The sequence below is a fragment of the Ruegeria sp. AH12 genome, from assembly GCF_056541465.1.
This window is the reverse complement of sequence record NZ_JBQFYL010000001.1, coordinates 677,007-732,169: the sequence shown is the minus strand read 5'-3', so window position 1 is coordinate 732,169 and position 55,163 is coordinate 677,007. Positions and strand designations below refer to the sequence as shown.

The following is a 55,163-nucleotide window of genomic DNA, read 5'->3' as shown; positions in this document are numbered from 1 at the left end:
CGACCGGGCTGGCCGTTTTTGGCAAAGAAATGCTGCTGATAGCGGAAATCGATCAGGGTGTTCAGCCCATCCACGACCTCGGCCCAGACAGTCCCGCCTTTGCCGCCGTCCCCGCCATCAGGACCGCCATATTCGATGTATTTTTCGCGTCGAAAGCTGACGCAGCCGCTACCGCCGGCTCCGGACCGGATGTAGACCTTTGCAAGATCGAGAAATTTCATAACTGTCCCCTACTGCAAAGGCCCCATTGGCCACAAGTCAGAGTTTTTTGCTATATGTCCAGGTGGGCACATTTGCGTCGCGTGCCACCGAATAGGTCTCGGCATCGCCAAGATACTCGAACCCGCAATGAGTCAGCACCCGCGCCGAGGCTGGATTGTCCTGAAACACACTGGCGAACATGCTGGAATGCTGCAGGGGGTTGGCCAGAACCAAAGCCTCAACCGCCAATGAGGCGATGCCGGAGTTCCAATAGACCGGCGCGACCCAATAGCCGACCTCGGCCTGATTGCGATCCAGCCTTTGTAGCGAGATCAGGCCGATCAGTTCGGGACCACCATCCTTGGTGGCATCCAATGCCCAAACGTCTTCTTCCCGCTCATCCACCATGGCACGAGTTACAAAAGCCTCGGTCGAGCCGGGTGGCAGAGGATGTGGAATTGTCGTGGTCATGCGCGCCACGCGCTCATCGCCTGCATAATGTTCAATGAGACCCATATCCGACCGGCGCAGTGGGCGCAGGTCGAACCGCTCGGTTTCGATGACCGGCTGGTTGATTATCGTCTCAAGTTTCATGTCTGTGCTCCTCCTCCGAACAACACGAAAAGTACGGACGCAACTGTGACACTCGCTAACGTCCACATCAGATATTTTTCCATAGGCCTTCCTTCAACCGCATGGGCGATTCTATCGCCTGCAAAAGTCCAAATCGGGTGAAGAATTACCTGACAAACCAACAAACAAAGCGCGATTGTTAAAGTCGCCTGAAAGGTCGATGTTCCAGCCGCGACAAAGCCGGTAAAGCCTGCGATGATCATCGCCCAGGCTTTGGGGTTCAGCGGGTGCACGATCAGCCCCGACCAGAAACCGGGCACAGCAACATCGCCTTGCCCTCGCGATAAGCGCAGGTTCGCGATTTTCCAGGCCAACCAGATGATATAGGCCGCCGAGGCGTATTTGAGCACCTCAAAGACAAAAGGCACCCGATCGGCCAATTGCATCAGGCCAAAGCCAACGGGCCAGATGATCAACTGCTTGCCCAGGATGACCCCTGCAACAAACGGCAAGGCCGCCCGAAAGCCATAGCGCGCACCTGTCCCCAGCAGGACCATATTGGCTGGTCCCGGGGTGCCGACCTGGCTGGCGGCAAACAGAAGGAAACTGGTGGTTGCGACTGTCATTTCGCAGCCTCCCAGTTTCTTTCGCTAAGCTCCATCCATTGAAGCGTTACGGTTTCCTTCGTTGACCGGGCAACGGCTTCGGACTGCGAGGTCGCAATAAAACCCAACTTGGACAGTACGGAGCGAGAGCGTTCGTTCCCAAGATGGTAAGACGCTTTCAGCTTTTCACTGCGGTTTGCGAAATGGCGATGCACAACCGCACGAGCACTTTCGGTCGCAATGCCTTGGCCCCAATAGGGTTGACCCAACCAGTACCCAAGCTCTTCGCCCGCAGAAACAGTGCCGATCAGTTGGTTTTCTTTTTCAATCGCAAACGCATCATAGACCTGTGTGGCAAGGTTGGTGACAAAGTTCTCTGCGTCTTCAATAGAAAAAGGAAAGGGTATGCTGTTTACCCAGCGAACCACATCCAAATCGTTCAAGAGTACAACAAGGCGCGACGCATCCTCGCCCCGGAACCGGCGCAGGATCAGACGCTCTGTTTTGATCACCTCGGTCATACAACCACTCCTGAAAACGAGAAAGGGGACCGGCACTTTCTGCCGGTCCCCCATGAATTTTTCTTAAACCTTCTGGGTCTCGGCTTACTCTGCGGCCTCCGCCACTGGCAGGACCGAAATAAAGGTGCGGTTTTTAAGTCCCTTGTGGAACTTCACGGCGCCATCGGTGGTTGCAAAGATGGTGTGATCTTTGCCCATGCCTACGCCTTCGCCCGGCCAGAATTTGGTGCCACGCTGACGTACGATGATGTTGCCTGCGATGGCGGCCTGGCCACCATAGAGTTTCACGCCAAGGCGACGACCCGCTGAGTCGCGACCGTTACGGGAGGAACCGCCAGCTTTTTTATGTGCCATTCTCTCTCTCCTTAGCCTTTAGCCAGTTCTTTGGCCTGTTCGATCCAGCCTTCACGCTCGATCCGACCTTTGAACGACAGTTTCTCGTCCATAGCAGCAACGTCTTCTTCCGTCCATGCCGCAATCTGGGCAAAGGTGGTGATGCCAGCTGCAAGAAGCTTCTTCTCGAGCGCGGGGCCAACACCGGACAGTTTCTTCAGATCGTCTGCACCAGCGTCAGCAGCCGGTGCTTCAGCCTTGGGTGCCGCGTCTTTTTTCGCAGCAGATTTCTTGGCCGGTGCTTTCTTCGGCGCAGCTGCTTCGACAGCCGCCGCAGAAACCGAACCGGTCGCCGCTTTGATGCCCGACTTGTCCGCACCAGACGACAGGATGTCGGTGATTTTGACCAGTGTCAGCTTCTGACGGTGGCCAACGGTACGCTTCGAGCTGTGCTTACGACGACGTTTGACGAACTTGATGACCTTGTCACCTTTGATCTGGTCGATCACTTCGGCCTGTACGCCTGCGCCTTCAACGAAAGGTGAGCCAACAACCGGAGCGTCGCCGCCCAGCATCAGAACATCGTTGAATTGAACTTTTTCACCTGCATCGGCAGCCAGTTTTTCAACGCGGAGCACATCGCCCGCCTGAACCTTGTACTGCTTGCCGCCAGTCTTGAGGACCGCAAACATGCGACTTTCCTTTTCCAAACCGCGTTCTGTGGTCCCCGCATGGGTGTTGCCGGCTTTCGCCACCTCGAACAGCGCGCCCTTTTCGGGCTGTGATGAATGACCTTTGAAGCAAGTCCAAGGGTCAAATAATAACGATACCCGGCGCGGTATTCCGGCCGGGATGCGCGCTTATCCATGGATTAGGGGGCAAAGTCAACACCAAAGCGTGTCAAAGATCGGACCCGTTCAAGACTTGTGCCACAGCCTCGCCCAACTGGAACGAGATCGTATTAAACATCTGGTCAAACCCGTCAAACAAGGCGGTATTCAGCGCCTGCCCGGTCTTGGTTCTGGAAAAGGCGATGTATTCGCGCATTTCAGCCTCATCCAGCGGTGCATAGGCCATTAGCAGAAAGGAATAGAGCCATTCGGTCGTGTCCTCTGTTTTGGCGTCCTGTTCCGCCAAAAGCTGCGCCAACAACTCGGCGTCGTCGCCGGGCTGACCTAGTGTCATCCCTTTGAAGAAGTTGTATTGGGCGCTCAGCGTACCCTGCACATTCTGCTCGACCAAATCATTGACCCCAATGAACTCTGTCACGAGTTCGAACAACATCGAGTCAGCTAATGCGTCCTTGTATGTGGCGCGCGCCATCTCCTCGATTTCGGGGGTCAGAAAGGCGCGACGGGCCGAGTTTTCAAGCGAAACGACCGTCTGACCCAGGTCACTTTCATAAAAGACGATGGCCTGATCCATCTGTCCGTCTGACATTTGGGCGGCAAACGCGTCACGCATCTGGTTGCGCATCCAGGTCGGATCATAAATGTCCTGCACCTGGGCCTGAAAGAAATCTCCACCCGCATTATCCAGCAGCGTTTCATCCACTTCGCGCCGATATATGTCACCCTCTTCCGCAAGAATTTGTGCCACTTGGTCAAGCCGCATAGCCTCGGCCAGTTGTTCGGCTTTCTCATTGGCGAACGCAGGCCACGCCCCGACAAGCAGCACTGAGAACAGGCACAGAAGGCGCATCAGATATCCTGAGCGGGGTGCAGTTCAGCCATGCGGGCGGCCAGCACTTCGAAACGCATGGCCATGATTTCATACTGAATGGCATTCAGCAGCTCATAGACTTCTTGCATAAGCGGATGTTCCAAAGCGTCCACATAATCGTCAACTTCGGTATCCGAGAACGCCTGATAGGTATAGGCCGCCCCCGCCAAACCAGAAAGCTGCAAGGATTGTCGCATCCCAGCTTCGTTGCTTTTCAACATCTGCCTTAGCTCTTCAGCGCTCAACTGCAATTCGATCACGCCGGATGCGCTTGCAGCCAGCAAAAACCGCACCTGAATTTCTTGCAACGCTCGTAAGGAAGTGCCCGAGGAATCGATCGCCGCATTCATGCGTTTGTAGCTTTCGACCCGCGGCGATCCAGCCTGAACCAGCGCGGCAAAAATCTCCTGACCTTGCTGTTGTTTAACGTCGTCATCCTCTTCCATGTGCGAGGCGTTTTCAGCCTCGACCAGACGCTGACCCAAGTCTGATGCGTAGAAATTGACTGCGTGGTTCAGGGCATCGTCGCTTAGCGTCTCCTCCAGGATCGAAACGGCAGTTTCATGCATGCCTTCGGTGTCGAACACCTCTTCTGTCAGGCGCGTCCAATCAGACCCGAACCCTTCTGGATCAATCCCCAGCATTTGCGGTGCTGAACCGGATGCCAAAGCGATGCTTTCTAATGCAACATCAAATCCGGTTGTGGTCAGAAACGCCTCAATCCGATCCCGATTGGCGGCTATAACAAGCGATGGCAATAGGATCAGCGCGACAAGCGGGGCGAAAAAGGCGATGGCGAAGCGGCGTGGTTGATGTGTCATATGGATGAGCCTAGGTGTTTTACCCCTATAGGCAATGGAAAAACGCGGCTTTGGCGAATTCCGGAATTTTCTGCTTGCACCCCTGCCCGTTCCTAACTAAATCCCCCCCTCACAGACCCCCGCGGAGAGGTGCCGGAGTGGTCGAACGGGGCGGTCTCGAAAACCGTTGTGGGTGCAAGCCCACCCAGGGTTCGAATCCCTGTCTCTCCGCCAGCTAGTTTTGCCCAGCAAAATCGATCGTTCTTCTCAATACAAAACCATGGTTAAACCCATTCCCATCTCGCATTGGGCGTGTTCTTGCCACGCGGGTGGCGCGGGATCAGCGTAGCTTGGCCCATATCTCGCAGTTGCAGAAAAACACAAAGAATTCCCCTTTGAGAACAGATAGTTTTGCCCCATCTCGGCGACACATATTTCAAAGGAGAGACACATGTCGCGTACACTTATTCTGGCCATTGTCATCGCTGCAATCGGCGCTGGCGGCTATTTCTATTTTAACCAGGCAGAGCAAACTCCAGGTGAGCAATTGCAGGACGCGGCGCAAAATACTGCCGATGCTGTGGATGATGCCGCTGATGCTGTTGGGGAAGCTGCGAATGACGCGGTCACAGACGCGCAGGAGGCTGTAAATGACGCTGTAGACACCGCTCAGGATACCGCCTCGGACGCGTTGGACGCGGCTACAGATCAGGCCAACGAAGCCGCTTCATCGGTTTCGGATGCCGCGGATCAGGCCGGCGAGCAAGTGGCCGCCTTGGCCAATCAGGGGCAGGAGTTGTTCAATTCCTGGCTACAGGACGGGCTGCTGACCGCCGGAGAGTTCGACTATGACGCGATGGTCGCGTCTGTTCAGGACAGCGACCTGACGCAAGATCTGAAAACGCAGGCGATCCAGATCTTCGACGAAATCAAAGCGTCGCCAGAAACCCTGCTGCAGAAGATCCAGGACCTGCGCAACCTACTGACTGAACAATAAAAGATATTGGGTCAGCCCTTAGGGCTGGCCCTGTTTCTATGTAAGAAGTTGCCAATTCCGCTACGTCAGCGCGACACGCGATTGACGCCGCACCGCCCATTTGTTTGGCTTGTCTTCAAACCAACCGCGTTGCTTTCCCTCGTCGTCATTTGATTTCGGAACTCACTGGAAAGCGCGCTGAACTGAGGGCGCATCTGTGACTGAAATTCCCAAAACGATGTTCGCAACTATTCTCAAACATGATGGGTATTCCGGCACCATGACCGGACCGGTGATCGAGAATGCTGGGGACTGGCTTGCCGAAGCGGAACTGCCTGTTCCCCAACCCGGTCCCGGCCAGGTTCTGATCCGCTTGCGCACCGCATCGGTAAACCCGTCTGATCTGCATTTCATCAAGGGTGAGTATGGACAGCCTCGGGTCAAAGGCGCTGCAGCCGGGTTTGAAGGCTGTGGGGACGTCGTGGTCACCGGCAAAGGGGCCGAGGCCCTGCAAGGGCAGCGCGTGGCGTTTGTTGCGGCAGGTTCTGGTGCTTGGGCCGAACATGTCGTGACCCAAATGCAGATGTGCATCCCGCTGCGCCCCGATATCTCGGACGATGACGGCGCGGCGCAAATCGTCAATCCGCTGACCGCGATGGCAATGGTCGACATGGCGAAAGAGGCTGGAGACGCCTTTGTCCTTTCGGCCGCGACCAGCCAGCTGGGCAAACTGATGTGCAGCTTGGGGCGCGATCTGGGTCTGAAGCCCATTGCTCTGGTCCGACGGGCCGAGGCAGTTGATATGCTCAAAGGCCTTGGCGCGGCTGAGGTGTTGGTTACCACCGATACAGATGTTGCGCAGAAATTCTCCGAACTGAGCGCCAAACTCAAACCCCGCATGTTCCTGGATGCGGTGATGGATCAACTCTCGGAACAGATCTTTTGCGCGATGCCAAACCGGGCGCGCTGGGTCTGTTATGGCAAGCTGGGCAGCGAAGCCCCTACCCTGACACAAACCGGCCAGTTGATCTTTATGGGCAAGCAGATCGAAGGGTTCTGGTTGACTCAATGGATGATGTCCACGCCACCCGCTGATCAAATGCGCGTTGTGGCTGAAGTGCAAGCGCGCTTTGCCGACGGGCGGTGGAAAACCGATGTTTCGGAACGGCTTACACTCCGAAATCTGATCCCAATTCTGGCCGATGCGCTGAAAAAGAGTGACGGGAAGGTGATTATCACGCCATAGTAGAACAAACGCCGCGCGTTCGCTGTGCGGATCAGACATGAACCGGATCACCGGCATGGGGAGGAAAGCTTGGATAACGCGCAGCTGCTGATCAGCGGGCTGGCGAACGGGTGTGTGTATGGCCTGATCGCGCTTGGCTTTGTTCTGATCTACAAAGCGACCGAAGCTGTGAATTTCGCTCAGGGCGACTTCATGATGCTGGGGGCCTTTGTCACCATTGGCCTGACGAATACCGAATATATGGGATTACCCTTCTGGATGGCGCTGCCGATCTCACTCGGGATCATGGGTACGCTGGGGTATCTGCTGGATCGGCTGATCATCCGCCGCATGTTTGGGGAAAGCCAGACCGCCGTTGTGATCCTGACCATCGCTTTGGGTTTTGTGATCCGCTTTGTCGCTGGTCTGATCTGGGGGCACGAACCTCATACCTTGCAAAACCCGCTGGCTGGGAAAGAGGTCCGCTTTGGCGGGCTTGTACTGGGGATGGAGGATGTGGCCGTCATCGTCGTGACCGTCCTGCTGACCTGGGGTCTTTACGTGTTTTTCAGCAAAACCAAGCTGGGGCTGGCAATGCAGGGTGCCTCGCAGAACCAGTTGGCGGCCTACTATATGGGCATTCCGGTCAAGCGCGTGCAGGGTTTCATCTGGGCGCTTGCCGGGGTTGTCGCAGGGATTGCAGGCATTCTCTTTGCGGCCAAAGGGTCGGTGGACCCAACCACCGGCCTGCTGGGGATCAAAGCCTTCGCCGCTGCCGTGATCGGCGGTTTTGGCAGCCTGCCCGGCGCACTTGCGGGCGGGTTGATCGTGGGCGTGATAGAGCCCTTTGCCAGCCGCTATATCGCCGCCGGCTACAGCCAGATCGCCCCGTATGCGCTGTTGCTGGCCGTGCTGATCTTTCGCCCCAACGGGCTGTTCAGTCAGGTTCGGGTCAAGAAGGTCTGAGCGATGCGTATCGTTTTCAAAACCGACTACATGCAGGATATCCGCCCTTGGAAAGACGGATATCAGCTCAGCCTGTATTTGATCTTGCTTGTTGTCATCGCAACGGCCCCGTGGTGGCTGGACGACTTCTATCTTGGTGAGTTGACCAATGTTCTGATCTGGGCCATCGCTGGTTTGGGCCTGATGATCCTGACCGGGCATACCGGGCAAGTCAGCCTGGGCCACGCCGCATTTCTGGCCTTTGGTTGCTATGCCAATGTGATCCTGATCGAAGCCGGGGTACCCTTTCTGATCGCCTTCCCGCTGGCGGGCATATTGACCGGAATAGCCGGAGTCACCGTCGCCATCCCTGCCCTGCGCCTGCATGGCATTTATTTGGCCATCTTCACCATGGCGCTGTCGATCCTGATGGATGACGTGATTGTTCTAAGCGAGCCCCTTACCGGCGGCGTGGCAGGCAAGTTCATCGGCGGTGTCGATATCTTCGGGCTGAGCGTGGATCGTTGGGGCACCCCTGCCCCGTTCTTCTGGCTGGTGCTAAGCGTCGCTGTGCTGGTCACGCTGGGCTACATCAATCTGCTGCGCGCGCCTTTGGGGCGCAGCTTCATCGCAGTGCGGGATTCCGAAGTTTCCGCGCAAGCCATGGGCGTTGATATCGCGCGCACTAAGATGATCTCTTTTGCGCTATCTTGCGCGGTGACCGGCTGGGCGGGTGCGCTGATGGGCATGTTCTCCGGGGCGTTCAACAACGAAACCTTCAGCGTTCTGATCTCGATCCAGTTGCTGATGATGATCGTGATCGGCGGGCTGGGCTCGATCCATGGCGCGTTTCTGGGGGCCATCATTATTGGCTTCCTTCCACAATTCCTGTCGATCTCGAAGGAATATGTCGGAGCATTGTTCGGTGGCAACACAGTCGCCATTCCGGGCCTAGAGTTCGGCATCTTCGGCATGATTCTGATCGCCTTCATCCTGTTCGAACCCCTGGGCATGTACGGCCGCTGGCTGAAAATCCGCACATGGTTCGAGCTGTTCCCGTTCTACCGCAAAGACATGTTCAAACGGCAGAAATCCTACCTCAAGACGGAGCGTCTGAGATGAGCCTGCTGGAGTTTGAAAACGTCACCCTGAAATTCGGCGGTGTCACCGCGGTTGATAATTTGTCCTTCGAGGTTGAGGAAGGCGAGGTTTTTGCCATCGTCGGTCCCAACGGCGCGGGCAAGTCGACGGTATTTAATCTGATTTCGCGCTTCTACGACCCGGTTGCTGGCTCGATCCGGTTTGACGGTCATGATCTGTTGCGGGTGAAACCCTCAGGCGTTGCTGCATTCGGGGTGGCGCGAACCTTTCAGAATATCGAACTGTTCGAACATGCCACGGTACTTCAGAACCTGCTGGTCGGTCGACACCGCCACCGCAGAACCAACCTTTTGTCCGAGGTTCTGTTCTTACCCTCCGCCCGCCGACAAGAGCTGAAAAACCGCGAGAAGGTCGAAGAGATCATCGACTTCCTCGATCTGCAGGCTTACCGCGACAAGATGATCTCGGGCCTGCCTTATGGGGTTCGCAAAGTGGTTGAGGTCGCGCGTGCGCTGGCCACCGATCCCAAGCTGCTGCTGCTGGACGAACCAGCCTCGGGGCTGTCGGTCGAGGAAACCACCGACATGCGCTGGTGGATCGATGATATTCGGCGTCAGATGGGGATCACCGTTCTGATGGTTGAACATGATATGGGGCTGGTTTCGGGCGTGTCCGACCGGGTTCTGGCAATGGCGGACGGCGCCAAACTGGCGCTCGGAACGCCAACCGAGGTGCAATCCCACCCCGCCGTGGTTGAGGCCTATCTGGGTAAAGCCTCATGAGCGATCCGATCCTGAAGATACGCAATATCGAAAGTTTCTATGGCCCGATCATGGCCATTCGCGGTGTCTCGCTGGACGTGCATCCGGGTCAGATCGTCTCGATCCTTGGGGCCAATGGCGCGGGTAAGACCACGCTGATGAAAACAGTGTCCGGCGTCATGGACCCGGAAAAGGGCAAGATCACCTTCGACGGGCAGGATATTCAGGGATCTGAGCCGCATAAGGTCGTGCAACAGGGTATCGTGCATGTCCCCGAAGGACGCGAAGTGTTTCCCCTGCTGACCGTCAATGAAAACCTCAGCCTCGGGGCCTATACGGCCAAAGACAAATCCCAGATCGAACAAGACCGAGAGATGGTGTTCAGCTACTTTCCGGTTCTGAAAGACCGTCGCGGACAAGAGGCCGGGACGCTGTCAGGTGGGCAGCAGCAAATGCTGGCGATCGGCCGGGGGCTGATGGCCAGCCCCAAGATTATGCTGCTGGACGAACCTTCCCTCGGCTTGTCGCCGCTGTTGGTTCAGGAAATCTTTGGCATTCTGAAACGTCTGAACGAAGAACAAAACATGACAATGATGCTGGTCGAACAGAACGCCCACGCCGCGTTGGAACTGGCCCACCATGGTTATGTGATGGAGGTTGGGCGGATCGTGATGGACGGTGCAGCCAACAAGCTTTTGCAATCCGAGGACATCCAGAACTTTTATCTGGGCGTTCAGGAAGAAGGCGCGCGTGAAAACCGCCGCTGGAAACGCAAAAAGACGTGGAGGTGACGCGGATGGATAGCACCCCCCTGCCCCCGCAGATCGACATCAATGGCGTTCAGTTCAACGCAACCGCAGGTCAGCGACCCGTGCGGGTCGACGGGGCTGTCACGATCTCGGAATTGTTCCAGAGCCGCTGCGCTGATCTGGGGGATCGCACGGCGCATCGGGAAAAAGACCTGGGGATCTGGAGATCCTACTCGTGGGCCGATTATTGGCAGCACGCCAAGTGGATCGGGCTTGGCTTGCGTAAGTTAGGGCTTGAGCGCGGTCAGGTCGTCTCGATCCTGTCCGAGGACCGCAAGGAATGGGCGTGGTTCGACATGGGCATTCAATGTGTCGGCGGGATTTCATCCGGCATCTATACGACCGATGCGGCCAGCCAAGTGCAATATCTGATCAACGACAGCACCAGCCGCTTTCTGATCGTTGAAGACGAAGAGCAACTGGACAAGTTTCTCGAGGTCGAAGACGCGGTTCCCGATTTGAAGAAGGTCATCATCCTTGAAGATGAAGGTCTGCATGACCTCGACCACCCGCGCTGTATGATGATCGACCAGCTTTACGCCCTTGGTCAGCAGGCAGAGGCAGAGGGCTCGGGCCGGTTCGAAGCCGAAATCGCCCAAGCCCGACCATCCGACACCGCCTTGCTGGTCTACACATCGGGCACAACGGGCCAGCCCAAAGGCGCGATGCTGAGCCATGAGAACATTCTGGCTGCCATGGAAAGTGGCGCGCGGGCCCTGCCTGCAAAGGCCAGCGATGAACAGCTCTGCTTCCTGCCGCTATGTCATATTCTGGAGCGCGATGTTTCGGTCTATTTCCCGTTGGCCTCCAAATGCACGGTGAACTTCGCGGAAAGCCCGGAAACGGTGTTTGCGAACCTGCAAGAGGTCTCGCCCACCACCTTCACCGCTGTGCCGCGCGTGTGGGAGAAGATTTATGCTCAGGTCCAGATCATGTCACAGGACGCAACGCGCTTTGGGCGGGTTGCATTTGGTCTGGCAGTTAAGGCCGGTCTGGCGCGGGCTGAGTACCTGAGCAGAGGACAGCCTGTTCCGGCGGGTATCGCCACCCAATTCTGGGTTTGGGATCATCTGGTCCTGCGCAACCTACGCCGAATGCTGGGCATGGACAAGATGCGCCGAGGGGGGTCTGGTGCGGCCCCAATCTCGCCTGATCTGTTGAAATGGTACTGGGCGATTGGTGTACCGCTGGTCGAAGGGTTCGGCATGACCGAAACCGCAGGTCTGGCATCGCTGAACACCACTGATGAGAACCGTATCGGAACCATCGGGCGTGCGGCTGAGGGGTGCGATATCCGGGTCTCGGACGAAGGTGAGTTGCAGATCAAAGGTCTGAACATCTTTCAGGGCTATTGGCGTAACAACGCCAAGACGGCTGAAAGCTTCACCGATGATGGATGGCTGCGCACCGGCGATGTCGGAACGATTGACGCGGATGGCTATGTCTCGATCACCGGTCGAATGAAGGACATAATCATCACGGCAGGCGGTAAGAACATCACCCCTGCCGAGATTGAAAGTCGGCTGAAGTTTAGCCACTACGTCTCGGACGCCGTGATTGTTGGCGATCAGCGTAAGTACCTGACAGCGCTCATCATGATCGATCAGGAGAATGTCGAGAAATTCGCGCAGGACCGAAAGATCCCTTTTTCGAACTTCGCCTCACTTTGCGCAGCACCTGAGATCAAAGAGCTGATCGGGGCCGAGGTCGCTTCGGTAAACGCGGATTTCGCCCGCGTCGAACAGGTCAAGGATTTCAGGCTAATCGACGTGTTGTTGACCGCCGAAGATGAAGAACTGACCGCGACGATGAAACTGAAACGCGGCGCCGTGGAAAAGAAACACGCACATCTGATTGAAGACATGTACACTTAACCAAAGCACGAAACGGGAGGAGAACTATGAGCAAGCTGATAAACCGGCTAACGGTCGCTGCGGCTTTGACAGCGTCAGCCACGATGGGCTGGGCACAAACGCAGGGTGTGACCGATGATGAGATCGTGATCGGTGCGGTCAATGACCTTAGCGGTATTTTCGCCGCCGTGGGCGTTCCGGCGACCAAAGGCGCGAATGTGGTCTTTGATCGAGTCAATGCGGCAGGCGGCGTTCATGGTCGCACGATCCGCTATGTGGTCGAAGACAATGGCTATCAGATGCCGCGCGCGATGCAGGGCTATAACAAGCTGCTGAACCGCGACAAGGTATTCGCCATGCTGCAATCGCTGGGCACGCCCATGAACCTGGCCGGGTTCAAACTGCTGGATCCGAAAGGCATTCCCAACGTTGCCCCTCTGACCGCTGCACGGCAAATGCTGCAAGAGCCGGTCAGGAACAAGTTCACGTCGTTCTCAACCTATTACGACCAGGCGCGCGTTGGCGTGAAATACCTGGCGGGCGAGTTCGGGTCGCAGGCCGTTTGCACTATGTATCTGCCAACCGATTTCGGTGAGGAAATACTGGAAGGTAGCAAATCAGGCGCGGAAGAGGCTGGTATCTCATTTGCTTCGGAAACCACGCACAAACCGGATGAAACGGATTTTGTAGGCTCGTTGAGCAAACTTAAGGAAGATGGCTGCGATATCGTCACCATCGCTCTTGGGGTGCGTCAGGCCATCACCGTTGTTGGAACCGCCAAGAAGATGGGCCTAACGGATATGAAATTCCTGGGTACATCTGCCAGCTTCCTCACCGTTGTGGCACAGGTTCCGGGTGGTGTGACCGACGGATTTTATGCCGCTGCATCCTGGCAGGACCTATGGGCGCGCGCGGATGAACCCGTCCCTGCCGCGTTTATCGAGGAATACAAGGCCGCAACGGGCGAAGATCCGGTTGGCTTTGCAATGCTGGGCTATTCCGCCGCTGAGATGATGGTCAAAGCGCTAGAGGCCGCCGGCCCAGACTTGACCCACGATAGCTTTATCGCCGCGATGGAATCGCTGGACTATACGGATGAGTTGGTCGGCAACCACATCTCGTACAGCGCAGACGATCATCAGGGCGCCGATACGGTCTTTGTGAATGTGGTGGAAAACGGAGCCTGGAACCTCGTCTACGAGGAATAGGCCATCCAATGAAAGGGGCTGCGGCCCCTTTCGCACTCTCAGGCCTTAAGCAATTTCTTTAGTCTTTTCCGCAATTTCTGCGCTCTGGGCCGGGCATAGATCTGAGCTGGCGTCAGAGTTGCATACCCACCGTGATCGATTACGCGAAATCCCGTCTGGGCATTCACGATCAGAAACTGGTTGAACGGAAGCGTATAGATCGGCAGCCCCTGCGCCTCGCAGAAATAAATGGCATAGGGGAAAACCTCGCTGGGGCTATATTCTTGGCTATGCTGCCAGATCGTCTTGGTGAAATCATCGCCGCCAATGAACCCATCCTTGCGGATCTTCGGTAGCATCGCATGAAGATCAATGGTGATCCCACGCAAGGTGTGATCGCCGTCGATATACGCCAAGTCCAGTGAGCGGTCTGGTATATGCGACTGGGCGTTACGTGTTGTGTCGCGAATTTCAGTCACCTTGTCCAGAAACGGGCTGACCCGTCTGAGCGCTTCGTTTCGGATTTCTTCGAACTCGATATCCGTTTTGTTGGCAGGCTTGTTCCAGTCCGGCAGATTCCGCCATGGATCGATCAGGGTATAGTGTTCAATTTGGGCGACCTGTGTCAGCAGGGTTTCGGCAAACTGGCCTTTCCAGACCCCAACCTCACAAACAGATCTACACTTCAGCCGCGAGCTGAGATTGACCCACAATTGATGCCGGTCCTGACTAACCCCGATCGCCTGTTCAATAATTTCGTCAAGCTCTGCCGTGTCCATGGGTGCCTCGATCTACGCGACAACCCTAGGCCACCGCTTTGAAAGGAAACTACGGTCTTCTAACAGTCTGTACTCTTCGAGATCAGGTTTACACGAATTGGCAGCGCTGGTTTCAGAAATTCAGACAAGCAGCGCATTGTTGCCTATCAGAACAAAAAAAGGGCGCCTGCGATTGCAGACGCCCGATTTGAAATCTGGAAGCATTTGTGATTAACGCTTCGAGAACTGGAACGAACGACGCGCCTTGCGCTTACCGTATTTCTTACGTTCCACAACGCGGCTGTCGCGGGTCAGGAAGCCAGCGGCTTTCAGAGCGCCACGCAGGTTGGGATCATAAAGCTGCAACGCTTTCGAGATGCCGTGCTTAACCGCACCGGCTTGCCCGGTCAGGCCACCGCCTTTGACGGTTGCGACAACGTCGAACTCACCCTCAACACCAGCAACCTGGAACGGCTGGCGCAGGATCAGCTGCAGAACGGGACGCGCGAAATACTTGTCCTGGTCTTTGCCGTTCACGGTGACCTTGCCGGAGCCCGGCTTGATCCAAACGCGGGCAACAGCGTCTTTACGCTTGCCGGTGGCATAGGAACGACCCAGCTCGTCACGTACGGGTTCACGCACGATGACTTCTTCGGCCACGGTTTCAACGCCTGCGACGGCGCTCAGCTCTTCGAGAGTATTGATCTGATCAGCCATCGGTCATTAGCTCCGGGTGTTTTTCTTGTTCATGGACTTAACGTCCAGAACTTCGGGCGCTTGCGCCTCGTGGGGATGCTCAGCACCGGCATAAACGCGCAGATTGGTCATCTGCTGGCGCGCCAGACGGTTGCCCGGCAGCATGCGCTTGACCGCTTGGGTCACGACGCGCTCGGGGTGTGCACCCTCAAGGATCTGCTGCTTGGTGCGCGACTTGATGCCGCCCGGGTGGCCCGTGTGCCAGTAGAAGTTCTCTTCGCGCTTCTTGCCGGTCATCTGGATTTTGTCAGCGTTGATCACGATGACATTGTCGCCCATGTCCATGTTCGGGGTGAACGACGCTTTGTGCTTGCCACGCAGGCGCATGGCGACGATCGAAGCAAGACGGCCCAGAACAACGCCTTCTGCGTCGATCAGGATCCATTTCTTGTCGATGTCTGCAGGTGTTGCAGAAAAGGTTTTCATGGCAGGATAGTCCTGTTTGATGTGAAAGACCGCCCCAGCGGAGCAGCCCGAATTCGATGGACGGGTTTTATGGGGTGAACGCATGCAGGTCAAGCGCGCAAAGATAGATTTACTTGTTAGATAACAATGCTTTAAAAAATAGGTATTATTTTACCCCACATTATTCCACACATCTTTTAGCAAAACCCAGCGCATCCACATCGTAGGGCCATTCCCCAAGTCAAGTGATTGGTTATCCACGTATCGTGCCCCTATTTTTGCTGTCGCTTTTTGCGATCGAATATTGGAAGGGTCGATATGAAACCAGACTTGGTCCCAATCCTGAAAAGCATAATCAAGCATCAGCGCCTTTACCGCCCGATTACTGGTGCCGCCCCAATGATCCACAGTCAGAAAACTATACCCAATCGCGATCCCCCCGGGAACCTCGGGTGGATTGTAGTATTTTGAACATCCCACGACCCGACCACCTGTGTCCCGGACTGTCACAGCACCTTCTGTCGCAAGCAGGAACTCAAAATAAGGGCCAAAAACATCTCTTTTATGCCTCGTCCTTGCCGGGTGACCGGCCCAGATCACTGGGTCGCTAGCGGCAGCATAGAGCGGCTCGAAATCGGCTTCTGTCATTGGGTCAATTACAAACCCGCCGCCGCGCAATTGGGGGATATGCATTAACCCAGTCACCTTAGACCGAGATCTGTTCCGGTGGATTGTCCAGCAAAGACCGCAGGCGCATCATGGCGTCTTCAAATCGTTGCAGCGAGACATGTCCGTTCATGGCAATGCGCACCGCATTTGGTGCACGACCATCCCGCAATGCGAATTCATCCGCAGACCGCAACTGTATCCCCTCTCGCTCAGCCGCGCGGCTAAAGGCAGCGGCGCGCCAACCCGACGGCAGGTTCAGCCAGACAAACGGGACATCGGGGGCCCAGTTCAGATCAAACCCACCTAGGGCGTTTACTGTGATGTGAACATATTCCGTCATCCTACTACGTACGTCTTGTGCAATCTGGCGCGTTCTAGGGTCAGACAGAAGCAGACGGGTTAACTCGGCCAAGGGCTGAGCCAAGCCAAAATACCCATATTCGGCAGACCGTCGCAAACCCACGCTGCGTTCACGCGGAGCGATGGCAAAGCCAACCCGCAGGGCTGGGGTCAGAATCTTCGAGATCGAAGACACATGCCACCCACGCTCGGGCGCAAGGGCGCGGAAACTGGGTTCTTTGGCGTCCCCCATGCGATAGCAATCATCCTCAACGATCTGAACATCGAATTTCCGCGCAATTTCAACGATTTCTTTGCGCCTTTCCAAAGGCGTGTGTGTTGCGGTTGGATTTTGCACTTCGGGTGACACACACACCGCCTGCGCCGGGGTTTGGCGCAGAACATGTTCCATTGCGCCGGGATCGATACCCCATTTGTCCATTCGGATGCCGACCACCTCGGCGCGCATCAACTCTCCGGCACGACGGAAACCGGCGTAAGACAGGTCCTCGACCAAAACGACCGGCTTGGGCCCTTGCAGGATGGTTTGAAACACCAGGCACAGCCCATTCTGCCCCCCATGGGTCAGGACAATGTCATCATCGTTCAGCGGGCCTAGCGGAAGATCCGAAAGCCAATCAACCACAGCCTGTCGCATGGGCTGATACGCATCGCGTGTGGGGTAGTTCATGAATAATGCGGGATCGGATTGAGAGACTTTCTGCAAGCACTCGCGGATCAACGACACCTGCCCCATATCCACCAGCCTGGGGCTGAACAGGCTGACATGGTGGGTGTTCTGCGCCTCGGCCAGATGAAGTTGCCGGGACCAGACATCATCCAGAATCGGAGATTTTGGCGGGGCTACGAATGTACCACGTCCGACCTCGGCTTGTAGCAACCCCTCATCGGTGAGAATCGTATAGGCGCGCGCGACAGTGCCGGGTGTAATATGCAATCGATACGCCAGTTCTCGCACCGGTGGCAGTTTAGTGCCGATACCTAAAGTTTTGTTATCAATAGCTTTTCGTATTGTGTCGGCAACCAGAGTATACTTTGGCCCCTTGGACTTTGGCAGCGTGCTTGGCCAAATTGTATCCATTACAATTCTTCCTTTGCGTTTGACACAATCTTGAATGTATCAAGTACACATATCGAACATCAATGCTTTGTGTCAATACAATTGGAAAGGAATACTGAGATGACACGCACAATGCACAACCCCGCCCTCTTGCTGCTGAACGACAGCCCCCGGTTGCCGCTGATCGCCGCGCTGGCCGTGCGGTTTGCGGCGGCGGTCACTCAATGGGAACGCCGTCGTCGCAGTCGCATTAACCTGAGCTATCTGGATGACAGGCTTCTTGAGGATGTTGGTCTGACCCCAATGCAGGCCAAACGTGAAGTAAGCCGCCATTTCTGGCAGCTCTGATTGATCCCCAGTCCCATTTTTTGGGACCTCTTCCTGGGCCGGGGTTTATCCCCGGCCTTTTTTATCCGTACTTGGCCGCAGCCGACCCTGCCGGTGGAAGCGAATAGGTCATACTGGCCCGAGCAACGGGCTGATCTGAGCCTTCGGAGTAGATCAGCACATCCCCGACAGCCAGGCTGCGCCCGAGTTTCAGCAACCGACATGTGGCAACCAGGTCTTTACCGCCTTCGGGTTTTCGCAGAAAATCCAGCGAACTGTTGGTGGTTACGGCAAGCGACTGGCGACCTTTGCGCGCCAGCACCATGGCGTAGACACAGACATCCGCCAGACCGAACATCGAAGGGCCAGACACTGTACCACCGGGGCGCAAGTGACGATCTGCCACAACAAGGCGCATGGTGATGCTGTCCTCATCCAGCGCCTCGACCACGAAGTCCTTGTGGACCTGTGGGAATACCTCGGCCAGGTATTGTGACAGTTCGTCCTTGTTCAGCGCCAATCCCATGCTTCCCCTCCTGTATCTTGCGCCCTAGAGTTGGCCCAACAGCCAGCAGGAGGGCAAGATGGCAATTTTGGAACGTAACGACACTGGCGCGGTCGCGCAGCTTCGATTGAATGCGCCGGATCGGTTGAACGCCCTGAGCGACGAGATGCTGGCAGCCCTGCAAGCTGAGTTCGACAACCTGCGCGAAGACAGGTCGATCCGCGCCATTACCCTGTCGGGTGCGGGCAAAGCCTTCTGCGCCGGGCATGACTTGAAACAGATGACAATAGGCCGGCAATCCGAGGATGGCGGCAAAGCTTACTTTCAGGATCTGTTCAATCGCTGTGCCAAGATGATGATGTCTATCCAGTCCCTGCCACAGCCCGTTGTCGCGCAAGTGCACGGCATTGCGACTGCGGCAGGCTGTCAGTTGGTGGCAACCTGCGATCTTGCCGTTGCAGCTGAAGGCACACGTTTTGGCGTGAATGGCGTGAATATCGGGCTGTTCTGTTCGACACCTATGGTCGCACTCAGCCGTAATATCCCCAGAAAACTGGCCTTTGAGATGCTGACAACTGGTGATTTCATCACTGCCGAACGCGCGGCAGAACTCGGCTTAGTCAATCGCGTGGTGCCTGAAATGTTGCTGGAACACGAGACAATTTCGCTTGCAGAGCAGCTGGCCAGCAAGTTGGGAAGTGCGGTGAAAATCGGGAAAGAAGCGTTTTATCAACAGCTTCAGATGCCACTGGATCAGGCTTATACCTATACCGGAGAGGTAATGGCGCAGAATATGCTGCATCGGGATACCGAAGAAGGCATTTCCGCCTTTATCGAGAAACGCCCCCCGAATTGGACCCAATAACGCAATTGTCAGGTATATTTTTTGCCACTGTTTTCATTTTTGCACTTTTCAAAAGGGCAGCACTGTGGCAAAGCTGAGACGAGGCTGAGGCCTTGGACATACTTTTGGGTCGCCGTGGGCGGAAGGTCCCTCCAAGCTGGTTTCTCTCACCGGCGTTGACATTCCCGCAGCGGCGACCCCAAGACCTCCCGTAAATTCAGCGCTACAGTCTTACGGGTGAGTTGCGTCCACTTGCCCCCTGCCCTATGTGGCAGCGCATGACTCAAGTTTTACATATCGTGGGCGGCGGCATGGCCGGGTCCGAGGCCGCATGGCAAGCCGCAGAGATGGGCGTGGATGTAGTTATCCATGAAATGCGCCCCACTATCGGCACCTTTGCGCACCAGACAGGCAACCTTGCCGAAATGGTGTGCTCAAACTCTTTTCGCTCAGACGATGATGAACAAAATGCTGTTGGTCTGCTGCATTGGGAGATGCGCGCCGCGAACGGGCTGATCATGACCACAGCTGATGCGCACCGCCTGCCTGCTGGGGGCGCGTTGGCGGTTGACCGCGATCCGTTTGCCGAAGACGTCACCGCCAAGTTGCGCGCCCATCCCCGTGTGAGCGTCACCGATGAAGAAGTCACGACCCTGCCCGATGATGGGCATTGGATCTTTGCCACGGGTCCGTTGACTTCGCCCGCTCTGGGTGAAGCGATCCGGGCTGAAACCGGGGCCGAGGCGCTGGCATTCTTTGATGCGATCGCGCCGATTGTCTATGCCGACAGTATTGACATGAGCCAAGCCTGGATGCAGTCGCGCTATGATAAGGGCGAGACGGAGGAGGAACGCACCGCCTATCTGAACTGCCCGATGGACCGCGATCAGTATGAGGCATTCATTGATGCTCTGTTGGCCGCCGACAAGACCGAATTTCACGAAGGCGAAACCGCGGGGTATTTCGACGGCTGTTTGCCCATCGAGGTGATGTCGGAGCGCGGACGCGAGACCCTGCGTCATGGTCCGATGAAACCCGTTGGCCTGACCAACCCGCATCAACCGGATGTAAAACCGCATGCCGTTGTGCAATTGCGCCGCGATAATGCCCTAGGCACGCTGTTCAATATTGTGGGCTTCCAGACCAAGATGAAATACGGCGCGCAGACCGAGGTGTTCCGCATGATCCCTGGCCTGGAAAACGCGAGCTTCGCGCGCCTGGGCGGTATCCATCGGAATACGTTTATCAACTCGCCCACCCTTTTGGACGCGCAGATGCGGCTAAAGTCGAAACCGAACATCCGCTTTGCCGGTCAGATCACCGGGGTTGAAGGCTATGTTGAAAGCGCTGCGATGGGTCTGCTGGCCGGACGCCTGGCCGCGGCAGAAATTCTAGGGCACTCGCTGCCCGAGGTGCCGCAAGACAGTGCGATGGGCGCTTTGATCCACCACATCACGGGCGGGGCTGAGGCAAAGACCTTTCAACCGATGAATGTGAATTTCGGCCTATTTCGCCCGGTCGATGGCCTGAAAGGCGGTCGTCGGGGACGCAAGGACCGTTACAAAGCCTACACAGATCGCGCCAAAACGGAATGGAACAACTGGTTAGGCGCTTGCTGACTGGACGAAGCTTAAAGGTTCAGCCTACCATCTGCATATGAGCGACGAATTTTTTAGAAGCACCTACGATCTGGAAACCCCCGAACAGACTGAGGCCCACTACCAAAAATGGGCCGCGACCTATGAGGCCGAAGTGGCGGAGCAAGGCTATGCCACTCCGGATCGCGTGGCTCAGGCGCTCTGGTCGCAAAAGCCCGAATCTCAGACGCCGGTTCTGGACTATGGTTGCGGCACCGGTCTGTCAGGGGTCGCGTTGCGAAATGCCGGTTTCGAAGTCATCGACGGCATGGACCCAACCGCCAACATGCTGGCAGTTGCAAAAACCAAAGGCGTCTATAGAACACTGTCCAACTTTGAGATCACCGATCCTGCGCCGCTTACCAATGGCGCTTATACCGCGATCACGGCCATCGGTGTCATCGGAGCGGGTGCAGCCCCACCTGAGACACTGGATATGCTGATGCACGCGCTGCCCAAAGGTGGAATGCTGTCGTTTTCCTTCAACGATCACACACTTGCGGATCACACCTATACAGCGCGGCTGAACGACTGGTTGGATATAGGGGCGGCACGACTTTTGTTCCGCGAACACGGTCCTCATTTGCCGGGTCTGGGCATGAAGTCCGACGTGTATGTATTAGAAAAAACGTGACATTCACCACGCGCTTTGCGCCATCTCCGACGGGTCCTTTGCATCTGGGGCACGCCTATTCGGCGTTGCTGGCGCACGACATGGTGGCGTCTGAAGGTGGTGAATTCCTGTTGCGGATCGAAGATATCGATCAATCCAGATCGCGCCCGCACTGGGAAGAACAGATCTATGACGACCTCACATGGCTTGGCCTGCGCTGGCCCAAACCCGTCATACGCCAATCCGAGCGTCAGGTAATCTACGATGCAGCGCTGGATAAACTCTGGCAGCGCGGCTTTCTGTACCCCTGCAGCTGCAACCGCAAAGATATTGCCGCAGCGGTCAGCGCCCCACAGGAAGGCGCACCGCTATTGGGCCCTGATGGTGTGATCTATCCGGGCACATGTCGGCATCGCGTACCAAAATCAGAAGATACACCCCGCCCACAAAACGAAGCGCTGCGCCTGGATATGGCCAAAGCGGCGCAACACGTTTTTAACAGTGACGCCTTAGCCGGACAGTTCACCGAACATGGCATAGGCCCCAATGGCGAAACCGGAACAGTCAAGTTTACGCCGCAAGAGTTGATCACAACGATCGGTGACGTCGTTCTGGCCCGCCGAGGTATGGGGACGTCGTACCATCTGTCTGTCGTTCTGGATGATGCAGCACAGGGCATCACGCGGGTTGTGCGCGGTCAGGATCTGTTTGACGCCACGCGCATCCATGTCCTGCTACAGGCCCTTCTGGAGCTGCCAGTCCCCGAATACTTCCACCACGATTTGATCCGTGACGACGCAGGCAAGCGCTTGGCGAAACGAGACGATGCCCGTGCGATATCGAAATACCGATCCGACGGTGCGAGCCCCGAAGACATCCGTGCGATGGTTGGTCTTTGACCACGCTGATTAGAATCAGGAATAAGCGCACTCAAGGCAGAGCGCGGGCCTTTATTCCATCGGTTTCATCAACTCGGTCTCATCCCCGTCCCGGATGGCGGTATAGAAACAGCTGCGCCGGTTCGTGTGACAGGCAGGACCTTTCTGATCGACCAGAACCAGCAGGCAATCCCGGTCACAATCAACGCGGAAATCGACCAACGCCTGCGTATGCCCCGAAGACTCACCTTTGATCCAGAAGGATTGCCGCGACCTTGACCAATAGGTAACCCGACCTGTTTCCAAGGTTCGTTCAATCGCCTGCGCGTTCATCCAAGCCATCATCAGAACCTCGCCTGATGCATGGTCTTGCGCGATGGCTGGAACCAGCCCTGCCTCATTATATTTCAAGGTTGCGGGGTCAAACACAATTGGATCAGACATCAGAAAAACCTTTTGCATCCCAAGGGCTGGCCACTATGTATGGGGAACACGCAACGAGGGAAAGCCATGAGTGGCGAAAACGATCTGATAAAGCTGTACTCCGCAAGAATTCTTGCGCTGGCCGCAGATATCCCCCATCTCGAACGGCTGGATAACCCCGATGCAACGGTTAAGAAACGCTCTCCCCTGTGCGGGTCGACCGTAACCGTGGATGTAAAAATGCAGGATGGGCGTGTCAGTGCTTTTGGGCAGGATGTCAAAGCCTGCGCGTTGGGTCAGGCTTCGGCTTCTGTTGTGGGTGAGGCAGTCATCGGCGCGACGCGCGCACAGATCGAAACGGCCCGGGATCAGCTTGCAGCGATGTTGAAAAAGGACGGCCCGGTTCCGGATGCACCGTTTGACGGGCTTGAGGTTCTGATGCCGGCACGCGAGTATAAAAACCGCCACGCCTCGATCCTGCTGTGTCTGGACGCCGCGGCCGAAGCGATCGGACTTGCCGAACAGGCCAACTGCGCCTGAGCGTAGCTTTTCCAAACTTTCCCGTCTAACCTCGCCAACTACTGGTTAGAGGGGTTTGGTGTGGACAATTTACTTGAGCATTTTGTAACCCTATGGGTCGTGATCGACCCAATTGGGACTATCCCGGTTTTCATCGCAGTGACCGCAGGTCTTGCGGCATCGGCCCGCAGACGGGTCGCCGTTCTGGCCGCACTGATCAGTGCCGGGGTCCTGCTGTTCTTTCTGGTCTTCGGCCAATTGCTGATCGAAGCGCTGGATATCGGCTTGAACTCGTTTCAGGTCGCTGGCGGCATCATTCTATTCCTGTTCGCGTTGACCATGATCTTTGGTGAAAGCAAGCAGGATGTCGAACAGCGCGCAGCCGAAGATGACAAAGACGACAAAACCCATAAGCACAATCCAGCGATCTTTCCGTTGGCGGTGCCGTCACTCGCCTCGCCTGGCGCGATGCTTGCGATCGTCATTCTGACCGACAACAACCGCTACAGCGCCGCAGATCAGGGCATCACCGCCTTGGTCATGCTGTCTGTGCTGGTGTTCGCCTTTGTTCTGATGTTGCTGGCCGAGCCGATCATTCGTCTGATCGGTCATTCCGGGGCTGCCATCATCAGCCGCGTTATGGGCATGATCCTGGCCTCAGTCGCCGTCAATTCGGTTTTATCGGCCATGCTGGAAATCATGAAAACTGGTCAACTATAAAAAAACCGCCGCTCCTTCCGGGCGGAATGGGCGGCGGCAGTCTATGCGTGTCTCGCGTGGGGTCCGGAACGCCGCGCGGGGCCGAGGCATGGCCCCTTCAAGGGATTTGGGACAGGCAGGTCACCCTTGATCGTAATGGGGATGACAGGCGCGGGTTGATCGGCACGAGATCGCAGGCAGAAAGGCTTAGAATCCAACGGGAAGGTGAAGGGCAACCATCAGCATGACAACCAAGGACGCAACCCCCGCGACATCCTGCAGGATGGTCGTGTGCGAACGGCTAAACGCGGTCTTGATCTGGGTCAGCATTGGGTCACCTCCGGTTGAAGATTTAATCCTTTGTTGACCTTTTGTTCTCATATTTGACCGAGTCGGTAAAGAACTTTTTAAGAACATTTGTGAACTTTAAGGGATTATTTGCCTAACCCACTGAAATCAAACGGATCGCCTGATCCTGTTTCATCAGCCATAACAGAACACGCGCGGCTTTCCCTCGGTCCGAGGTCAATTTCGGGTCCTTGTTCAGCAGCGCACGGGCATCTGATTGCGCCACCGCCATCAATCCGGCCTGCCGTTCGAGATCGGCAATGCGAAACTTTGGCAATCCTGACTGTGCGGTTCCGATCAGATCGCCCGCACCGCGCATCTGCAGATCGGTTTCCGAAATACGAAAGCCGTCTTCGGTTTCTCGCAGCACTTCCAATCGTTTGCGCCCGCCTTCGCTGAGCGGCGGTTGATACATCAACAAACAGGTTGACTCCGCATCACCTCGACCGACGCGCCCGCGAAGCTGATGCAGTTGAGCCAGCCCAAAAATCTCGGCCCGTTCGATCACCATGATCGTGGCATTTGGCACGTTTACACCAACTTCGATGACGGTCGTGGCCACCAATACTTTGGTGTCGCCGTTTTGAAAGGCTGCCATGGCCTGGTCTTTCTCGGCTGGCGGCATCTGGCCATGAACAAGACCGACAACTCCTTCACCTAGAATAGCACGCAGGCGTTTGAACCTTTCTTCGGCGGCGGTGAGGTCCGATACCTCGGATTCGTCCACTAAAGGACAGACCCAGTAGCATTGCCGCCCCTCATCAATCGCACGACGCAGATGCGCGACAACCTCATCCATACGGCCCGTGCTGACAATGGCGGTCTTGATTGGCTTCCGGCCAGGCGGCTTTTCATCCAGAACCGAGACATCCATGTCGCCATATTGCGCCAGTGCAAGACTCCGCGGAATTGGAGTGGCCGTCATCACCAACACATCCGCCCCCTGCCCTTTATCTGACAATTCCATCCGCTGGCGCACGCCAAACCGATGCTGTTCGTCAACGATGGCAAGACGCAGCGCGTGAAACTCCACGTCATTCTGGAACACCGCATGGGTTCCAACCAGAATCTGAATGTTCCCTGCCTTCAACGCTGCCAGCTTCGCCCGCCTCTCGGCCCCTTTGTCGCGCCCTGTTAGAATTTCCAGCACCACGCCGGCCTCTTCAGCCAGTGGGCGCAATCCCTCCAGATGCTGCCGCGCCAAGATCTCGGTCGGGGCCATCATCACGCCCTGCCCGCCGGCTTCGACAGCAATCAGTAGGGCCATGAAGGCGACCAGCGTTTTCCCGGCTCCCACATCGCCCTGCAACAGACGGTTCATGCGCGTACCCGACGCCATATCGGCCGAAATCTCTTCGATGGCGCGGGTTTGCGCCCCGGTTGGACGATAAGGCAGGCTTCCCAAGACCCTCGATTGCAACGCTCCGGTTCCAACGCTGACGATACCCCGCGCTTTACGCTCGATCTGGCGCGCCAAAGCCAGCGTCAACTGATGGGCCAGAAGCTCATCATAGGCCAGACGCTCTCGTGCGGGTGAAAACGCCGCCACATCATCTGCGCCCTGCGGGTTATGGGCCGCCTCGACAGCCCCCTTCCAACCCGACCACTTCTGTTGCGTCACCTGGGCCGGATCGATCCATTCGGCCAGGTCTGGCGCGCGCGCCAAAGCACTGCGGGCGGCTTTGAAGGCGGTCTTTTGGGTGACGCCATGGGTCAGGTGATACACCGGTTCGAATTCCGGGATATCCTGCGCCTGCTCAACCGGAAGCATATGATCGGGATGGACCATCTGCGCCATACCATCAAACAACTCCAATTTGCCCGAGATCACGCGGCGCGAACCCTGTGGCAACAGTTTCTTCAGGTAATCGCCCCGTGCATGAAAGAACACGAGCTGGAAATCGGCCTGACTGTCTTCGACATGAATCCGATACGCACCACCTTTGTTGCGCGGTGGTCTGTGCGCGCCAACGGTTACCTCAACTGTCAAAGTCGATGGCAAATCAACGCCTTGAATGGTCTCGCGCCTGCGCCGATCAACCACCGCATAAGGCAGACCAAACAGCACGTCGCGCGGGCTTTCGATCCCACTTTGCGCCATGGCTTGCGCCGTTTTTGGGCCGACACCCTCCAGTGTTTCCAACCCGGCAAACAGCGGGAAGAGCTGTTCAGGCCGTCCACTCATGCGCCGTCAATCAGCTGTAGCCAGCCATCCTCATCCAGTGTTTCGATCCCCAGCTCAGCGGCTTTCTTGGCCTTGGACCCGGCACCTGGACCAGCGACAAGCAGATCGGTTTTCTTGCTGACCGAACCAGATACCTTAGCACCCAAAGCCTCGGCGCGGGCTTTGGCTTCGGCGCGGGTCATCTTTTCCAGCGTGCCGGTGAAGACGACGGTTTTACCCGCAACCGGGCTGCCTGTTGTATCGGGGCGCTTTGCCTCCTCTACCCGCAACTGGGCGACAAGATCATCAATGCTGGCTCGTTCCGCTTGTTGCGCAAAGGCGGAAACCAGCGCGCGGGCCATGACTTCGCCCACTCCGTCGATACCCAGCAGGTCTTCCCACTCGGGTCCATCGAAGGTGACCGCTGCGGTCACGGCGGTTTCGAACTCGGCCCAACTGCCATAGTGAGTGGCAATCAGGTTTGACGCGGCCTCCCCCATGTGGCGAATGCCCAAAGCAAACAACAAACGCCCAAACCCAATGGTGCGCTTTTCATCGATCGCGGCCCACAGATTGCCCGCGCTTTGCGCGCCCCACCCTTTGCGGTTGGCCAGTTTGGTCAGATTACCCGCATCGCGTTGTTGCAACGTGAAGATGTCGACAGGGGTTTTGATCGGCAACTCGGGGTCGTCATAAAACATCTCAATTTGCTTGGCGCCCAGACCTTCGATGTCAAACGCTTTGCGCGAAACGAAATGCTTCAGCTTCTCAACAGCTTGCGCGGGGCAAATCAGGCCACCCGTGCAGCGCCGGACCGCATCGCCTTCTTCGCGAATTGCCTCGCTGCCGCATTCGGGGCATCGCGTTGGAAAATCGAAAGGCACTGCGTCATCTGGGCGTTTGGAGATGTCGACATCTGCGATCTTGGGGATCACATCGCCGGCACGGTACACCTGCACCCAATCACCGACCCTAATATCCTTGCCATCGCGGATTTCACCGCCCTTGGCGTCACGGCCCGCGATATAGTCTTCGTTATGCAATGTGGCGTTTGAGACAACGACGCCGCCCACCGTAACCGGATGCAATCGTGCAACCGGGCTAAGCGCACCGGTTCGCCCGACCTGAATGTCAATTGATTCAAGGCGGGTCCAGGCCAGTTCGGCCGGAAATTTGTGGGCAATCGCCCAACGGGGTGTGGTTGACCGGAACCCCAATCGCGCCTGTAGTGCCAGATCGTTGACCTTGTAGACAACACCGTCGATATCATAGCCCAGCGTGGCGCGCTGTGCTTCGATCTGCCGATAATGGGCCAGCATTTCATCGGTGGCTTTGCATTCTCTGGTCAGCTCATTCGTAGAGAAACCAAACGCATTTAAGCGGTCAATCGCGCCTATCTGAGTATCAGAAAGCGGTTCTGACACCTCACCCCAGGCATAGGCGAAGAACCGGAGCGGCCGCGCGCGGGTGATTTCCGAATCCAACTGCCGCAACGACCCGGCCGCTGCATTTCTAGGGTTGGCAAAGGTCTTCCCGCCGCTTTCGGTTTGACGCTGATTGAGTGCGTCGAAATCTGCGTGCGACATGTAGACCTCGCCCCGAACCTCTAGAATAGCAGGTGCATTCTCGATGGTTTGAGGAATATCGGCCAGCGTCCGGGCATTGGCCGTGACATTCTCACCAACCTCTCCATCGCCTCGCGTTGCCGCTTGAATCAGCTTACCGTTTTCATAGCGCAACGAAAGGGACAGGCCATCGATCTTGGGTTCTGCGGTATAGGCGAGTGGTTTTGCGTCATCCAGCCCGAGGTATTTGCGGATCGACCGGTCAAAATCAGCCACATCCTCATCGTCGAACGCATTGCCTAGTGACATCATGCGCACGGCATGGGTTACCTTGGAAAACCCGTCTGCTGCCCGGGCGCCGACCTGATCACTGGGGCTGTCGGCGCGTTTGAGATGTGGGAATCGCGTCTCGATTTCGGCATTGCGCCGTTTCAGCGCATCGTAGTCTGCATCCGAAATCTCGGGCGCATCTGCGCCGTGATACAGTTGATTGGCCTGCAACAAAGCCTCGGCCAGTTGAGCAAGCTCGGCCCGGGCCTGATCTTCGGTCAGGTCTTTTGTTGGAATTGAATTGCCCATGGCCTCGCCCTGTCACGTCTTCTTGGACATCAGTGATAGGGCGAGGCCACGGCTAGGTCCAGACGTGCTGAGCCGTGAGTGTGGGTGCCGCCCTGGACCAACAGCGGCACAAGTGTTCGGATGTCAGGCGCCGACTGCGATACGGGTATCGTCCATGCTGTCGGATTGCGGATCACGCAGCACATAGCCACGGCCCCAAACCGTTTCGATGTAATTATCGCCGCCAGTTGCGTTGCTGAGTTTCTTGCGCAGCTTGCAGATGAAAACGTCGATAATCTTCAGTTCTGGTTCATCCATGCCGCCATAGAGGTGGTTCAGGAACATCTCTTTTGTCAGCGTTGTGCCCTTACGCAGGCTCAACAGCTCCAGCATCTGGTATTCCTTGCCGGTCAGGTGGACGGTCTGGCCATCAACGTCAACCGTCTTGGCATCCAGGTTAACAGCAACGCGCCCGGTATGGATCACCGATTGCGAGTGCCCTTTCGAACGTCGGATAATCGCATGGATACGGGCAACCAGTTCTTCGCGATGGAACGGTTTGGTCAAATAATCATCCGCGCCAAATCCAAAGCCTTTGATCTTGCTTTCCGTATCGTCAGCCCCTGACAGGATCAGGATCGGGGTTTCCACCCGCGCGATCCGCAATTGACGCAGCACTTCATGCCCGTTCATGTCCGGCAGATTCAGGTCCAGCAAAATGAGATCGTAATCATAGAGTTTTGCCAGATCGATCCCTTCTTCCCCCAAATCCGTCGCATACACGTTCAGGTTTGCATGCGTCAGCATCAATTCGATGCTTTTGGATGTGGTTGGATCATCCTCGACAAGAAGTATTCTCATTTCACTGCTCCAATTCAGGTCATAAAACTTCAATTCAATTCAAACCTGATCAAAAATGGTTAATCTGACGTTACCGTTGAATCATTTATTCACTTTCATCTTTAGGTTGTCGATATTTTTTTAGAGCTGTTACTTTCAATGCCTCGATTCCGTGTTCGGCGACGGCAGACACCCATGTGTTGAACTCTTCATCGCTGATGCCATATCGCTTCTTGGCGTCCGACAGAGTGATCAGGCCGTAAAGAACACCACGCACAACAATGATTTTGCGAGACGCGACCCAACGCCGTGTATCAGCGGGTGGAAGATCGGCGCGCGACAGAACCGTGCCATCTGGCAGGGTAACAGACCGTGGTCCTTCAACTTTGTGCAAATACATCTTTCTACCCTTTTCCTGCTGCGACAAAGCTGCCACCAGCCTACTTAATGTGGGGTGAAACCGCCCCTTGAGAGTGTGTAGAATTTTCCTATATTCTGCCGGTCTTTCTTAATCCGAACGGAATCGCCATGGCCCTCGCCGCCGAGACCCAACTCAATTCGCTTGGCTTTGCCAAACCACCTTCGGAAACGCGGGTGGTTGTTGCCATGTCTGGCGGTGTCGACAGCTCGGTCGTTGCTGCCTATCTGGCGGACCAAGGCTATGACGTGGTCGGTGTGACCCTGCAGCTTTATGACCATGGCGCCGCGTTGGCCAAGAAAGGTGCGTGCTGTGCCGGAATCGACATCCACGATGCGCGTCGCGTTGCCGAAGAGCGTGGGTTCCCGCACTACGTTCTGGACTACGAGAATATCTTCAAAGACGCGGTGATTGACGAATTCGCCGATAGCTATCTGGCAGGCGCGACCCCGGTGCCCTGTATCCGCTGCAATGAGCGGGTGAAATTCAAGGACCTGTTGGAAACCGCCAAAGATCTTGAAGCCGATTGTATGGCCACTGGGCACTATATTCAGCGCATGATGGGCCCTAGTGGCCCGGAACTGCACAGCGCCGAGGATGCGAACCGCGATCAGTCATATTTCCTGTTTTCGACCACGCCCGAGCAGTTGGATTTTCTGCGTTTCCCGCTGGGTCACCTGCCTTCTAAGGATGCGACCCGCGAAATGGCAGCGCAATATGGGCTGGCTGTGGCAGACAAACCTGACAGCCAGGATATCTGTTTTGTACCCAATGGCGACTATGCCAGCGTGATCGAGAAACTGCGCCCGGGTGCTGCGGAACCGGGTGAGATCGTGCATGCCGATGGCCGCATTCTGGCGCAACATAACGGAGTGATCCACTACACGATCGGTCAGCGCCGGGGCTTGGGCATTGGTGGCCTGAGCGAGCCGCTTTATGTGGTCAAGCTGGAAGTCGACAAGAAACAGGTTGTCGTCGGCCCCAAAGAAATGCTGGCCACCCGCACCATTCCCGTGCGCGAAATCAATTGGTTGGGGGACGAGCCCTTCACCGCGCGCAGCGAATGGCATTTGTCGGTCAAGGTCCGCTCGACCCGTCCCCCGCGCGAGGCGATTATCCGTCCCCTGTCCGACACGACCGCCGAGGTGGAGCTGCTGACGCCCGAGGAAGGGATTTCTCCAGGTCAGGCCTGTGTGTTCTATGCCAATGAAGGCAGCCGCATCTTTGGCGGTGGCTGGATCTGGCGCGGTTACTAGATCGCGTCAGTCCATGAGTTACTGAGGATGTAGATCCCAGCGCAGATCATTGCGTAAGGCACAAGCGCCTCAAGCCGTTGCGCCAAGCCTCCGGTCATGATTGGCGCGCGAGCGCCCAATAGTGCGAGCACACCGAGGGTGAGCGCCGCTGCTATGGCCCCAGCAACCCCGGCAAAGCGATAGCTCGGGGTGGAATCCGCCAAGAGCGGCGCGAGAACCGCAAACGTGTCCATCGACATACTGACAAACAGCAGCATGGTCACCAAGGTCGACGCACCTGCAGATATGCGTGCGCCCTGCTGTGTCTCATTCCCTCGGAGTTGGCGGAGAAGTCCGATGGTGCCAAGCCCCAAGGGGATCAATCCCAAATAGCCTGCCCAGTGCGGCACCACGTCATCGACCCCCAATGCCAGCAGGAAAGCAATGGTGATCACGATTATCTGCGCAAACAGGAACCCCGCAATGGCGCGACGCGGACCAGATACCATCATCAGCGCAACCAACGCGGCAAGATTGTCGAGATTGGTCAATATCTGCGCCGCAAAGGCCGAAGCAGCAAAGATCACATGATCCAACATCACGCGTTCATTCTGTCCAAAACAGCCCTTGCCGCGCGCAGACCCGGTGCCTCGCCATCGCGCCCAAGACGCTCCATGGTCGTTGCCATGGCCCGGTTCTGAGCATCCGGTGCGGCGGCCACTTGCTTTAAAGCATCCGCGATCTTCTTAGGATCGCAATCCTCAAGCAGGCATTCGGGCACGGCATGGCTATCCGAGACCAGATTAACCAGAGTGACCGTATCCAGCTTGACCATGCGTTTTGCGATCAACGTGGTCAGCCAGTTCAGATTATAGGCGATCACCATGGGCGTCGCCTGCGCTGCCAATTCTAACGAGACCGTACCCGAGGCCGCCAATGCCAGATCGGCGGCGGCAAAGGCCGCTCTTTTTTGCAACTGCGCCTTGTCCGAGGGCAGTTTGCGCGGATCAACAACAACCGGCTGACCGGGCCAGTCCTTGATGTGATCCGTAACGGCATCAACCATATGCGCAACCGCCGGAACCACGACGCGGGTGTCGGTACGATCTTTCAGGAACTCATCCAGTGCCGCACCGAAGATCGGGGCCAACCGTTCGACCTCACCCCGCCGAGAGCCTGGCAAAGCCAGCACGATTGGCGCATTGCCCAGATCATGATCCGCACGAAATTTCTGGATGTCCTGATCAGAGGCAATCGGTTCGTTCGCCACGGGATGGCCAACGAAATCACATTCCATCCCCGCACGTTCCATATAGGGCGGCTCAAACGGCAGAAGGGCCAGAACGTGATCAATCACCTTGGCCATCTTATCCGCCCGCCCCGGACGCCAAGCCCAGACGCTTGGGGCTACGTAGTGAACGGTGCGAATGTCGCTGGAGGCTTTGACGATCTTGGCTACACGCAGCGAGAAATCTGGGCTGTCGATGGTAATCAACACATCTGGCTGCATGTCCAGCACGGCTTGTGCAGTTTCAGATATCCGACGTTTCAGATGAAAGAACTTGGGCAGGACCTCGACCAGGCCCATTACACTAAGCTCGGACATCGGGAACCGGCTGTTCAAGCCCTGTGCCTGCATCAGCGGCCCGCCAACCCCACTGAATTCAACGTTTGGAACAAGGGTCTTCAACCCTTCCATCAGCGCACCGCCCAACCGATCGCCCGAAGGTTCACCGGCGACCAGAAAGACACGCATCAGACCGCCCTTTCGCGGACGAACAGGAACAGGCCCAGACGGTTGCAATCGGCGATCACCCGGTCGCGCTGCAACACCATGACACCGCCTTTTTCGATGACGATACCGGTCAACCCGGCTGCAACTGCGCTGGTCACGGTTTCGGGGCCGATGGCAGGCAAATCCACCCGCCGATCCTGAGCTGGCTTTGGCGCTTTGAACAGAATGCCACCACCTGCATCCGGACGTTGGGTCAAGGATTGCAACATCCAGGCAGTGCCAAAAATGCTTTCAACGGCCAAAGCCTGGCCTTTGGACACTGCGCAAGCTTGCCCGATATCGGCGCTGCCCATGGCACGTAGAATACCGGCCGCCCGGTCTGCATCGGCCAGATCGGCCTCAGATGGTTGCGCCTCGGTTAGGCAGCCCACAGACGGCAATAGGTCCGGTGCTATCTCATGAGCGGCTTTGACCGACAAGCCCGCATCCTCAAAGATACCAATGACCGCGCGCGACGCTCCGTCGTCGCCAGACGTCATGGCCTTTTGCAAGATCGGAACCAACGGCAAGGTCGCCGCATCAATACGCGCGGGATCGACACGCGGTCGCTGAACCGCCCCGGCCATGCAAAGCTCGGTCACACCGCGCGCTTTCAACTCAGCGATAAAGCTGCCCAGCTGTTCGAGCGGAAACACGATGTCTGGTCCTAGCGTATCCGGCTCAAACCCTTCCATCGCGCAGATCAACGGGCGCTCTGGTAAAGCGGCGGCGACCTCATCCGGCAAGACACCAGTGCCTGCGATCAATGCCAGCATGCGCTTACTTCCTTGGTGTCAGGAAAGACCGATCCGTGTCACCGGTCACAAACTCGACAATGCGCCGGACATATTCGCTGTTGCTGCCTTCACCCGCGCGATGGGCACGCTCCTGAAAGGTGCCTTCGCCACCGGTCAGCTCCTTGAACGCAGCCCGCAGCGCCGAGATGTCTTCGCGCGATACGCCGCGCCGTTTCAGGCCAACCAGGTTGAGCCCGTCCAGTTCCCCGCGCGGGGCCTGGACCAAACCGTAGGGAATGACGTCGTTCGGTACCATGGTCAGCGCGCCAATGATGGCACCGCGACCAACCCGCACCCATTGATGCAGGCCCGAGATCCCGCCGATGATCACATCATCCTCGATGATACAATGACCGGCCGCGCCCGCGTGATTCACCATGATCACCCGATCGCCCATCTGTACGTCATGGGCCACATGCACACCCGCCATCAGCAGGCAGTCATCGCCAATGCGCGTCACACCACCGCCGCCATCGGTACCAGTGTTGATGGTCACATGTTCCCGAATCCGGTTGCGCTGACCAATTTCCAGCCGCGTGTTTTCACCGCCAAATTTCAGGTCCTGGGGGATTTCGCCGATGACCGAGAAATTGAAGATGACCGTATCTTCACCGACTGAGGTGTCACCGGTCACGACCACATGAGATTTCAGCTCGACCCGGTCGCCCAAACGGACCTGAGGCCCAACATAGCAGAACGGGCCGATCGAACAGCCCTGCCCGATCTGAGCGCCCTCTTCAATGATTGCGCTGGGATGAACACCGCTCATGCCGTTTTTTCCATGTCCCAATCAACATAGGCCGAGAACTCGGCTTCGGCGGCGACTTCTCCATCGACGGTGGCCCGTCCATTGAACTTGAACAGCTTGCCGCCTTTCTTGCCGCGCAGGGTTTCCACATGCATCTCCAGAACGTCTCCGGGCACAACCTTGCGGCGGAATTTGCACTTGTCGATGCTCATGAAGTAGATCAGCAGTTCCGTGTCGATCACATCCATGCCGACACCCAGCATGACACCGGCCGTTTGCGCCATCGCTTCGACGATGGTGACACCTGGCATGATCGGAGTACCGGGGAAATGGCCCTGAAAATGAGGCTCGTTCATGGTGACATTCTTGATGCCTATAGCAGATTGATAGCCTTCGATATCAACCACCTTGTCGACCAGTAGAAACGGATAGCGATGCGGCAATATGCGCTGGATCAGCTGAATGTCGGCGCTTTTGGTTTCCGAGGTCATAAGTCACAAATCCCGTCTTGGAAGTCTCAGTTCTCGCGTGGTTAGCAATACAGGCGCGTAAGGGCAAGCAAACCTGTTTATTCGCCCTGCCCGTCCTGCAAGCCGGTTCCATCCCCGATGGCCGCATTGATCCGGTCAATCGCTACATCGGTGATATCTGATGCGTCTGAGCTGAGCAGCACACTTGAGCGTTCCAGAATGATCGAGCCGCCGCTTTCCTGCAGAATATCGATCAGAACCGGACGCGCCAGTTCGTAAAACCGTTGCCGGCTGTCTTCGCTGAGACGCGCCAAAGCATCCAGTTTGGCACGCTGTCCTTCGCGGTGAGATTGCACCTTGATGTCGAAAGCTTCGGCCAAAGGGCGAAATTCTTCGGGTGTCAGATCGCCACGCTTTTCTGTCAGCGTTTTTTCTTCAGCGCTCAGCTCAGCAACGATGCGCTCATTTTCCTCGCCCAGCAACGCACCTTCCTGCTCGATCTCGCGCAGGACGCGCTGACCAAATTGGGACTCCGCAAACAAGCGATCGCTAGAGATCGTCACTACGACGTTTTGAGACACACCCAATTGTTGCGCAAAGCTTGGGATTGCCCAAACGCAGGCCAGAAAAACACACAGGGCCCGAAGTGGGCCCTGTAGGAGCTTGAGACCGTGGTCAGCCATGGAAAAGTCAGAACCTTGCCTGAACAGTCAGGTCGAAGTTTCTTTCGTTGTCGAACTCTTCTTTTTTCAGAGCTTTCGAGAAGTTGAACCGCAACGGACCGAAGGGCGTATCCCAGAGGACAGAAAGACCAACGACGTGGCGAATTGAGCCATCTGCGCCGACGATGTTCGCACCAGCTGTGTTCACGTTGTCAATATTGTAAAGGTTTCCAACATCATAGAACACGCCTCCACGCAGACCCAGCTCCTCGGGCAAGCCTAATGGGAAATCGGATTCAAAGCGAGCGACCCAGTAATAGTTACCGCCAATGGCGTCATCTTGACCGTTGGACAGATCGCGCGGGCCAAGACCGGCAGGTTCAAACCCTCTGAACACACTTGGCCCTAGCAGAAATCGGTCGATTGTACGGCTAAAATCGTCTCCGGACCAATGCAACGCACCAAGTTCAAGCGTTGCACGTAAGATAACCTCTTCGCTCAATACACTTGTCTGCGCGATCCCGCGGGCGGTCGTTTTGAAAAACTGATTATCTCCGCCAAGACCCGCTGCATCCACACCGACCTCGAACAAAACGCCAGCATTGGGGTTCAATCCGCCGATACGGCTGTCATAAATATAGGACACACCGAGAGAGCTTGTTGTGCGCTTACCTTGATCGATTTCAGACGAAATAACAGCACCGTTGATCTCATCATCCTGCTGCGTCATCTCGCTGCGTTCCCAGCCATAGCGAAGGCGCAATGCGGACAGCTCTCCGATTGAGTAGGTCAACTGGGGATTAAAGAACACGCGCTGGGTGTCGTAGCTTGCAAACCCGGAGTTGGTCCCCGAGAGACCAAGCCCAAGATCAAAGCGTAATCTGCGACCCAACAGGTAAGGTTCTGTAAAATTGATGGTGTACTGTTCGGATTCCTGCGCGGTCGAGATGGAAAAACCAAGATTCTGACCACGGCCAAGGAAATTGGATTCGTTCAATGCAACAGCAAGTCCAATACCGTCCGATACCGAGTAGCTACCGCCCAGCGAAAGCGAACCCGTGGGCTGTTCTTCAACATCCACGTCCAGAATAACCTGGCTTGGGCTTGACCCTTCGCGCGGCTCAACACTCGCTGTGGCAAAGAAACCCAAAGCGTTGATGCGCTCTGACGCCTGACGGATTGCACGCGGATTGAACGGATCGCCTTCTACAGTGTCAAACTGACGACGGATCACCTGATCCAGCGTTGTTGTGTTCCCTTCAATGTCAATCCGTTCCACAAAGACGCGCGGGCCCTTGCTGAGTACGAATTCGATATCCAGCGTCAGATCGCGATCATTCCTGGTGACACGCGGCTCGACCCGAAGAAAGTCGACGCCCTGTTTCACACCTAAGCGTTCCTGCCGAGCGATCGAGTTTTCGATCAGCGTAGGTGAATACGTCACGCCGGGCTTGATCTTTAGCGCGTCCTGATAGGGTGCTGGGTCCACGCCAGGGATTTCACTGACCGTTGTGATCTTGCCGAATGAGAATTGCTGTCCCTCGGTTACATTCATCACCAGGAAAAACGCATCGCGTTCGCGGGTGAACTCCACATTCGCGCTGTTTACACGGAAGTCGATATAGCCGCGCGATAGGTAGAAATCACGAATGACCTGCTTGTCGAACTCGATCCGGTCGCCGATGAATGTATCGCTGCGAAAGAAGGTGCGCAGGATGGTGGCCTGTTTCGTCTCTAACACGCGACGCAAGCGGCGATCAGAATAGGCGCGGTTGCCGACAAAGCTGACACGTTCGACTTCAATCGTGGTGCCTTCAGAGATTTCAAAAACCAGATCAACCCGGTTGTCGCTACGGCGAATGATACGGGGGATCACGGTCGCAGCCACACGACCTTGTGCCGAATAGACTTCAGCGATCAGATCGGAGTCGGCCTCGGCGGCCTGAGGCGTAAAGACGCGACGGGGCTGCGATGAAATCACCTCGAGCAAGATGTCGTCTTTGACACGCCGATTCCCCTCGATGCTGATCTGGTTGATTGTTGGGTATTCCTGAACCTCGATCACCAGGGTCGTGCCGCGAGGTGTCAATTCGACTGTTTCAAAAACACCACTGTCAAGCAAACGCTGATAGGCGTCGTTCAGCTGACCGCTTGTCACTGTCTGGCCCGGTTCGATCCCGGTTCTGGCGATGATCGTACCGGTCTCGATACGCCGGTTTCCATCTACGTCAAACGAATTGATCGTGAAACTTTGCGCGGTCGCAACGTTTGGCATTGCCAGTAAACTTGCCGCAACAAAAAGGAAAAGAAACGTGAGCGTTTGCCACAAAATCTTGTTTGAAGACTTACGCCCCCCGCAGGATGTGCCCGCGCCTCGCCCGTCGGTCATTTTTATCTCAACCCAGAATTCTAAGACTTTAATGCTGAGTAACGGGTCTGGATGTGCTTGTCAAAAGGCCAAAATGCCCAACTGGCATTTGATCGCACCTACACTGCGCCGATACGCCGGGCCAGAATCAGAATCCGGCCAGATAAGCGCCTAAACCAAGGGCCAAAGCAGTGACTGCAAAACTCAGCAACACATCCCAGTTCAGCATGAACAGGAAACTGAAACTTTGATAGGATTTGCGCAGTGCTTGTGTCATTGTTCGCCCTCAATCTGGCGAAAATGCTAACGTCAGATTGAGGCAAGAATGCGGCTTTGTTGTGCGCGAGACGTCACAATCAGCAGAACAGATCGTTTGTTACCGAAAACAGCATCAGGCTAAGAATCAGGGTAATTCCCACCGTCATCAAAATTCGCAGCGCTCGGTCACTGGGCGGCTTTCCAGCGACGGCTTCATAGGCATAGAAGACCAGGTGTCCGCCATCCAAAGCCGGAATTGGGAACAGGTTCAGCAAACCAACAGCGGTCGACAAAACCGCGATAAAGAAGATGAAGTTCTGCGCACCCTGACTGGCCATGGCACCCGAGGTTTCGGCAATACCAATCGGGCCAGAGATATTGCAGGTGCTGATCGCGCCAGTAATCATATGCCACATCCCCGACAGCGAGCCGTCGATAATGCGGATGGTCTGCCTAACACCTCCGGTCAGCGAATCCCAAATGCCAGCGGGTTGGGTCGCAGGTTCCAGCATCATGCCGCCTACAATCCCGATACGCCAATGGGTGACAAAGCCGCCTTCGGATTGCGGTTCATCTGTGCGTCGCGGGGCCAGAGCAAATTCCAGATCAGCCCCATCGCGCCAGACGTTCAGCAGCAATACGCGCCCATCCGAACTTTCGACAAATTCCTTAAGCTGGTCGAAGGCAAAGATTGGCTGCCCATTGACGGCGGTGATCACATCCCCCTGTTCCAACTGGATATCCATCGCGGCACTGCGCGGTGCAACCTGACGGATCAGCGGCGGGAATAACCAAGGCGCTTCGACATCCAGCGTCTCACCATCGCGGATCACGGTATAGTCCAGAACAGGTTCAACAGGCAGCGATCCGGTGAATTCGCTCCAGTTGCTCTCCTCATCGAAATCAGGCGTTGTGATACCAGCAATCGCGACGATCTCATCGCCAACCTGAAGGCCTTGAACGGTTCCCGGCAAAGGTTTCAATTCACCCACTGTCAGAGGTTCGCGCGAGACGCCTTGCGACCAAAAGATCATCCCGAAGACGATGATCGACATGGCAAAGTTGAATACCGGACCCGCTGCAACGGTTGCAGCACGGGCCCAAAGCGGTGCGCCATGCATGGTACTGCGCAGCTCTTCCGGGCTTTGTTCGGCGATTTCTTCCATCGCCTCTTCGTCCTTACCCGAGGCCGCGTTGGAATCGCCCTTGAATTTGACATAGCCCCCAAACGGCAACAGCGCGATCTGCCATTTTGTGCCACGCTTGTCGAACCGGCTCCATAACACCGGGCCGAACCCAATGGAAAACACATCTGCATGAATGCCGGACCAGCGACCAACGATATAATGCCCGTATTCATGCACAGCCACGATGGCGGACAAAGCGATCACAAAGGCCACAATCGTCCAAAGCAAATTGCCGAATTGTGGGATCAGGGAAAGTACGTCCAATATTCTATCCTGCTCGTTTGTGCACGGCGTCATCTGCCCATTGCCGTGCCAGATGGTCCGTTTGCTGTACGTTATCAAGTGTCAAAGGGGCATCAATAAGACATTGTTCCGCATCAAATCTGTCCAGAACCATGGCAACACAATCTGCCATGTCCAGAAATCCGATCCGACGCGCGATGAAATGATCCAGCGCCCGCTCTTTAGCGGCGTTGAAAACCGCGCCCGACAATCCTCCGCGTTCCATGACATCCCACGCCAGTCTAAGCGCGGGGTAACGGGCCAGATCAGGTTTCTGAAAGTTCAGCTGGCCAATCGCCGCCAGGTCAAGCCGTTCGACCGGCAGGCCTTGCCTGTCCGGCCAGTGCAGCGCATAGCCAATCGCGTGGCGCATATCGGGCGCGCCCATATGCGCCATCACCGCGCCATCCCGAAACCCAACCAGCGCGTGTACAATAGATTCGGGATGCACCAGAACCTCGATCCGCTGCGGGTCTAACCCAAAGAATTCTTTGGTCTCGATCACTTCAAGCGCCTTGTTGAACATCGAGGCGCTGTCGATGGTGATCCGCTGCCCCATATCCCAGTTCGGGTGGCTTGAGGCCTGTTCAACCGTCGCTTTGGCCAGATCTGAGAAGGGCCAGTCCCGAAAGGCCCCGCCACTGGCCGTGATGATGATCCGCTCAACCGCGCTCATATCCTCGCCCACAAGCGCTTGAAAAACCGCTGAATGCTCACTGTCCACTGGCAGCAGGCGCGCGCCATGCGTTTTGGCTGTGTCCAGCACCAAAGCCCCGGCACAAACAAGCGTTTCTTTGTTGGCCAGCGCCAGCGTCGCGCCTTGCTTTAGCGCCTCGATCCCCGGGGCCAGCCCGGCCGCGCCCACGATGGCCGACATGACCCAATCTGCAGGCCGCGTCGCTGCTTCGGTCAGGGCCTGCGCACCAGCGGCCGCTTCGACACCTGAGCCTTCCAGCGCATCGCGCAGGTCAGACAACCGGTCCTCATAAGCCGTCACAGCGACATCGGCATGCAATCGACGGGCATCTGCGGCCAGCTGAGCGATATTGGCGCCCCCGGTTAAGGCGACAACGTCATAGTGATCCGGCGCACGCGCGATCAGATCAATTGTGTTCTGGCCGATCGAACCGGTCGCACCGAAAATCGAAACCTTGCGCATCACATCGCCCCGGGTGAATAGATCAAACCCGCCAAAAGCACGAACAGCGCCGCACCCATCATTCCATCAAACCGGTCCAGAAATCCACCATGACCGGGGATCAGATTCGAGCTGTCCTTGACCCCAAACCTGCGTTTGACCGCGCTTTCAGCAATGTCGCCAGCCTGACTGGCCATCGAAGCCAGAACCGAGATCACCACAAACATCACGCCAAACCCGCCCTGGACGGCGAACAGGATGCCAACCAAGGCAGCCGCTGCCCAGCCCCCTGCTGTACCTGACCATGTTTTTTTGGGGCTGACCTTGGGCCAGAATTTCGGGCCACCCACGGCCTTGCCGACAAAATACCCCGCGACGTCGGTTGCGACGACCAAGGCAATCAGCCAGATCATCGCGGTAAAACCCATCGTCTCTCGGATCGAAATAAAACCCAGCCCTGCCCCGGCAATCCACAGCATAAACACAGCGCACAACCCGCGGGATTGGTTGACCTGCCCGGCTGAAACCAAAGCAAGCGCGGCAACGATCGGCAGAGTATAAACCTGAGAAAACTCAAAACGCCAAAGCTCTGCGACGCCAAACACCACCGCGCAGGTCAGGATACCCAATTGCACAGCAATGCTTGTGTGTTGTGGCTCGATCATCCGAACGAGTTCCCAGGCCATCAGCCCACAGGCCACCGCGATGAAGGTTTCGAACCAGATACCACCCAGCCAGACCTCAATCGCACCAATGGCGACAAGCACAATGGCAGACAGAACGCGCGTCGTCAGATCAGACCATCGGCCATCGCTCATGCGATAACTGCCCCGAAACGCCGCTCACGCGATCCAAAGTTGTTACACAGGCGTTCCAGCTCGGCGGCGGTGAAATCGGGCCATAACGTGTCGATGAACTCGTACTCAGAATAGGCCGATTGCCACAGCAAAAAATTCGAGATGCGCGCCTCACCACTGGTGCGGATCACCAGATCAGGATCCGGCAGAACCCGTGTATCCAGATATCTGGGCAGCGTTTCTTCGTCCACGTCATCGGGATGCAAGCGCCCGTCGGCCACATCACGGGCCAGTCGTTTGGTCGCGCGGGCCACCTCATCCCGACCGCCGTAGTTCAGGGCGACGGTCAGATGCACCAGATCGTTGTTCTTGGTCTCTTCTTCCAGGGAATCCATAAGATCGGTCAGCTTTGAATCCAAACGTACCCGATCCCCGATAAACCGCACGCGAATGCCATTTTCGGCCAGCGTCTTGGTTTCCTTGATGATATAGCGGCGAAACAAGCTCATCAGCCCTGCTACTTCGACCTGAGTGCGTTTCCAGTTCTCGGTCGAAAAGGCAAAGACGGTTAGGTACTTGATCCCCAGCCCAGGGCAGGCTTCAACCACCTCGCGTACGCGACGCGCACCTGCGTGATGACCGAACAATCTAGGCCGCCCACGTGCCTGCGCCCAGCGGCCGTTACCATCCATGATGATCGCCACATGGCGCGGGCCAGACCCTGGCTCGGTTTGGGGATCTTTGGGCATAAGACCGGCTCAGACCTGCATGATTTCGGACTGTTTCGTTTCAAGTGCGGTATCAACAGCCTTGATCATCTCGTCCGTCAGGTCCTGCACTTCGCTTTCCCAGAACTTCTGGTCATCCTCGGACATGCCATCCGACTTGGCCTTCTTGATCTGGTCCATCCCATCGCGGCGTACGTTTCGGATCGAAACTCGTGCGCTTTCGGCATATTGCCCGGCAACCTTGCCCAGCTCGCGGCGGCGTTCTTCGTTCAATTCAGGGATCGGCAGCATGATGATCGTGCCATTCAGCTGAGGATTGATCCCCAAACCACTTTCGCGGATCGCTTTTTCCACCTTGCCCACCAGGCCCTTGTCCCAGACATTCACCGTCACCATCCGCGGTTCGGGTACGTTGACTGTTCCAACCTGATTGATCGGCGTCATCGACCCATAAGCGTCGACCATCACCGGCTCAAGCATCGAAGCCGAGGCCCGACCGGTCCGCAAAGAGGCAAATTCGGTTCTGAGGTTGGACATCGCGCCATCCATGCGGCGCTTCAGATCATCGGTGTCCAGTTCGAAGTCGTCAGACATGCTGCTCACTCCCCGTCTTCAAGTGCTGTTTGGATGGGTCTTACGCCATCGCCTTTGGGATGTATAGCAATCATGGGCAGGAATTGCGGCAATGACCAGCAGAGTTTCGGTCCTTTTCGCCGACTTTTGTTCAGCAAGGACAGGCCTATAACGTGACCCGCCCTTACCGCGGTATCAAATCAGGCGTTTACGTCGACCACAACGCGCCCTTTGACCTGACCTTTCAGGATATCTACGCCAAGTGCTGGCAGATCAGACAGGGTCGCGGGATGCACCATCGCCTCCAGCTTTTCCATCGGCAGATCGGTTGCGATCCGGCGCCAGGCCCGAACCCGGTTGTCATAGGGCTGCATCACGCTGTCGATGCCCAACAGGTTCACACCACGCAGCAGGAAGGGAATCACCGTCGTTGGCAGCGCCGCACCGCCTGCCAGACCCACAGCCGCAACCGAGCAGCCATATTTCATCTGACCCAAAACACGCGCCAGCATGTCACCGCCAACGGCGTCAACACACCCGGCCCAGGTTTCGCTTTCCAGCGGGCGCTTGGTGGTTTCATTGAGCTCTTCGCGCGGAACAATCGTCGTTGCCCCCAACGATTTCAGATAGTCCCCGGTCTCAGGCCGCCCGGTCACAGCTGCGACCTCATAGCCAAGCTGCCCCAGGATCGCGGTCGCCACTGACCCGACACCCCCTGCGGCCCCGGTCACCAGAACGGGCCCGCGATTAGGTGTCAGTCCATGATCTTCCAGCGCCATAACAGCCAGCATCGCGGTAAAACCCGCCGTACCCACTGCCATCGCCTCCCGCGCATCCAGACCCTCCGGCAAGGGAACCAACCAATCGGCTCGCGCATTGGCTTTTTGCGAATATCCGCCCCAATGGGCCTCTCCCACGCGCCAACCGGTCAGAACAACCTTGTCGCCCGGCTTGTAGCGATCATCCGACGAGGCCTCGACCGTTCCGGCATAATCGATTCCTGGTACATGAGGGTAATTCCGGACCAGGCCACCGCCTTTGGGTGACAGGCACAACCCGTCCTTGTAGTTCACCGTCGAGTATTCCACCGCAACGGTCACTTCACCATGCGGCAGATCCTCGGTTGAAAGCTGTTTAACCGACGCGCTCGCCAGTCCGCTTTCTTCATCCTTATCCATCACCAACGCATTGAACATATTCATAGTCCTTTCGCTTTCTCTCGACCGGTCCATCACTTCACCTGGCCCAAAATATCCCGGGGGAGTCGCGCAGCGACGGGGGCAGAGCCCCCTTCCCCATGTCAGATCCAAAAATGACCCTGTACTGTTGCGTTCCGCATCCCATCAGGCGTTTCCACCTCAAGCTTGGTCCCAGTGTCCCAATGGCTCAATCGCATCATCCCAATCGAAACATTGGTCGCGAAATCAGGTGACCAGGCGGAGGATGTCACCTGACCAACCTGCTTTCCGTCTGAAAAAACACACCACGGTTCCACGCAGGGCGGTACCGCATCACCTTCAATCGCAATCGGGCGAATCTGCTGCACCGGACCTTCTTTGGCAACGCGCAGCAAAGCATCCCTGCCCACGCAGCCAATCGCCGTGTGCGTGTTACAGAACTTGCCCAACCCACATTCATGCGGCGTGTTGTCGTCCGTCATGTCATTGCCATAAGACAACAACCCGCCCTCGATCCGCTCGATCAGGTTCGGGCAACCGGCGCGCACCTGCAAGTCTTCGCCCGCGTCGAACAGCGCGTTCCACAGAGGCATCCCGATATCGCCGCCTTCAACATAAATCTCAAACCCGCCCTGCTTGGAATAGCCCGAGCGGGCGACGGCCAAATCGCGCCCCTCGAATTCGAACATATCGAATTTGAAGAACCGAATATCGCGCACCCGATCCCCGAACACCCGGGCCATCAGTTCATCTGCCTTGGGCCCCTGAATGGCCAGAGGTGAAACGTCGGGCTCATCCACAAGCACATCCAGCCGATAGCCATTGGCCAGGCCTTTGACCCACAACAGCAAATCGCTGTCGGCAATGGATATCCACCAGCGATCTTCGGACAGTTTCACCGCCACCGGATCGTTCAGCATGCCGCCGGTCTCATCCACGATAGGCACATAATAGCACTGCCCCGGCAGCATGCCCCGCAGATCGCGCGGTGTCAGCATCTGCATCAACCGCGCCGCATCCGGTCCGCGCAATTCCACTTGTCGTTCGCAGGAGACATCCCAGACTTGAACGTGGGACTTAAGATGATGGTAGTCTGCCTCGACGCTTTCGAACACCGTCGGCAACAGCATACGGTTGTAGACCGTATAGCCTTTGACCCCTGCAGCCGTAACACCTTCCGAGAATGGTGTGCGCCGCAGACGGCGAGACAATGATATTTGCGGCATTCAGCCCTCCGTTGGCATGAAACACAGATCGCTGACCGGCGCGCCAGAGCCGGTCTCGGTCAGCATCTTGTGTAACTGACCGCGGTGATGCGTCTGATGGTTGAAAAAGTGCATGATGCATTGCGCATAAGGCAATGTAACTTCGGCCTCTTTTGACGCTGAATACCAGGTAAATGGCCCTGATATGGGATCATTGCCCAGCGTCTCTGCCCAGTCTGAGATACGAGTGTCCATAGGGTTTCGCAGGCTTAGCCAGCTTTCCAGATCAGGGCACAGATACACGCTTTCATGGATCCCGCCGCCGGGACGATGGATATTGGCCTCGGGTCCATCGCCCTTGTCGAAACGTGACATCCAGATCCAATCGCCCCAGAGAAGATGGTTCGCGGTACCCAGGATTGAACCAAAAAACGCGCCGTGTTCGCGGGTCAACTCTTCTTCGGTCAGCGCCTCAAGGAACTCTGACAACTGGTTGTTTTGCCAATGATTATACCGCGCCATTTCACGGGCATAGGCTCCGGTGATCATCACTTTGGTCCATGCCAGTCGATCGGGCAAATCTCGGCGGATTTGCCCCCGAAATCCCACACGCGACCATAGTCCCGAACCTTCGATTTGACTCCGCGTGCAACGATGATGTCCGGACCCATCCAGTACTTCGAATTCGAGACCATCACCGGATGTTCGGGGTCTTTCCCGCCCAGCATTTCAATCTCGCCCTGAATTTTACGACCGATCACAATCCGGCGCTTGGTGCCATCGCGTTCGATCTGGACCGGAGCACGCTCAGCCCCGATAATCTCGCTCACCAGCATGGTAAACAGGCCGGTGGTGCCGCCCGCTTGACCGCTGAAGATCTGCAGCAACCCGTTATAGGCCTTGCCGCTGGCGCGTTCATCGACATAGGCGGCGACCTTCCATTGGCCCTCGCCCATACGACCTGGAATATCGACCAGAAGACCAACGTTCAGACCGCTGAGGTCTTCGCCCTCATAGTGCCCCTCGTCGATGATCACGCCCATCCACGCGTGGCAATGCCCCTCGGTTGGGGGATGTGCGCCCAATGACACCACACAAGGACAAAACACATCACAGGAACAGTTTAGGATCAGCTCGCCTTTAATGCTCCACTCCGTCGGGCTCATCTCGCGCCGCTTGGGATTGGGCATTCGACTGTCGATCCGCTGGCTGATCGGCAGCCTGTCGGCATCAATCTTTCTGTTCTTAGCCATTCGCTTATCCTCCGTAGCTCAAGGGGAACGCCAGCAACAGCACACCACCTGCAATCAATAGAAAACCCATGGGCCGCGTCACGCGATGCCCGATCTGGGGCAATTTCTCCAAGACCATGAACACTGTCGCCAGCCCCATCCAAAGCAAGCTCATGACGCCGCCCACAAAGCCAAGCACCATGAAGCCCCAGCAACATCCAACACAGAACGTGCCCAGGCCCAAGCCCATACGCAAACCGCCCGTAAAGCCTGTTTTCCAATGTCCCAGAAAGTAAGTCATGGGCGCGTGGCACACCCCATGGCACACCTCTTTCACGCGCGAGAACTGGAATGCGCCGACGACAATCATTAGCCCACCGGCGACCCAACCGGATTTTGCAATGCCCAGCATATCGACCAGCCCACCGAACAACAAAACAAGTTGAATCCCGGTGATCAGAGCCGCAAATCCCACCCAAACGACCCCAAATCCGGTCAGAACGCCCAGCCATCCGGCACGCGTTCCATTGGCACTGTGGATCAGATCATCGTAACTGCGCAGGGTTGGCACCAGCGTCGGCAGCATCATCGCTGCCATCATGATGGCCCACATCCAGAACAACGGCCCGAACTCGGCCATGGGCATATACATGTCCATCCGCGGGTCCATCGCCGCCATGGCCTGCCCCATTGGGCCGGGCCGACCGATCCAATCAAGATCCATGCTGCGGCTCATCGAGAACATCATCCACCACGCCCACAGGATGGCTGCGTAAAAGCCCAGCCACATTCCAGTGCGTAGAACCGCGCGACTCATGCGCTCCTCCCGACTCAGTCCTTGCTTTTCAAATGTCAGACTTTTAAATGTCAGACAAATAAAATCTGACTTTCGGGCAAGTAATTATGAAAATCGATCCTCAGAAACCGGCTGATCTATCTGCGCAAATCGCACAGGCCATACGGGACGCTATAGTCTCCGGCCAATTGATCGTCGATGAACGCCTGCCTTCTGAGGCGGAACTGGCCGAGCAGTTTCAGGTGTCGCGCCCAACAGTGCGTGAAGCATTGAAACGACTGGCAGCGCAATCACTGATCCGCACGCAACGCGGGGCGACGGGTGGAGCCTTTGTCAATCGGCTCAGCTTTGAGGATGCCTATTCTCAGCAGATCACCACCTCGACACTCTTGCTGTCGATGAACGCGGTGCGGTTTGATACGGCGTGTGAAGCGCGATACGCGCTGGAACGCGCTTGCGCGCCTTTGTCGGCAAAACGCCGCACCGCGGATCAATTGGCCACGATGCGGGCCGAGATTTTTCGACAAGCCCAGCCCGGTCTGACAGACGAAGCGTTCTGCGCATCAGATGTGGCCTTTCACCGGGCGCTTGTCGATGGGGCCGACAATCCGGTTCTGTCTTATCAACTGGCCGGTGCGGTTGAGGCTATGCAGCCCCTGATGAACATGATCACTTTTACGGCCCGATCCCGAGAAGCGATCATCGCCTACCACACAAAAATCGCAGATGCGCTAGAAGGCATGGACGCTGAAACCGTCGATTCTGCATTGGTTGAGCTGGAAAACTACACCCGACAACTGGCCCGGGATGTGGCCGAACGCAAGCGCAAGCCAGCCTGAACCAAGCTTTGTTCAAATCGGCTTTCTTATGCACAGAGCATTGGTTACCCGCCTTGTAATCCTGTTGAAAACCGGCTTTCACTGCGCCGGTTGATACAAGGAGCTTCCTACATGCAAAACCCTATTCGCCCGACAGAGTCATTGCGTCAGGGTCAGCTGGAATTATGGGAGGCGGCAACTGATCATACATTTACCCGCGAACTGGCCCAAGGCACATTGCCTGTCCATAAGATGCGTTGGTATTTGCAGCAAGACTATCAATTCGTCGACGGCTTTGTTCGCCTTCTGGCAAGTGCAATCGCACATGCACCGAGCCTGGCTGACAGTGTACCGGCCGCGCAGTTTCTGGCGATCATTACCGGTCCGGAGAATACATATTTCCTGCGTGCGATGGAGGCACTTGGAACTGAGCCATCCGACAAACCTGCCCCTGCCACGCGAGCCTTTCAGGAGTTGATGGCGCGTGCGGCGGCATCAGGCCGATATGAAAACATGCTTGCGGTGCTTGTCGTAGCTGAATGGGTTTATCTAAGCTGGGCCACACCTGTGAATCCTCCCAATGCGGAATTGCCTTTCTGGTATGCGGAGTGGATCACTCTACATGCAGGAGAAGAATTTGAAGGTGTTGTCGAATATCTGCGCAGTCAATTGGACAAGGTTTGGCCCACACTTGACGCGAATGCGCAGGCAGAGGTGACACAATTGTTCAATCGCGCGGTCGAGTTGGAGGTATCGTTTTTTGACGCCTCATATGCGGCGCTTCCAGAGGAATAATCATGGTTTCAACACTTAACATTCTGGCCGCTGTTTTGACGATCGGCTTTGGTCTCTTTGGATTTCTGGCTCCGGCCTACACCGCCAACGCGTTGGATCTTGCACCCACGAACAGCACCATGGGGTTAAGCGAGATGCGCGCCTCGGTCGGCGGGTTGTTTGTTGTTACCGGTATCGCGGTGATCTGGCTGAATGCGCCGATGGCCTATACCATGCTGGGCGTGGTCTATGCCGGGGCTGCATTGGGGCGGTTCGTGTCTCTCGCGCTAGACAACCCACCGTTTGTTAAAGCCGCAACGTTTGGTGGAATCGAGCTTGTGTTGGCTATCTGGCTGATTGCAACGAACTTCAACAAAACTGCGTAACATATTGTTAAATAATGATCAGCGCTCATTTATTCGGGATTTGCAACCCGAAGAAACCTCACCTATATAGGGTATGTCCTTCGGGACTATGGACATAAACGCGCTCGTAATAAGCGGATCGGACCCGGGGGCGGTACCCGGCGGCTCCACCAACCATCCTTCGTTTGAGGATTCTGGGGCCGAAATAGGATCGACGAACGTCTAAAGGGGTTAGCTTTGTCTCGGCTGTCTGCCACCGTTATCGGCGAAACTAGTACAATTGCAAACGACAATCGTGCTCCGGTTGCAGTTGCTGCGTAAGCAGTAGCAAGACCGAAACTTAAGCCCTTGCGCCTAGCCGCGTAAGGCGGGGTTCGCAGGTACCTGGCAACAGAAACCTGCATTTCCTAAACACCTTATGTCTGAGTTTAATTCTTTTTCTGCAAAGATTTAGAGTTTCTTCATCCCTTTTGCTCATGGTCGTCCCAAACAGATAGGAGAGCCGGGATGACTCACACTGATATCCTGAAAGCATGGTATGCTGAGGTTTGGGAACAGGGAAATACCGACGCGATCGATCAGTATTTCGCACCGGATACAATGGCAGAAGGGTTGATCCCTGAAATGCAGGTCGGCGCGGATGACTTCCGCGATCTCGTTATGGCATTTCGGCATGTTCTGGGTGAGATTTCTGTTGAAATGCCCAAAATCATCGAAAACGGTAACTGGGTATCGGCGATCCTGCATGTCAAAACCTTCCGCGCCGACAATGGCGCACCGCTGGAGGTGACGGGCCAAGTCATGGCGCGCTTTAAAGGTGACAAGATGGTCGAAGCCTATAATCAGTTTGATTTTGTCTCGCTTTTCGAACAACTTGGTCAGTTTCCACAGGATACGCTGCCCGTTTGTATGACCGGCCAACGGTTGGATTGGGCCTAAGTCACCGCCGTACAATCTTGACCCTTTGGTTGCTTGCACGTTAGCAAGGGCCATGGGGTAAGATTGCGAACGCCCCGTGAGGCGCCAGCCCAAGTTTCGCATGTATCCGAGATTGCAAGGAAACATGCCATGGCATCGCCGAACTCTATTACCCCCAAGCAACTGTTGCGTCTGATCGGAACACCTCAAGCCCCGGTGCTTATCGATATCTGCGTAGACGAAGATTTTGAGGCTGACCCGTTTCTGATCCCGGGATCGGTCCGACATCCGGCTTCTGATATTGACGGCCTGACAAAGAGTGTTGGGAACCATCACAGCGTGATTATCTGCCAAAAGGGTAAGAAACTAAGCCAAGGTATCGTTTCATTGCTACGCAGTGAAGGTTGCAAAGCAGAGTATCTTGAAGGTGGCATGTATGCCTGGCGAGAAATGCCGAGAAATCTGCGTATTCCAGCGGCATCTTTGCCGCCCTCAATAGATGGACATACTATCTGGGTCACGCGGCACCGACCAAAGATAGATCGTATCGCCTGCCCCTGGCTGATCCGGCGTTTTGTTGACCCGAAATCTAAGTTCTTGTTCGTCGCGCCCTCCGAAGTTGAAAGCGTCGCGGAAAAGTTCAACGCGACGCCATTTGATGTTGAAAACACAGAATGGAGCCATCAAGGCGACCGCTGCACCTTCGACACCATACTCGACAAGCTATGCCTGCGATCGGATGCTCTGAACCGGCTTGCGACGGTGGTTCGGGCGGCTGATACAAATCGCCACGACCTCGCCCCTGAGGCTGCTGGCTTACTGGCGGTTTCGGTTGGTTTGTCCCGGCAATACCGCGACGATCACGAAAACCTTGAGGCGGGAATGCATCTTTATGATGCCTTATACCGTTGGGCCCGTGACGGGTTTGACGAAACGCATGACTGGCCGATGGACCGGAAATCATGACACCAACACTCCGCGATCTGATGCGCGTGTTCGGCAGGATCGGGCTGCTATCTTTTGGCGGCCCGGCAGCTCAGATTTCGTTGATGCATCAGGAACTGGTCGAACGTCGCCCTTGGCTGGACGAACAAACCTATCTGCGAGCGCTGTCGCTGTGCATGTTACTTCCGGGCCCCGAAGCTATGCAGCTTGCCACCTATGCCGGTTGGCGGCTGCGCGGGGTTACGGGCGGCTTGATCGCCGGGACACTGTTTGTGCTACCAGGAGCGCTGGTGATCGCGGTTCTTGTCACGCTTTATGCAGCGTTTGGCAATCTGCCGCTGGTTCAGGCGGGGTTTCTTGGGATCAAGGCCACCGTGATCGTCATCGTTCTGCAAGCCCTGCGAAACCTGTCGCGCAAGGCGTTGACGGATACCCAGCACCGCGTCCTCGCAGGCTTGGGTTTTCTGGGGATATTCCTGTTTAACATACCGTTTCCGCTGATTATTCTGGCAGCGGCCTGTTGGGGCTATGCCTCATTCAAAGGTGCTGCGTCGCAAGAACAAGCGGCCCCTGCCCCAGCAATTGCCAATCCCGTTCGCACTGCCGCGATCTGGCTGACCCTGTGGTTAAGCCCACTGATCGCGCTGTCGCTCTCCGGGCAGCAATTGCTGAGCGATTTGGGTTGGTTCTTTGCGCGTCTGGCCGTTGTAACCTTTGGCGGGGCCTATGCTGTACTTGCCTACATGACCCAGACCGTCGTGGACCAATACAACTGGATCAGCACGGGTCAAATGATCGATGCGCTGGGACTTGCAGAGACCACCCCTGGCCCGCTGATCCTGGTTACCCAGTTTGTGGCGATGCGGACGGGGCAAATCAGCGGTGGGCTTTCGTTGGCGCTAGCTGCGGGTGCGGTGGCGCTATGGGCAACATTTGTACCCTGCTTTCTTTGGATTTTCCTAGCCGCCCCCTATCTGGACCGGCTTGCGACAAAGCCACGGCTGGCCGCAGCGCTGCATGGAATCACGGCCTCGGTCGTAGGCGTGATTCTGAACCTGTCACTATGGTTTGCTCTGAACGTCTTGTTCCATGATATATCCCAGTTTCAATGGGGCCCACTTTCGCTTCCTGTTCCAGGTTTCGGATCACTGAATTTCACCGCGCTGTTGCTCACTTTTGTAGCTGGGGTGTTGATTCTTAGGGCAAATCTGGGAATGGCCACGGTGTTGACGCTGATGATGGGCGCGGGAATTTGCTTTCATCTGCTCTGATCAATCCGGCGATTCCTGCCCTTTCGTTTCCGGTTAAAACGCCTATGCTGGGGACGACCACTTTCGAGGATGCCCCATGTCGCAAGACATTGACTATGGAAACCTGATGCACACTGCCATGCGCGGTCTCATCAAAACCGTTTTGACCGACGTGTCCGAAACCGGGCTGCCCGGTGCCCATCACTTTTTCATTACCTTTGACACCCGCGAACCGGGTGTGCAAATCGCGGAATGGCTGCATGAGCGCTATCCCGAAGAGATGACAATTGTCATGCAGCACTGGTTCGAAAACCTTGAGGTCGGGGAAACCGGTTTTGCCATCACGCTGAATTTCGGTGACGCGCCCGAACCGCTGTATATCCCTTACGCGGCGATCAAGACATTCGTTGATCCTTCGGTTGAATTTGGCCTGCGCTTTGAAAGCCCTGATGACGAGCTGGATGAGGATGATCTAGTCGAAGAATCAATCGAGGTTGAAGAACCCGAAGAACATCACGACGCTGATGTGGTCTCGCTGGACAGCTTCCGCAAATAGTCTTCTAAACCCCGCTGCAACGCGGGGTTTATTGCTTTTTCAGGAAAGTTTCGACAGAGCGTGACTTTTCCCCATCGATAAAGCGCGAGAATGACAGGTTCAGCCCGCCTTCAGCCAATGTCCGGTCATATTGCTGCAATTCGTACCCGCCGGATTCGTCGATAAACAGCGAAAACACGGTCAGAGTATCGCCTTCGATCCGACCCCAGACAAAAGGTTCACCCTGCATCGGGTCCAGCGGCACCTCATGCCCGAATACATTGCGTTTCATCGCAGCCGAGAACACATCGGGTCGGTCTGAAGTTTGGAAATCAATTGAGAATTTCTGCTCTTTCACCCGCCCATCGGCTTTATAGGTGGTGGTTTTCCAGCTGACATTGAAACCATTTTTGGTGTCGTGGATGGAAACGCTCATATCTCGCGGGGTCGATGTACCATCCGCATCCACCACATTCGCCGATCCGATATAATCCCCGACAAAGGGCTCGATATTGGCGGCATGGGCAGCAATGTTCAGCAGCCCAATCCACAGCGTTGCAACCAAAACCGCCGCCATGGATTTCAAGGGCACAAACCGTTGGGTACCGGGCATCTCGTCCTCCTCAACCGAAGCCTGTTCATTCTAGCTAAGCATGATCGCTGCACAATGCCACAATCCCTTGTTGCAAGAACAAAATGACGCAGCCCGGTGCTATACCTTTGGCAGCCATAGGGCTAAGGTGCGCGCAACTGGCCGATTGCGCGATACGCTTAAGGCAGCTAAACGGCATACGACTGCATACCAGACGGAGTACCCGATGTCTCAGACCCGCACCGAAACCGACAGCTTTGGCCCGCTAGAGGTTCCTGCCGACAAGTATTGGGGCGCGCAGACGCAGCGCTCGATCATGAACTTCCCCATCGGGTGGGAGAAACAGCCTGTGGCCATTGTGCGTGCGCTGGGCGTGATCAAGAAAGCCTGCGCAATTGAAAACAAGGCAAACAGCAAACTGGATGCCAAGATCGCCGATGCGATCATTCAAGCTGCAGGTGAGGTGATTGAAGGCAAGTTTGACGACAACTTCCCTTTGGTCGTCTGGCAGACCGGCTCGGGCACTCAGTCCAACATGAACTCGAACGAGGTCATCGCCAACCGCGCCATCGAGATTTTGGGCGGCGTTATCGGCTCGAAAGACCCGGTTCACCCCAATGATCACTGCAACATGGGCCAGTCGTCGAACGACACTTTCCCAACCGCCATGCATATCGCCACTGCCATGAGCGTTCGTGATGTTCTGCTGCCCGGCCTTGAGAAGCTGGCTTCGGGCCTGGAACAAAAGGCCGCGGAATTCAAAGACATCATCAAGATCGGACGGACGCATACGCAAGACGCGACGCCTTTGACGCTGGGTCAGGAATTCGGCGGTTACGCCCATCAGATCCGCCAAGGGATCGCCCGCGTACATGCCGCAATGCCCGGAATTTATGAGCTTGCTCAAGGCGGTACGGCCGTGGGTACCGGCCTGAACACGCAAAACGGCTGGGGCGAAGCCGTTGCCGGCCACATGGCCGAGATCACCAGCCTGCCCTTTGTGACAGCGCCCAACAAGTTCGAGGCGCTGGCCGCCCATGATGCCATGGTCTTCATGTCCGGCGCTTTGGCGACCATCGCAGGCAGCTGCTACAAGATCGCCAATGACATTCGCTTCCTCGGCTCTGGCCCCCGATCCGGTCTAGGGGAGTTGATCCTGCCTGAAAATGAGCCCGGCTCGTCGATCATGCCGGGCAAGGTAAACCCGACACAAGCCGAAGCACTGACACAGGTCACAGCCCATGTAATGGGCAACAACGCCGCGATGACCTTTGCCGGATCGCAGGGCCATTTCGAGCTGAACGTTTATAACCCGATGATGTCTTATAACCTGCTGCAGTCGATCCAACTGCTGGGCGATGCCGCCGACAGCTTTACCGAGCGTATGCTGCTGGGCATCAAGGCCAACGAGCCGCGGATCGACAAGCTGATGAAGGAATCGCTGATGCTGGTGACCGCACTGGCGCCGACCATCGGCTATGACAACGCCACCAAGGTTGCGAAAACCGCGCATAAGAACGGCACCACCCTTAAGGAAGAAGCCATCGCGCTGGGCTTTGTGGACGAGGCGACCTTTGATG

General features: G+C 56.4%; 62 protein-coding genes, 1 tRNA gene, 1 other RNA gene and 1 pseudogene (2 of these 65 cut by a window edge). 26 read left to right on the top strand and 39 right to left on the bottom strand.

Going from position 1 to position 55,163, the window contains the following annotated elements:
* The 8 genes from obgE to ACR0EL_RS03685 all read right to left on the bottom strand — a co-directional run.
* Positions 1–221, bottom strand: partial view of a GTPase ObgE gene (gene obgE, locus ACR0EL_RS03720; protein ID WP_480498287.1) — the start only. It extends 814 nt beyond the left edge of the window; 221 of the gene's 1,035 nt are visible here — the first part of the coding sequence; the start codon lies at positions 219–221; the stop codon falls past the left edge of the window.
* Positions 222–258: 37 nt separating this feature from the next.
* Complete coding sequence (locus ACR0EL_RS03715) at positions 259–795, bottom strand: GNAT family N-acetyltransferase (protein ID WP_480498285.1); 537 nt, start codon at positions 793–795, stop codon at positions 259–261.
* Entirely contained in the window at positions 792–1,400 is a 609-nt protein-coding gene (locus ACR0EL_RS03710; RefSeq protein WP_480498283.1) for a LysE family translocator, read from the bottom strand. Before ACR0EL_RS03710 ends, ACR0EL_RS03715 begins: the two co-directional genes overlap by 4 nt.
* Positions 1,397–1,900: a GNAT family N-acetyltransferase gene (locus ACR0EL_RS03705; RefSeq protein ID WP_480498281.1), complete on the bottom strand. Its 504-nt coding sequence runs from the start codon at positions 1,898–1,900 to the stop codon at positions 1,397–1,399. The genes ACR0EL_RS03710 and ACR0EL_RS03705 overlap by 4 nt, the downstream gene beginning before the upstream one ends.
* An 84-nt stretch (positions 1,901–1,984) precedes the next feature.
* On the bottom strand, positions 1,985–2,254 hold the full coding sequence (gene rpmA / locus ACR0EL_RS03700) for a 50S ribosomal protein L27 (protein ID WP_039535512.1): 270 nt from the start codon (positions 2,252–2,254) through the stop codon (positions 1,985–1,987).
* A gap of 11 nt (positions 2,255–2,265) precedes the next feature.
* Positions 2,266–2,925, bottom strand: a complete 660-nt coding sequence (locus tag ACR0EL_RS03695) for a 50S ribosomal protein L21 (RefSeq protein WP_480498279.1) — start codon at positions 2,923–2,925, stop codon at positions 2,266–2,268.
* A gap of 208 nt (positions 2,926–3,133) precedes the next feature.
* Positions 3,134–3,934 (bottom strand): DUF2059 domain-containing protein, encoded by an 801-nt coding sequence (locus ACR0EL_RS03690; RefSeq protein WP_480498277.1) that lies wholly within the window; start codon positions 3,932–3,934, stop codon positions 3,134–3,136.
* Positions 3,934–4,776 (bottom strand): DUF2059 domain-containing protein, encoded by an 843-nt coding sequence (locus ACR0EL_RS03685; RefSeq protein ID WP_480498275.1) that lies wholly within the window; start codon positions 4,774–4,776, stop codon positions 3,934–3,936. Before ACR0EL_RS03685 ends, ACR0EL_RS03690 begins: the two co-directional genes overlap by 1 nt.
* Before the next feature lie 123 nt (positions 4,777–4,899).
* Between ACR0EL_RS03685 and ACR0EL_RS03680 the strand changes: the two genes are divergently transcribed.
* The 9 genes from ACR0EL_RS03680 (at position 4,900) to ACR0EL_RS03640 (ending at position 13,633) form a co-directional block, all read left to right on the top strand.
* Positions 4,900–4,989: transfer RNA gene (locus ACR0EL_RS03680), tRNA-Ser, on the top strand.
* A gap of 217 nt (positions 4,990–5,206) precedes the next feature.
* A complete protein-coding gene (locus ACR0EL_RS03675) occupies positions 5,207–5,752 on the top strand; it encodes a hypothetical protein (RefSeq protein ID WP_480498273.1) in 546 nt (181 codons plus the stop codon).
* A 196-nt stretch (positions 5,753–5,948) separates the two neighbouring features.
* A complete protein-coding gene (locus ACR0EL_RS03670) occupies positions 5,949–6,977 on the top strand; it encodes an alcohol dehydrogenase catalytic domain-containing protein (RefSeq protein ID WP_480498271.1) in 1,029 nt (342 codons plus the stop codon).
* Positions 6,978–7,046: 69 nt separating this feature from the next.
* Positions 7,047–7,922: a branched-chain amino acid ABC transporter permease gene (locus tag ACR0EL_RS03665; RefSeq protein WP_480498269.1), complete on the top strand. Its 876-nt coding sequence runs from the start codon at positions 7,047–7,049 to the stop codon at positions 7,920–7,922.
* 3 nt (positions 7,923–7,925) lie between these two features.
* Positions 7,926–9,023 (top strand): branched-chain amino acid ABC transporter permease, encoded by a 1,098-nt coding sequence (locus tag ACR0EL_RS03660; protein ID WP_480498267.1) that lies wholly within the window; start codon positions 7,926–7,928, stop codon positions 9,021–9,023.
* Positions 9,020–9,784 (top strand): ABC transporter ATP-binding protein, encoded by a 765-nt coding sequence (locus ACR0EL_RS03655; RefSeq protein ID WP_480498265.1) that lies wholly within the window; start codon positions 9,020–9,022, stop codon positions 9,782–9,784. The genes ACR0EL_RS03660 and ACR0EL_RS03655 overlap by 4 nt, the downstream gene beginning before the upstream one ends.
* Complete coding sequence (locus tag ACR0EL_RS03650) at positions 9,781–10,554, top strand: ABC transporter ATP-binding protein (protein ID WP_480498263.1); 774 nt, start codon at positions 9,781–9,783, stop codon at positions 10,552–10,554. Before ACR0EL_RS03655 ends, ACR0EL_RS03650 begins: the two co-directional genes overlap by 4 nt.
* A 5-nt stretch (positions 10,555–10,559) precedes the next feature.
* Entirely contained in the window at positions 10,560–12,446 is a 1,887-nt protein-coding gene (locus ACR0EL_RS03645; RefSeq protein ID WP_480498261.1) for an AMP-dependent synthetase/ligase, read from the top strand.
* A gap of 26 nt (positions 12,447–12,472) precedes the next feature.
* The gene (locus ACR0EL_RS03640) at positions 12,473–13,633 is read left to right on the top strand and encodes an ABC transporter substrate-binding protein (RefSeq protein WP_170536808.1); all 1,161 of its coding nucleotides are present in this window, start codon (positions 12,473–12,475) and stop codon (positions 13,631–13,633) included.
* A gap of 38 nt (positions 13,634–13,671) precedes the next feature.
* Here ACR0EL_RS03640 and ACR0EL_RS03635 read toward each other — a convergent pair whose 3' ends face one another.
* From ACR0EL_RS03635 to ACR0EL_RS03615, 5 genes are all read right to left on the bottom strand, one after another.
* On the bottom strand, positions 13,672–14,391 hold the full coding sequence (locus ACR0EL_RS03635; RefSeq protein WP_480498258.1) for a class I SAM-dependent methyltransferase: 720 nt from the start codon (positions 14,389–14,391) through the stop codon (positions 13,672–13,674).
* A gap of 210 nt (positions 14,392–14,601) precedes the next feature.
* A complete protein-coding gene (gene rpsI / locus ACR0EL_RS03630) occupies positions 14,602–15,087 on the bottom strand; it encodes a 30S ribosomal protein S9 (protein ID WP_010440030.1) in 486 nt (161 codons plus the stop codon).
* A 6-nt stretch (positions 15,088–15,093) separates the two neighbouring features.
* The gene (rplM, locus tag ACR0EL_RS03625) at positions 15,094–15,552 is read right to left on the bottom strand and encodes a 50S ribosomal protein L13 (protein WP_039536983.1); all 459 of its coding nucleotides are present in this window, start codon (positions 15,550–15,552) and stop codon (positions 15,094–15,096) included.
* Positions 15,553–15,702: 150 nt separating this feature from the next.
* Positions 15,703–16,224: a GNAT family N-acetyltransferase gene (locus ACR0EL_RS03620; protein ID WP_480498255.1), complete on the bottom strand. Its 522-nt coding sequence runs from the start codon at positions 16,222–16,224 to the stop codon at positions 15,703–15,705.
* 13 nt (positions 16,225–16,237) lie between these two features.
* Entirely contained in the window at positions 16,238–17,641 is a 1,404-nt protein-coding gene (locus ACR0EL_RS03615; RefSeq protein ID WP_480498253.1) for an aminotransferase-like domain-containing protein, read from the bottom strand.
* Positions 17,642–17,740: 99 nt separating this feature from the next.
* On the opposite strand from ACR0EL_RS03615, the gene ACR0EL_RS03610 reads away from it, so the two are divergent.
* The gene (locus ACR0EL_RS03610; RefSeq protein WP_170536815.1) at positions 17,741–17,968 is read left to right on the top strand and encodes a YjiS-like domain-containing protein; all 228 of its coding nucleotides are present in this window, start codon (positions 17,741–17,743) and stop codon (positions 17,966–17,968) included.
* A 61-nt stretch (positions 17,969–18,029) separates the two neighbouring features.
* Here ACR0EL_RS03610 and ACR0EL_RS03605 read toward each other — a convergent pair whose 3' ends face one another.
* Positions 18,030–18,473 carry a PaaI family thioesterase gene (locus ACR0EL_RS03605; protein WP_353007519.1) on the bottom strand — a complete coding sequence of 148 codons (444 nt, stop codon included), beginning with the start codon at positions 18,471–18,473 and terminating at the stop codon, positions 18,030–18,032.
* Between the two features lie 49 nt (positions 18,474–18,522).
* Between ACR0EL_RS03605 and ACR0EL_RS03600 the strand changes: the two are divergent.
* The 4 genes and pseudogenes from ACR0EL_RS03600 to gluQRS all read left to right on the top strand — a co-directional run.
* Positions 18,523–19,317 (top strand): annotated as a pseudogene (locus ACR0EL_RS03600) (enoyl-CoA hydratase); the annotation flags it as partial.
* A 257-nt stretch (positions 19,318–19,574) separates the two neighbouring features.
* Positions 19,575–20,915, top strand: coding sequence for a methylenetetrahydrofolate--tRNA-(uracil(54)-C(5))-methyltransferase (FADH(2)-oxidizing) TrmFO (trmFO, locus tag ACR0EL_RS03595; protein WP_480498250.1), 1,341 nt, complete (start codon positions 19,575–19,577; stop codon positions 20,913–20,915).
* Between the two features lie 37 nt (positions 20,916–20,952).
* Positions 20,953–21,567 carry a class I SAM-dependent DNA methyltransferase gene (locus ACR0EL_RS03590; protein WP_480498248.1) on the top strand — a complete coding sequence of 205 codons (615 nt, stop codon included), beginning with the start codon at positions 20,953–20,955 and terminating at the stop codon, positions 21,565–21,567.
* The gene (gene gluQRS / locus ACR0EL_RS03585) at positions 21,564–22,445 is read left to right on the top strand and encodes a tRNA glutamyl-Q(34) synthetase GluQRS (RefSeq protein WP_480498246.1); all 882 of its coding nucleotides are present in this window, start codon (positions 21,564–21,566) and stop codon (positions 22,443–22,445) included. Before ACR0EL_RS03590 ends, gluQRS begins: the two co-directional genes overlap by 4 nt.
* A gap of 51 nt (positions 22,446–22,496) precedes the next feature.
* Here gluQRS and hisI read toward each other — a convergent pair whose 3' ends face one another.
* Positions 22,497–22,886: a phosphoribosyl-AMP cyclohydrolase gene (gene hisI, locus ACR0EL_RS03580; protein ID WP_480498244.1), complete on the bottom strand. Its 390-nt coding sequence runs from the start codon at positions 22,884–22,886 to the stop codon at positions 22,497–22,499.
* 48 nt (positions 22,887–22,934) lie between these two features.
* Here hisI and ACR0EL_RS03575 point away from each other — a divergent pair, with 48 nt between their 5' ends.
* Positions 22,935–23,387 carry an iron-sulfur cluster assembly scaffold protein gene (locus tag ACR0EL_RS03575; protein ID WP_480498242.1) on the top strand — a complete coding sequence of 151 codons (453 nt, stop codon included), beginning with the start codon at positions 22,935–22,937 and terminating at the stop codon, positions 23,385–23,387.
* A gap of 60 nt (positions 23,388–23,447) precedes the next feature.
* Positions 23,448–24,086: a MarC family protein gene (locus ACR0EL_RS03570; protein ID WP_480498240.1), complete on the top strand. Its 639-nt coding sequence runs from the start codon at positions 23,448–23,450 to the stop codon at positions 24,084–24,086.
* 186 nt (positions 24,087–24,272) lie between these two features.
* On the opposite strand, the gene ACR0EL_RS03565 is transcribed toward ACR0EL_RS03570, so the two are convergent.
* The 5 genes from ACR0EL_RS03565 to sciP form a co-directional block, all read right to left on the bottom strand.
* A complete protein-coding gene (locus ACR0EL_RS03565) occupies positions 24,273–24,395 on the bottom strand; it encodes a hypothetical protein (protein WP_353007504.1) in 123 nt (40 codons plus the stop codon).
* A 112-nt stretch (positions 24,396–24,507) separates the two neighbouring features.
* Positions 24,508–26,598, bottom strand: coding sequence for an ATP-dependent DNA helicase RecG (gene recG / locus ACR0EL_RS03560; protein ID WP_480498238.1), 2,091 nt, complete (start codon positions 26,596–26,598; stop codon positions 24,508–24,510).
* Positions 26,595–28,721 carry an NAD-dependent DNA ligase LigA gene (gene ligA, locus ACR0EL_RS03555; protein WP_480498236.1) on the bottom strand — a complete coding sequence of 709 codons (2,127 nt, stop codon included), beginning with the start codon at positions 28,719–28,721 and terminating at the stop codon, positions 26,595–26,597. The genes recG and ligA overlap by 4 nt, the downstream gene beginning before the upstream one ends.
* A gap of 123 nt (positions 28,722–28,844) precedes the next feature.
* Positions 28,845–29,561: a response regulator transcription factor CtrA gene (gene ctrA / locus ACR0EL_RS03550; RefSeq protein ID WP_480498234.1), complete on the bottom strand. Its 717-nt coding sequence runs from the start codon at positions 29,559–29,561 to the stop codon at positions 28,845–28,847.
* Positions 29,562–29,646: 85 nt separating this feature from the next.
* On the bottom strand, positions 29,647–29,940 hold the full coding sequence (sciP, locus tag ACR0EL_RS03545; RefSeq protein ID WP_480498430.1) for a CtrA inhibitor SciP: 294 nt from the start codon (positions 29,938–29,940) through the stop codon (positions 29,647–29,649).
* 128 nt (positions 29,941–30,068) lie between these two features.
* On the opposite strand from sciP, the gene mnmA reads away from it, so the two are divergent.
* A complete protein-coding gene (gene mnmA / locus ACR0EL_RS03540) occupies positions 30,069–31,214 on the top strand; it encodes a tRNA 2-thiouridine(34) synthase MnmA (protein ID WP_480498232.1) in 1,146 nt (381 codons plus the stop codon).
* Here the strand turns inward: mnmA and ACR0EL_RS03535 are convergent.
* The 18 genes from ACR0EL_RS03535 to ACR0EL_RS03450 form a co-directional block, all read right to left on the bottom strand.
* Complete coding sequence (locus ACR0EL_RS03535) at positions 31,211–31,792, bottom strand: hypothetical protein (protein WP_480498230.1); 582 nt, start codon at positions 31,790–31,792, stop codon at positions 31,211–31,213. The genes mnmA and ACR0EL_RS03535 overlap by 4 nt on opposite strands.
* Positions 31,792–32,949, bottom strand: coding sequence for a lipid-A-disaccharide synthase (lpxB, locus tag ACR0EL_RS03530; protein ID WP_480498228.1), 1,158 nt, complete (start codon positions 32,947–32,949; stop codon positions 31,792–31,794). The genes ACR0EL_RS03535 and lpxB overlap by 1 nt, the downstream gene beginning before the upstream one ends.
* On the bottom strand, positions 32,949–33,743 hold the full coding sequence (locus tag ACR0EL_RS03525) for an LpxI family protein (RefSeq protein WP_480498226.1): 795 nt from the start codon (positions 33,741–33,743) through the stop codon (positions 32,949–32,951). Before ACR0EL_RS03525 ends, lpxB begins: the two co-directional genes overlap by 1 nt.
* 4 nt (positions 33,744–33,747) lie before the next feature.
* Positions 33,748–34,533 (bottom strand): acyl-ACP--UDP-N-acetylglucosamine O-acyltransferase, encoded by a 786-nt coding sequence (gene lpxA / locus ACR0EL_RS03520; RefSeq protein ID WP_480498224.1) that lies wholly within the window; start codon positions 34,531–34,533, stop codon positions 33,748–33,750.
* On the bottom strand, positions 34,530–35,003 hold the full coding sequence (gene fabZ, locus ACR0EL_RS03515; RefSeq protein WP_480498222.1) for a 3-hydroxyacyl-ACP dehydratase FabZ: 474 nt from the start codon (positions 35,001–35,003) through the stop codon (positions 34,530–34,532). Before fabZ ends, lpxA begins: the two co-directional genes overlap by 4 nt.
* Positions 35,004–35,080: 77 nt before the next feature.
* Positions 35,081–35,665, bottom strand: a complete 585-nt coding sequence (locus ACR0EL_RS03510; protein WP_480498221.1) for an OmpH/Skp family outer membrane protein — start codon at positions 35,663–35,665, stop codon at positions 35,081–35,083.
* 7 nt (positions 35,666–35,672) lie between these two features.
* Complete coding sequence (gene bamA, locus ACR0EL_RS03505; RefSeq protein WP_353007479.1) at positions 35,673–38,033, bottom strand: outer membrane protein assembly factor BamA; 2,361 nt, start codon at positions 38,031–38,033, stop codon at positions 35,673–35,675.
* 127 nt (positions 38,034–38,160) lie between these two features.
* Positions 38,161–38,289, bottom strand: coding sequence for a hypothetical protein (locus tag ACR0EL_RS03500; protein WP_353007477.1), 129 nt, complete (start codon positions 38,287–38,289; stop codon positions 38,161–38,163).
* Positions 38,290–38,368: 79 nt separating this feature from the next.
* Positions 38,369–39,721: an RIP metalloprotease RseP gene (rseP, locus tag ACR0EL_RS03495; protein WP_480498219.1), complete on the bottom strand. Its 1,353-nt coding sequence runs from the start codon at positions 39,719–39,721 to the stop codon at positions 38,369–38,371.
* A gap of 4 nt (positions 39,722–39,725) precedes the next feature.
* Positions 39,726–40,898, bottom strand: a complete 1,173-nt coding sequence (dxr, locus tag ACR0EL_RS03490) for a 1-deoxy-D-xylulose-5-phosphate reductoisomerase (RefSeq protein WP_480498217.1) — start codon at positions 40,896–40,898, stop codon at positions 39,726–39,728.
* Positions 40,898–41,695, bottom strand: coding sequence for a phosphatidate cytidylyltransferase (locus tag ACR0EL_RS03485; protein ID WP_480498215.1), 798 nt, complete (start codon positions 41,693–41,695; stop codon positions 40,898–40,900). Before ACR0EL_RS03485 ends, dxr begins: the two co-directional genes overlap by 1 nt.
* Positions 41,692–42,423 (bottom strand): isoprenyl transferase, encoded by a 732-nt coding sequence (locus ACR0EL_RS03480; RefSeq protein ID WP_353007469.1) that lies wholly within the window; start codon positions 42,421–42,423, stop codon positions 41,692–41,694. The genes ACR0EL_RS03485 and ACR0EL_RS03480 overlap by 4 nt, the downstream gene beginning before the upstream one ends.
* 9 nt (positions 42,424–42,432) lie before the next feature.
* Complete coding sequence (frr, locus tag ACR0EL_RS03475; protein ID WP_480498213.1) at positions 42,433–42,996, bottom strand: ribosome recycling factor; 564 nt, start codon at positions 42,994–42,996, stop codon at positions 42,433–42,435.
* Positions 42,997–43,175: 179 nt separating this feature from the next.
* On the bottom strand, positions 43,176–44,171 hold the full coding sequence (gene acuI / locus ACR0EL_RS03470) for an acryloyl-CoA reductase (RefSeq protein WP_480498211.1): 996 nt from the start codon (positions 44,169–44,171) through the stop codon (positions 43,176–43,178).
* A gap of 104 nt (positions 44,172–44,275) precedes the next feature.
* Complete coding sequence (locus ACR0EL_RS03465; protein ID WP_480498209.1) at positions 44,276–45,379, bottom strand: dimethylsulfoniopropionate demethylase; 1,104 nt, start codon at positions 45,377–45,379, stop codon at positions 44,276–44,278.
* Positions 45,380–45,907: a DinB family protein gene (locus ACR0EL_RS03460; protein ID WP_480498207.1), complete on the bottom strand. Its 528-nt coding sequence runs from the start codon at positions 45,905–45,907 to the stop codon at positions 45,380–45,382.
* Positions 45,907–46,611, bottom strand: coding sequence for a DUF1326 domain-containing protein (locus ACR0EL_RS03455; RefSeq protein ID WP_353007460.1), 705 nt, complete (start codon positions 46,609–46,611; stop codon positions 45,907–45,909). Before ACR0EL_RS03455 ends, ACR0EL_RS03460 begins: the two co-directional genes overlap by 1 nt.
* A gap of 4 nt (positions 46,612–46,615) precedes the next feature.
* On the bottom strand, positions 46,616–47,407 hold the full coding sequence (locus tag ACR0EL_RS03450) for a DUF2182 domain-containing protein (RefSeq protein ID WP_480498205.1): 792 nt from the start codon (positions 47,405–47,407) through the stop codon (positions 46,616–46,618).
* An 86-nt stretch (positions 47,408–47,493) separates the two neighbouring features.
* Here ACR0EL_RS03450 and ACR0EL_RS03445 point away from each other — a divergent pair, with 86 nt between their 5' ends.
* The 8 genes from ACR0EL_RS03445 (at position 47,494) to ACR0EL_RS03410 (ending at position 53,012) form a co-directional block, all read left to right on the top strand.
* The gene (locus ACR0EL_RS03445; RefSeq protein WP_480498203.1) at positions 47,494–48,225 is read left to right on the top strand and encodes a FadR/GntR family transcriptional regulator; all 732 of its coding nucleotides are present in this window, start codon (positions 47,494–47,496) and stop codon (positions 48,223–48,225) included.
* 111 nt (positions 48,226–48,336) lie between these two features.
* Positions 48,337–48,999: a TenA family protein gene (locus ACR0EL_RS03440; RefSeq protein ID WP_480498201.1), complete on the top strand. Its 663-nt coding sequence runs from the start codon at positions 48,337–48,339 to the stop codon at positions 48,997–48,999.
* Positions 49,000–49,001: 2 nt separating this feature from the next.
* The gene (locus ACR0EL_RS03435) at positions 49,002–49,364 is read left to right on the top strand and encodes a DUF4345 family protein (RefSeq protein WP_480498199.1); all 363 of its coding nucleotides are present in this window, start codon (positions 49,002–49,004) and stop codon (positions 49,362–49,364) included.
* A gap of 36 nt (positions 49,365–49,400) precedes the next feature.
* Positions 49,401–49,748: a transfer-messenger RNA gene (gene ssrA / locus ACR0EL_RS03430) on the top strand.
* A gap of 102 nt (positions 49,749–49,850) precedes the next feature.
* Positions 49,851–50,282: an ester cyclase gene (locus ACR0EL_RS03425; RefSeq protein ID WP_353007448.1), complete on the top strand. Its 432-nt coding sequence runs from the start codon at positions 49,851–49,853 to the stop codon at positions 50,280–50,282.
* Positions 50,283–50,411: 129 nt separating this feature from the next.
* Positions 50,412–51,227 carry a chromate resistance protein ChrB domain-containing protein gene (locus tag ACR0EL_RS03420; protein ID WP_480498197.1) on the top strand — a complete coding sequence of 272 codons (816 nt, stop codon included), beginning with the start codon at positions 50,412–50,414 and terminating at the stop codon, positions 51,225–51,227.
* Complete coding sequence (gene chrA / locus ACR0EL_RS03415; RefSeq protein WP_480498195.1) at positions 51,224–52,477, top strand: chromate efflux transporter; 1,254 nt, start codon at positions 51,224–51,226, stop codon at positions 52,475–52,477. Before ACR0EL_RS03420 ends, chrA begins: the two co-directional genes overlap by 4 nt.
* A 76-nt stretch (positions 52,478–52,553) precedes the next feature.
* Positions 52,554–53,012 carry an SspB family protein gene (locus tag ACR0EL_RS03410; RefSeq protein WP_480498193.1) on the top strand — a complete coding sequence of 153 codons (459 nt, stop codon included), beginning with the start codon at positions 52,554–52,556 and terminating at the stop codon, positions 53,010–53,012.
* A 28-nt stretch (positions 53,013–53,040) separates the two neighbouring features.
* Here the strand turns inward: ACR0EL_RS03410 and ACR0EL_RS03405 are convergent, their stop codons facing one another.
* A complete protein-coding gene (locus ACR0EL_RS03405; protein ID WP_480498191.1) occupies positions 53,041–53,604 on the bottom strand; it encodes a hypothetical protein in 564 nt (187 codons plus the stop codon).
* Positions 53,605–53,809: 205 nt separating this feature from the next.
* On the opposite strand from ACR0EL_RS03405, the gene fumC reads away from it, so the two are divergent.
* Positions 53,810–55,163, top strand: partial view of a class II fumarate hydratase gene (gene fumC / locus ACR0EL_RS03400; protein WP_480498189.1) — the 5' portion only. The gene runs 41 nt beyond the window's last position; 1,354 of the gene's 1,395 nt are visible here — the first part of the coding sequence; the start codon lies at positions 53,810–53,812; its stop codon lies beyond the right edge, outside the window.

Excerpts from the sequence above, each read along its gene's own strand:
- ACR0EL_RS03715 (WP_480498285.1), bottom strand. The coding sequence starts at position 795 with ATGAAACTTGAGACGATAATCAACCAGCCGGTCATCGAAACCGAGCGG.
- ACR0EL_RS03710 (WP_480498283.1), bottom strand. The coding sequence starts at position 1,400 with ATGACAGTCGCAACCACCAGTTTCCTTCTGTTTGCCGCCAGCCAGGTC.
- ACR0EL_RS03705 (WP_480498281.1), bottom strand. The coding sequence starts at position 1,900 with ATGACCGAGGTGATCAAAACAGAGCGTCTGATCCTGCGCCGGTTCCGG.
- rpmA (WP_039535512.1), bottom strand. The coding sequence starts at position 2,254 with ATGGCACATAAAAAAGCTGGCGGTTCCTCCCGTAACGGTCGCGACTCA.
- ACR0EL_RS03695 (WP_480498279.1), bottom strand. The coding sequence starts at position 2,925 with ATGTTTGCGGTCCTCAAGACTGGCGGCAAGCAGTACAAGGTTCAGGCG.
- ACR0EL_RS03690 (WP_480498277.1), bottom strand. The coding sequence starts at position 3,934 with ATGCGCCTTCTGTGCCTGTTCTCAGTGCTGCTTGTCGGGGCGTGGCCT.
- ACR0EL_RS03685 (WP_480498275.1), bottom strand. The coding sequence starts at position 4,776 with ATGACACATCAACCACGCCGCTTCGCCATCGCCTTTTTCGCCCCGCTT.
- ACR0EL_RS03675 (WP_480498273.1), top strand. The coding sequence starts at position 5,207 with ATGTCGCGTACACTTATTCTGGCCATTGTCATCGCTGCAATCGGCGCT.
- ACR0EL_RS03660 (WP_480498267.1), top strand. The coding sequence starts at position 7,926 with ATGCGTATCGTTTTCAAAACCGACTACATGCAGGATATCCGCCCTTGG.
- ACR0EL_RS03655 (WP_480498265.1), top strand. The coding sequence starts at position 9,020 with ATGAGCCTGCTGGAGTTTGAAAACGTCACCCTGAAATTCGGCGGTGTC.
- ACR0EL_RS03650 (WP_480498263.1), top strand. The coding sequence starts at position 9,781 with ATGAGCGATCCGATCCTGAAGATACGCAATATCGAAAGTTTCTATGGC.
- ACR0EL_RS03645 (WP_480498261.1), top strand. The coding sequence starts at position 10,560 with ATGGATAGCACCCCCCTGCCCCCGCAGATCGACATCAATGGCGTTCAG.
- ACR0EL_RS03640 (WP_170536808.1), top strand. The coding sequence starts at position 12,473 with ATGAGCAAGCTGATAAACCGGCTAACGGTCGCTGCGGCTTTGACAGCG.
- ACR0EL_RS03635 (WP_480498258.1), bottom strand. The coding sequence starts at position 14,391 with ATGGACACGGCAGAGCTTGACGAAATTATTGAACAGGCGATCGGGGTT.
- rpsI (WP_010440030.1), bottom strand. The coding sequence starts at position 15,087 with ATGGCTGATCAGATCAATACTCTCGAAGAGCTGAGCGCCGTCGCAGGC.
- rplM (WP_039536983.1), bottom strand. The coding sequence starts at position 15,552 with ATGAAAACCTTTTCTGCAACACCTGCAGACATCGACAAGAAATGGATC.
- ACR0EL_RS03620 (WP_480498255.1), bottom strand. The coding sequence starts at position 16,224 with ATGCATATCCCCCAATTGCGCGGCGGCGGGTTTGTAATTGACCCAATG.
- ACR0EL_RS03615 (WP_480498253.1), bottom strand. The coding sequence starts at position 17,641 with ATGGATACAATTTGGCCAAGCACGCTGCCAAAGTCCAAGGGGCCAAAG.
- ACR0EL_RS03610 (WP_170536815.1), top strand. The coding sequence starts at position 17,741 with ATGACACGCACAATGCACAACCCCGCCCTCTTGCTGCTGAACGACAGC.
- ACR0EL_RS03605 (WP_353007519.1), bottom strand. The coding sequence starts at position 18,473 with ATGGGATTGGCGCTGAACAAGGACGAACTGTCACAATACCTGGCCGAG.
- trmFO (WP_480498250.1), top strand. The coding sequence starts at position 19,575 with ATGACTCAAGTTTTACATATCGTGGGCGGCGGCATGGCCGGGTCCGAG.
- ACR0EL_RS03590 (WP_480498248.1), top strand. The coding sequence starts at position 20,953 with ATGAGCGACGAATTTTTTAGAAGCACCTACGATCTGGAAACCCCCGAA.
- hisI (WP_480498244.1), bottom strand. The coding sequence starts at position 22,886 with ATGCAAAAGGTTTTTCTGATGTCTGATCCAATTGTGTTTGACCCCGCA.
- ACR0EL_RS03575 (WP_480498242.1), top strand. The coding sequence starts at position 22,935 with ATGAGTGGCGAAAACGATCTGATAAAGCTGTACTCCGCAAGAATTCTT.
- ACR0EL_RS03565 (WP_353007504.1), bottom strand. The coding sequence starts at position 24,395 with ATGCTGACCCAGATCAAGACCGCGTTTAGCCGTTCGCACACGACCATC.
- recG (WP_480498238.1), bottom strand. The coding sequence starts at position 26,598 with ATGAGTGGACGGCCTGAACAGCTCTTCCCGCTGTTTGCCGGGTTGGAA.
- ligA (WP_480498236.1), bottom strand. The coding sequence starts at position 28,721 with ATGGGCAATTCAATTCCAACAAAAGACCTGACCGAAGATCAGGCCCGG.
- ctrA (WP_480498234.1), bottom strand. The coding sequence starts at position 29,561 with ATGAGAATACTTCTTGTCGAGGATGATCCAACCACATCCAAAAGCATC.
- sciP (WP_480498430.1), bottom strand. The coding sequence starts at position 29,940 with ATGTATTTGCACAAAGTTGAAGGACCACGGTCTGTTACCCTGCCAGAT.
- mnmA (WP_480498232.1), top strand. The coding sequence starts at position 30,069 with ATGGCCCTCGCCGCCGAGACCCAACTCAATTCGCTTGGCTTTGCCAAA.
- ACR0EL_RS03535 (WP_480498230.1), bottom strand. The coding sequence starts at position 31,792 with ATGTTGGATCATGTGATCTTTGCTGCTTCGGCCTTTGCGGCGCAGATA.
- lpxB (WP_480498228.1), bottom strand. The coding sequence starts at position 32,949 with ATGCGTGTCTTTCTGGTCGCCGGTGAACCTTCGGGCGATCGGTTGGGC.
- ACR0EL_RS03525 (WP_480498226.1), bottom strand. The coding sequence starts at position 33,743 with ATGCTGGCATTGATCGCAGGCACTGGTGTCTTGCCGGATGAGGTCGCC.
- lpxA (WP_480498224.1), bottom strand. The coding sequence starts at position 34,533 with ATGAGCGGTGTTCATCCCAGCGCAATCATTGAAGAGGGCGCTCAGATC.
- fabZ (WP_480498222.1), bottom strand. The coding sequence starts at position 35,003 with ATGACCTCGGAAACCAAAAGCGCCGACATTCAGCTGATCCAGCGCATA.
- ACR0EL_RS03510 (WP_480498221.1), bottom strand. The coding sequence starts at position 35,665 with ATGGCTGACCACGGTCTCAAGCTCCTACAGGGCCCACTTCGGGCCCTG.
- bamA (WP_353007479.1), bottom strand. The coding sequence starts at position 38,033 with ATGACCGACGGGCGAGGCGCGGGCACATCCTGCGGGGGGCGTAAGTCT.
- ACR0EL_RS03500 (WP_353007477.1), bottom strand. The coding sequence starts at position 38,289 with ATGACACAAGCACTGCGCAAATCCTATCAAAGTTTCAGTTTCCTGTTC.
- dxr (WP_480498217.1), bottom strand. The coding sequence starts at position 40,898 with ATGCGCAAGGTTTCGATTTTCGGTGCGACCGGTTCGATCGGCCAGAAC.
- ACR0EL_RS03485 (WP_480498215.1), bottom strand. The coding sequence starts at position 41,695 with ATGAGCGATGGCCGATGGTCTGATCTGACGACGCGCGTTCTGTCTGCC.
- ACR0EL_RS03480 (WP_353007469.1), bottom strand. The coding sequence starts at position 42,423 with ATGCCCAAAGATCCCCAAACCGAGCCAGGGTCTGGCCCGCGCCATGTG.
- frr (WP_480498213.1), bottom strand. The coding sequence starts at position 42,996 with ATGTCTGACGACTTCGAACTGGACACCGATGATCTGAAGCGCCGCATG.
- acuI (WP_480498211.1), bottom strand. The coding sequence starts at position 44,171 with ATGTTCAATGCGTTGGTGATGGATAAGGATGAAGAAAGCGGACTGGCG.
- ACR0EL_RS03465 (WP_480498209.1), bottom strand. The coding sequence starts at position 45,379 with ATGCCGCAAATATCATTGTCTCGCCGTCTGCGGCGCACACCATTCTCG.
- ACR0EL_RS03460 (WP_480498207.1), bottom strand. The coding sequence starts at position 45,907 with ATGATCACCGGAGCCTATGCCCGTGAAATGGCGCGGTATAATCATTGG.
- ACR0EL_RS03455 (WP_353007460.1), bottom strand. The coding sequence starts at position 46,611 with ATGGCTAAGAACAGAAAGATTGATGCCGACAGGCTGCCGATCAGCCAG.
- ACR0EL_RS03450 (WP_480498205.1), bottom strand. The coding sequence starts at position 47,407 with ATGAGTCGCGCGGTTCTACGCACTGGAATGTGGCTGGGCTTTTACGCA.
- ACR0EL_RS03445 (WP_480498203.1), top strand. The coding sequence starts at position 47,494 with ATGAAAATCGATCCTCAGAAACCGGCTGATCTATCTGCGCAAATCGCA.
- ACR0EL_RS03440 (WP_480498201.1), top strand. The coding sequence starts at position 48,337 with ATGCAAAACCCTATTCGCCCGACAGAGTCATTGCGTCAGGGTCAGCTG.
- ACR0EL_RS03435 (WP_480498199.1), top strand. The coding sequence starts at position 49,002 with ATGGTTTCAACACTTAACATTCTGGCCGCTGTTTTGACGATCGGCTTT.
- ACR0EL_RS03425 (WP_353007448.1), top strand. The coding sequence starts at position 49,851 with ATGACTCACACTGATATCCTGAAAGCATGGTATGCTGAGGTTTGGGAA.
- ACR0EL_RS03420 (WP_480498197.1), top strand. The coding sequence starts at position 50,412 with ATGGCATCGCCGAACTCTATTACCCCCAAGCAACTGTTGCGTCTGATC.
- chrA (WP_480498195.1), top strand. The coding sequence starts at position 51,224 with ATGACACCAACACTCCGCGATCTGATGCGCGTGTTCGGCAGGATCGGG.
- ACR0EL_RS03410 (WP_480498193.1), top strand. The coding sequence starts at position 52,554 with ATGTCGCAAGACATTGACTATGGAAACCTGATGCACACTGCCATGCGC.
- ACR0EL_RS03405 (WP_480498191.1), bottom strand. The coding sequence starts at position 53,604 with ATGCCCGGTACCCAACGGTTTGTGCCCTTGAAATCCATGGCGGCGGTT.